This is a genomic window from Streptomyces sp. NPDC026246, from assembly GCF_055567995.1.
The window spans coordinates 62,657-110,344 of the sequence record NZ_JBVHPJ010000018.1 but is presented as its reverse complement, the minus strand read 5'-3'; the positions used below and the strand labels follow the sequence as shown (position 1 = coordinate 110,344).

At 68.1% G+C, this 47,688-nt stretch carries 40 protein-coding genes and 7 pseudogenes; 15 read left to right on the top strand and 32 right to left on the bottom strand.

What is annotated here, in order from left to right:
- Positions 1 to 172: 172 nt before the first annotated feature.
- From ACZ4M5_RS32260 to ACZ4M5_RS32240, 5 genes are all read right to left on the bottom strand, one after another.
- Positions 173 to 481 (bottom strand): hypothetical protein, encoded by a 309-nt coding sequence (locus ACZ4M5_RS32260; RefSeq protein WP_467742187.1) that lies wholly within the window; start codon positions 479 to 481, stop codon positions 173 to 175.
- A 179-nt stretch (positions 482 to 660) separates the two neighbouring features.
- Positions 661 to 846 (bottom strand): hypothetical protein, encoded by a 186-nt coding sequence (locus tag ACZ4M5_RS32255; RefSeq protein ID WP_467742185.1) that lies wholly within the window; start codon positions 844 to 846, stop codon positions 661 to 663.
- 332 nt (positions 847 to 1,178) lie between these two features.
- Positions 1,179 to 2,630 carry an aldehyde dehydrogenase gene (locus ACZ4M5_RS32250; RefSeq protein WP_467742183.1) on the bottom strand — a complete coding sequence of 484 codons (1,452 nt, stop codon included), beginning with the start codon at positions 2,628 to 2,630 and terminating at the stop codon, positions 1,179 to 1,181.
- Positions 2,631 to 2,887: 257 nt separating this feature from the next.
- Positions 2,888 to 3,769: an SDR family NAD(P)-dependent oxidoreductase gene (locus tag ACZ4M5_RS32245; protein ID WP_467742181.1), complete on the bottom strand. Its 882-nt coding sequence runs from the start codon at positions 3,767 to 3,769 to the stop codon at positions 2,888 to 2,890.
- Positions 3,770 to 4,007: 238 nt separating this feature from the next.
- Positions 4,008 to 4,844 (bottom strand): oxidoreductase, encoded by an 837-nt coding sequence (locus ACZ4M5_RS32240; RefSeq protein WP_467742179.1) that lies wholly within the window; start codon positions 4,842 to 4,844, stop codon positions 4,008 to 4,010.
- 168 nt (positions 4,845 to 5,012) lie between these two features.
- Here ACZ4M5_RS32240 and ACZ4M5_RS32235 point away from each other — a divergent pair, with 168 nt between their 5' ends.
- The gene (locus ACZ4M5_RS32235) at positions 5,013 to 5,558 is read left to right on the top strand and encodes a TetR/AcrR family transcriptional regulator (RefSeq protein ID WP_150157810.1); all 546 of its coding nucleotides are present in this window, start codon (positions 5,013 to 5,015) and stop codon (positions 5,556 to 5,558) included.
- 479 nt (positions 5,559 to 6,037) lie between these two features.
- A complete protein-coding gene (locus ACZ4M5_RS32230) occupies positions 6,038 to 6,448 on the top strand; it encodes a carboxymuconolactone decarboxylase family protein (protein WP_150157811.1) in 411 nt (136 codons plus the stop codon).
- Between the two features lie 637 nt (positions 6,449 to 7,085).
- On the opposite strand, the gene ACZ4M5_RS32225 is transcribed toward ACZ4M5_RS32230, so the two are convergent.
- Complete coding sequence (locus ACZ4M5_RS32225; RefSeq protein WP_467742176.1) at positions 7,086 to 7,799, bottom strand: hypothetical protein; 714 nt, start codon at positions 7,797 to 7,799, stop codon at positions 7,086 to 7,088.
- 452 nt (positions 7,800 to 8,251) lie between these two features.
- Here ACZ4M5_RS32225 and ACZ4M5_RS32220 point away from each other — a divergent pair, with 452 nt between their 5' ends.
- Both ACZ4M5_RS32220 and ACZ4M5_RS32215 read left to right on the top strand, forming a co-directional pair.
- Entirely contained in the window at positions 8,252 to 9,898 is a 1,647-nt protein-coding gene (locus ACZ4M5_RS32220; RefSeq protein ID WP_467742174.1) for a M4 family metallopeptidase, read from the top strand.
- 69 nt (positions 9,899 to 9,967) lie between these two features.
- Positions 9,968 to 10,111, top strand: a pseudogene (locus ACZ4M5_RS32215) (DUF1990 family protein); the annotation flags it as partial.
- Positions 10,112 to 10,169: 58 nt separating this feature from the next.
- On the opposite strand, the gene ACZ4M5_RS32210 reads toward ACZ4M5_RS32215, so the two are convergent.
- Positions 10,170 to 10,463: a hypothetical protein gene (locus tag ACZ4M5_RS32210; RefSeq protein ID WP_467742172.1), complete on the bottom strand. Its 294-nt coding sequence runs from the start codon at positions 10,461 to 10,463 to the stop codon at positions 10,170 to 10,172.
- 329 nt (positions 10,464 to 10,792) lie between these two features.
- Entirely contained in the window at positions 10,793 to 11,245 is a 453-nt protein-coding gene (locus ACZ4M5_RS32205; protein WP_467742170.1) for a hypothetical protein, read from the bottom strand.
- 205 nt (positions 11,246 to 11,450) lie between these two features.
- On the opposite strand from ACZ4M5_RS32205, the gene ACZ4M5_RS32200 reads away from it, so the two are divergent.
- The 4 genes and pseudogenes from ACZ4M5_RS32200 to ACZ4M5_RS32185 all read left to right on the top strand — a co-directional run bounded on the left by ACZ4M5_RS32200 (position 11,451) and on the right by ACZ4M5_RS32185 (position 14,941).
- Positions 11,451 to 11,684 (top strand): hypothetical protein, encoded by a 234-nt coding sequence (locus ACZ4M5_RS32200; RefSeq protein WP_467742168.1) that lies wholly within the window; start codon positions 11,451 to 11,453, stop codon positions 11,682 to 11,684.
- Between the two features lie 587 nt (positions 11,685 to 12,271).
- A pseudogene (locus ACZ4M5_RS32195) lies at positions 12,272 to 13,512 on the top strand (IS110 family RNA-guided transposase).
- Positions 13,513 to 13,563: 51 nt separating this feature from the next.
- Positions 13,564 to 13,866 (top strand): hypothetical protein, encoded by a 303-nt coding sequence (locus ACZ4M5_RS32190; RefSeq protein ID WP_467742166.1) that lies wholly within the window; start codon positions 13,564 to 13,566, stop codon positions 13,864 to 13,866.
- A gap of 79 nt (positions 13,867 to 13,945) precedes the next feature.
- Positions 13,946 to 14,941: a hypothetical protein gene (locus tag ACZ4M5_RS32185; protein WP_467742164.1), complete on the top strand. Its 996-nt coding sequence runs from the start codon at positions 13,946 to 13,948 to the stop codon at positions 14,939 to 14,941.
- Between the two features lie 106 nt (positions 14,942 to 15,047).
- Here ACZ4M5_RS32185 and ACZ4M5_RS32180 read toward each other — a convergent pair whose 3' ends face one another.
- On the bottom strand, positions 15,048 to 15,554 hold the full coding sequence (locus ACZ4M5_RS32180) for a hypothetical protein (RefSeq protein ID WP_467742162.1): 507 nt from the start codon (positions 15,552 to 15,554) through the stop codon (positions 15,048 to 15,050).
- 61 nt (positions 15,555 to 15,615) lie between these two features.
- Between ACZ4M5_RS32180 and ACZ4M5_RS32175 the strand changes: the two are divergent.
- Positions 15,616 to 15,928 (top strand): annotated as a pseudogene (locus tag ACZ4M5_RS32175) (transposase); the annotation flags it as partial.
- Positions 15,929 to 16,017: 89 nt separating this feature from the next.
- On the opposite strand, the gene ACZ4M5_RS32170 reads toward ACZ4M5_RS32175, so the two are convergent.
- Positions 16,018 to 16,671: a DUF6518 family protein gene (locus tag ACZ4M5_RS32170; protein ID WP_467742160.1), complete on the bottom strand. Its 654-nt coding sequence runs from the start codon at positions 16,669 to 16,671 to the stop codon at positions 16,018 to 16,020.
- Positions 16,672 to 17,080: 409 nt separating this feature from the next.
- On the opposite strand from ACZ4M5_RS32170, the pseudogene ACZ4M5_RS32165 reads away from it, so the two are divergent.
- Positions 17,081 to 17,501: pseudogene (locus ACZ4M5_RS32165) on the top strand (transposase); the annotation flags it as partial.
- Between the two features lie 124 nt (positions 17,502 to 17,625).
- Here the strand turns inward: ACZ4M5_RS32165 and ACZ4M5_RS32160 are convergent.
- The 5 genes and pseudogenes from ACZ4M5_RS32160 to ACZ4M5_RS32140 form a co-directional block, all read right to left on the bottom strand.
- Positions 17,626 to 18,019: pseudogene (locus tag ACZ4M5_RS32160) on the bottom strand (DUF3618 domain-containing protein).
- Positions 18,016 to 18,387 (bottom strand): phage holin family protein, encoded by a 372-nt coding sequence (locus ACZ4M5_RS32155; protein WP_467742158.1) that lies wholly within the window; start codon positions 18,385 to 18,387, stop codon positions 18,016 to 18,018. The pseudogene ACZ4M5_RS32160 and the gene ACZ4M5_RS32155 overlap by 4 nt, the downstream one beginning before the upstream one ends.
- Positions 18,388 to 18,698: 311 nt before the next feature.
- Positions 18,699 to 19,025 (bottom strand): DUF1048 domain-containing protein, encoded by a 327-nt coding sequence (locus tag ACZ4M5_RS32150; protein WP_467742156.1) that lies wholly within the window; start codon positions 19,023 to 19,025, stop codon positions 18,699 to 18,701.
- Position 19,026: 1 nt separating this feature from the next.
- Entirely contained in the window at positions 19,027 to 19,383 is a 357-nt protein-coding gene (locus ACZ4M5_RS32145) for a DUF1048 domain-containing protein (protein WP_467742191.1), read from the bottom strand.
- A complete protein-coding gene (locus tag ACZ4M5_RS32140; RefSeq protein ID WP_467742154.1) occupies positions 19,380 to 19,706 on the bottom strand; it encodes a PadR family transcriptional regulator in 327 nt (108 codons plus the stop codon). Before ACZ4M5_RS32140 ends, ACZ4M5_RS32145 begins: the two co-directional genes overlap by 4 nt.
- Positions 19,707 to 20,637: 931 nt before the next feature.
- Between ACZ4M5_RS32140 and ACZ4M5_RS32135 the strand changes: the two genes are divergently transcribed.
- Positions 20,638 to 22,797 (top strand): hypothetical protein, encoded by a 2,160-nt coding sequence (locus ACZ4M5_RS32135; protein WP_467742152.1) that lies wholly within the window; start codon positions 20,638 to 20,640, stop codon positions 22,795 to 22,797.
- 312 nt (positions 22,798 to 23,109) lie between these two features.
- Positions 23,110 to 23,502, top strand: coding sequence for an nSTAND1 domain-containing NTPase (locus tag ACZ4M5_RS32130; protein WP_467742150.1), 393 nt, complete (start codon positions 23,110 to 23,112; stop codon positions 23,500 to 23,502).
- 46 nt (positions 23,503 to 23,548) lie between these two features.
- Here ACZ4M5_RS32130 and ACZ4M5_RS32125 read toward each other — a convergent pair whose 3' ends face one another.
- The 3 genes and pseudogenes from ACZ4M5_RS32125 to ACZ4M5_RS32115 all read right to left on the bottom strand — a co-directional run.
- A complete protein-coding gene (locus ACZ4M5_RS32125) occupies positions 23,549 to 25,033 on the bottom strand; it encodes a DUF1996 domain-containing protein (RefSeq protein WP_467742148.1) in 1,485 nt (494 codons plus the stop codon).
- A 2,122-nt stretch (positions 25,034 to 27,155) separates the two neighbouring features.
- On the bottom strand, positions 27,156 to 28,319 hold the full coding sequence (locus ACZ4M5_RS32120) for an RICIN domain-containing protein (protein WP_467742146.1): 1,164 nt from the start codon (positions 28,317 to 28,319) through the stop codon (positions 27,156 to 27,158).
- A 538-nt stretch (positions 28,320 to 28,857) separates the two neighbouring features.
- A pseudogene (locus ACZ4M5_RS32115) lies at positions 28,858 to 29,092 on the bottom strand (hypothetical protein); the annotation flags it as partial.
- Between the two features lie 935 nt (positions 29,093 to 30,027).
- On the opposite strand from ACZ4M5_RS32115, the gene ACZ4M5_RS32110 reads away from it, so the two are divergent.
- Positions 30,028 to 31,002 (top strand): hypothetical protein, encoded by a 975-nt coding sequence (locus ACZ4M5_RS32110; RefSeq protein ID WP_467742144.1) that lies wholly within the window; start codon positions 30,028 to 30,030, stop codon positions 31,000 to 31,002.
- 70 nt (positions 31,003 to 31,072) lie between these two features.
- Here the strand turns inward: ACZ4M5_RS32110 and ACZ4M5_RS32105 are convergent, their stop codons facing one another.
- From ACZ4M5_RS32105 to ACZ4M5_RS32065, 9 genes are all read right to left on the bottom strand, one after another.
- Positions 31,073 to 31,819 carry a FadR/GntR family transcriptional regulator gene (locus ACZ4M5_RS32105; protein WP_467742142.1) on the bottom strand — a complete coding sequence of 249 codons (747 nt, stop codon included), beginning with the start codon at positions 31,817 to 31,819 and terminating at the stop codon, positions 31,073 to 31,075.
- A complete protein-coding gene (locus ACZ4M5_RS32100) occupies positions 31,810 to 32,838 on the bottom strand; it encodes an aldo/keto reductase (RefSeq protein WP_467742140.1) in 1,029 nt (342 codons plus the stop codon). Before ACZ4M5_RS32100 ends, ACZ4M5_RS32105 begins: the two co-directional genes overlap by 10 nt.
- A gap of 142 nt (positions 32,839 to 32,980) precedes the next feature.
- Entirely contained in the window at positions 32,981 to 33,742 is a 762-nt protein-coding gene (locus tag ACZ4M5_RS32095) for an SDR family oxidoreductase (protein ID WP_467742138.1), read from the bottom strand.
- Positions 33,739 to 34,782 carry a zinc-dependent alcohol dehydrogenase gene (locus tag ACZ4M5_RS32090; protein ID WP_467742136.1) on the bottom strand — a complete coding sequence of 348 codons (1,044 nt, stop codon included), beginning with the start codon at positions 34,780 to 34,782 and terminating at the stop codon, positions 33,739 to 33,741. The genes ACZ4M5_RS32095 and ACZ4M5_RS32090 overlap by 4 nt, the downstream gene beginning before the upstream one ends.
- Before the next feature lie 178 nt (positions 34,783 to 34,960).
- Positions 34,961 to 35,860, bottom strand: coding sequence for an amidohydrolase family protein (locus ACZ4M5_RS32085; RefSeq protein WP_467742134.1), 900 nt, complete (start codon positions 35,858 to 35,860; stop codon positions 34,961 to 34,963).
- Positions 35,853 to 37,178, bottom strand: a complete 1,326-nt coding sequence (locus ACZ4M5_RS32080; RefSeq protein WP_467742132.1) for an enolase C-terminal domain-like protein — start codon at positions 37,176 to 37,178, stop codon at positions 35,853 to 35,855. Before ACZ4M5_RS32080 ends, ACZ4M5_RS32085 begins: the two co-directional genes overlap by 8 nt.
- Positions 37,179 to 37,266: 88 nt before the next feature.
- Positions 37,267 to 38,310, bottom strand: a complete 1,044-nt coding sequence (locus ACZ4M5_RS32075) for an ABC transporter permease (protein ID WP_467742130.1) — start codon at positions 38,308 to 38,310, stop codon at positions 37,267 to 37,269.
- Positions 38,303 to 39,871, bottom strand: coding sequence for a sugar ABC transporter ATP-binding protein (locus ACZ4M5_RS32070; RefSeq protein ID WP_467742128.1), 1,569 nt, complete (start codon positions 39,869 to 39,871; stop codon positions 38,303 to 38,305). The genes ACZ4M5_RS32075 and ACZ4M5_RS32070 overlap by 8 nt, the downstream gene beginning before the upstream one ends.
- Before the next feature lie 44 nt (positions 39,872 to 39,915).
- Positions 39,916 to 40,977, bottom strand: coding sequence for a sugar ABC transporter substrate-binding protein (locus ACZ4M5_RS32065; protein ID WP_467742126.1), 1,062 nt, complete (start codon positions 40,975 to 40,977; stop codon positions 39,916 to 39,918).
- Between the two features lie 623 nt (positions 40,978 to 41,600).
- Here ACZ4M5_RS32065 and ACZ4M5_RS32060 point away from each other — a divergent pair.
- Entirely contained in the window at positions 41,601 to 42,113 is a 513-nt protein-coding gene (locus ACZ4M5_RS32060; protein WP_467742124.1) for a phenolic acid decarboxylase, read from the top strand.
- A gap of 227 nt (positions 42,114 to 42,340) precedes the next feature.
- Here ACZ4M5_RS32060 and ACZ4M5_RS32055 read toward each other — a convergent pair whose 3' ends face one another.
- The 3 genes from ACZ4M5_RS32055 to ACZ4M5_RS32045 form a co-directional block, all read right to left on the bottom strand.
- Entirely contained in the window at positions 42,341 to 42,730 is a 390-nt protein-coding gene (locus ACZ4M5_RS32055) for a roadblock/LC7 domain-containing protein (RefSeq protein ID WP_467742122.1), read from the bottom strand.
- 280 nt (positions 42,731 to 43,010) lie between these two features.
- Positions 43,011 to 43,826 (bottom strand): hypothetical protein, encoded by an 816-nt coding sequence (locus tag ACZ4M5_RS32050; RefSeq protein ID WP_467742120.1) that lies wholly within the window; start codon positions 43,824 to 43,826, stop codon positions 43,011 to 43,013.
- A complete protein-coding gene (locus ACZ4M5_RS32045; protein WP_467742118.1) occupies positions 43,823 to 44,176 on the bottom strand; it encodes a hypothetical protein in 354 nt (117 codons plus the stop codon). The genes ACZ4M5_RS32050 and ACZ4M5_RS32045 overlap by 4 nt, the downstream gene beginning before the upstream one ends.
- Before the next feature lie 135 nt (positions 44,177 to 44,311).
- Between ACZ4M5_RS32045 and ACZ4M5_RS32040 the strand changes: the two genes are divergently transcribed.
- Entirely contained in the window at positions 44,312 to 44,677 is a 366-nt protein-coding gene (locus ACZ4M5_RS32040) for a hypothetical protein (RefSeq protein WP_467742116.1), read from the top strand.
- 275 nt (positions 44,678 to 44,952) lie between these two features.
- On the opposite strand, the gene ACZ4M5_RS32035 is transcribed toward ACZ4M5_RS32040, so the two are convergent.
- Together ACZ4M5_RS32035 and ACZ4M5_RS32030 are read right to left on the bottom strand one after the other, a co-directional pair.
- Positions 44,953 to 46,422 carry an aldehyde dehydrogenase family protein gene (locus tag ACZ4M5_RS32035; protein WP_467742114.1) on the bottom strand — a complete coding sequence of 490 codons (1,470 nt, stop codon included), beginning with the start codon at positions 46,420 to 46,422 and terminating at the stop codon, positions 44,953 to 44,955.
- 1,126 nt (positions 46,423 to 47,548) lie between these two features.
- A pseudogene (locus tag ACZ4M5_RS32030) lies at positions 47,549 to 47,688 on the bottom strand (RlpA-like double-psi beta-barrel domain-containing protein); the annotation flags it as partial.

Below are 47,688 nucleotides of genomic sequence, written 5' to 3'. Positions count from 1 at the left end.
ACGGAGCGATCAACGCCCACGACTCATCCGTCAGTTCATGTCGACGCACCACGAACGGAGCAACGAGCCATCGACTTTACGGACACGACCTAGGGGCCGCCTCGCCTGCTGCTTCCGTCCTGGCACAGTGCCCGGTCCCCACACGTGACCGTGCGGCCGGGCGCACTGGTGCTCAGCGGTGGACACGGATGCAGGGATTGCCGGGCGACTGCCTGGCCGCTGCGCACAGCCACGTCCCGTGGGGGAACCTGGCGTTGACCTTCCAGGAAGTAGCGGCGAACCGGGTCACCCCGGCGGTGTGGAAGCGGGCTGTCTTCCAGCGGGTGACGTTCACCCGGGTCGCGGCGGAGCCGGTGTGCCGGTAGACGAGGAAGGCCTCGGATGTGCGGTGCCGGCTGCTGGTGACGGTGATCATGTCGACGTGCAGGCCCTGGCCTTTGACGGAGATCGTCACTTCCTCGTTCGTGTCGTGGGCGCTCATCGTGACTGCCGCATACGCCGAGGGGGCCGGCAGCAGGAGGGCAGCCGCCGCGGTGAGGGCCGACGTGATCGCAAGAGGTCGCATGGGCGGCTAACCCGTGCATCGGTCGAGCGGGCACGCGGCCGGGTCCGCAATCACCCCGGGGAGCGATGACGGGTCCGGTGGGTGGGGCGGTCGGGTCAGGTCTCTATGTCCGGCAGCTGCCCGGGCGCCACGGGCAGGCGTCTGATGCTGGTGGCGCCGACCTCTTCGAGTTCCTGCTCGCGCCGGTCGGCGCTGATCGTGTCATAGGCGACCGCCGAGGCGCGGCGGGCGCCGCCGGGGTCGGTCCCGGTGAAGCCGTAGCTGCGCATGGTGGTGTTCATGAGGGCATCTTCGCCTCGGGCTCACCCGCCGAACCCCCTGAGCCGTCATACGGCCCAGCCCACCCGACCTCGCCTGCCCCTCCCACAGGAACAGCGAAACCCATGACAGCCAGCAACCAACCTGCTAGGCACACCACAACAGCCGCTTGGTCACCCCATGACAGCGACCACAACCCCGTCCTGCACCCACTACCAGGACACCCACATCACGAGCCCGCTGACGCCCACCCACTGCCACTCCACCGCCCACTCACACGCAGGACTGCCGCTCGCGGAAAGCCCCGGGGTGCCGGGACCGCCGGCCGGGATTCGCGACCTCGGCCGGCGATCGGTCAGCGGGTGCGGGTGATGGTCTTGTGCTCGACGTAGCCGGTCAGACCGACCTTGCCGTACTCACGGCCGATGCCGCTGGCCTTGTAGCCGCCGAACGGACCGTCGAAACTGTTGCCGGCGCCGTTGATGATGACGCCACCGGTGCGCAGCCGCCGGGCGACCGCCAGGGCGCGCTCGGTGTCGCTGCCCCAGACACCGCCGGACAGGCCGTACTCGGAGTCGTTGGCGATGCGGACCGCGTCGTCCTCGTCCTCGTAGGCGATGACCACGAGGACCGGGCCGAAGATCTCCTCCTGGGCGATGCGCATGGAGTTGTCGACGTCGGCGAAGACGGTGGGGGTGACGTAGTTGCCCTTCTCCAGGCCATCGGGGATCTGCGGGCCGCCGGTGACCAGGCGGGCACCCTCCTCGATCCCGATGTTGATGTAGTCGATGACGCGCTGTTGCTGGTCGCGGCGGATCATCGGGCCGATGAAGGTGTCCGGGGCGGCCGGATCGCCGACCTTGAGGGACTCGACCATCGTCTTGACGGCCTCGACGACCTCCTCGTACCGGCTGCGCGGCGCGAGGACACGGGTCTGCAGGATGCACGCCTCGCCGTTGTTGCCGAGCGAGCCGAAGCGCAGGCCCTGCATCACGGTGTCAAGGTCGGCGTCCTCCATGATGACGGCGGCGGACTTGCCGCCCAGCTCCAGGCCGACGCGCTTGAGGTGGTCACCGGCGATGGAGCCGATGCGGCGCCCGGCGGCGGTGGAGCCGGTGAAGGAGATCTTGTCGATGCCGGGGTGGGATACGAGGTACTCGCTGGTCTCGCGGTCGGCGGGCAGGACGGACAGGACGCCTTCCGGCAGGCCGGCCTCGTGCCACAGGTCGGCGAGGAGCGCCATGCTCAAGGAGTTCTCCGGCGAGACCTTCAGCACGACGGTGTTGCCGGCCAGCAGGGCCGGGACCAGCTTCGCCGTGGCGGCGGAGAACGGCGAGTTCCACGGGATGACCGCGGCCACGACGCCGATCGCCTCGCGGCGCACGATGGTGTCGAAGGTGACCGACTCGTCAGAGGGCTCGATGATCTCCTCCCAGCCGAACTCCTCGGCGGCCTTGAGGTACGCCTTCACCTGACGGGTCAGGAAGGGCTGACCTGCCTTGGTAAACCAGCCGGCCGAGCCGTTCTCGACGGAGATGGCGTGGGCGACCTCGTCGGCGCGGGCGGCGCGCAGCCCGTCGTAGCGGCGGACGACAGCCTGGCGCTCCTCAGGGGTGGTGTGCGGCCAGGGACCCCGATCGAAGGCCTTGCGGGCGGCGGTGACGGCCGCGTCGACGTCGGCGGGCGCAGCCTGGGCGGCGCTGCCCAGCACGGACTGGTCGTGCGGGGAGTGGACGTCGAGCCGCAGGGAGGGGTCGCTGGGGGCGACCCAGGCGCCGCCGATGTAGAGCTTGTCGCGAACAGTCATGGTTCCGGGTTCTTTCGTACGGGTGATTGGCGGGACTGGAGTGTCCCTGGGGCACGCCGATGGGACGGCGCGTGGAGGGTGGTGCCGCTTCGGCGGACGGGGCGTCCGCCGGTGCAGCCGTCGTCTGCGGCGCAACCGGGTCCGTGGTGGCGTGCTCGGGACACGCCGGCCGGTGATGTGCAGAAGTGGGTGGGCCGGACAGCGGTGCGGCCGGGCCGTGTGGGACTGTTGCCGGCCCCGGGTGGGGCGGCCCCGGCTCAGCTCTCGGCGGGGCGGACCATCCGTGCGACGGCGGTGTCGGCGAAGTCGCCGAGCCCGTCGAGGTCGGTGGAGACGCTGACCTCGCGCCACGCGGCGTCCTCGGCCGCGCGGGCCTCGGTGATCTGCGGGGCGAGCCAGGCGGCGTCGGAGCCGAGCAGGAGCCGCACCGGCGGTGCCGGCTCCTCGGTGAGGCGCAGGATCACGGCGGCCATCTTGGCGGGGTCGCCGCGCATCACATCCGGGTTGGCGCTGTAGGTGCGGGCAAAGGCGCCGACGGTCTCCTCGTACTCCTCGTGAATGGCGGGCATCGGCATCGGGGCGGCGGCCCAGGGGGTGCGAATGCCTCCGGGTTCGGCGAGCGTGACACGGATGCCGAGGGGAGCGACCTCGCGGGCGAGGATCTCCGTGAAGCCGCCCAGGGCCCATTTGGACGACTGGTAGGCGCCGAGGCCGGGCTGGTCGCGGCGGCCGCCGATGGTGGAGACGTTGACGATGCTGCCGGAACGGCGCTCGCGCATCACCGGCAGCACCGCCCGCACGGTGTTGACCACGCCGAAGAAGTTCACCTCGACGTTGCGGCGGAACTCGTCCTCCGGCATGTCCTCGATCGAGCCGACGCCGCGGGTGCCGGCGCTGTTCACCAGCACGTCGACGGTGTCGAACTCGGCGACCGCGTACGTGACCGTGTCGCGGGCGGCCGCCGGGTCGGTCACGTCCAGCGCCCGCACGCGCAGCCGGTTACGGTGCCCGTCCGGGACGGTCAGGGCGTCGGCATCCAGATCCGTCGCCACCACGTTGTGGCCGGCTGCGAGAGCCGCCTCGACGACACGGCCGCCGAGCCCGCCTGCGGCCCCGGCTATCAGAAAGGTCTTGGTCATTGCTCGCTGTTCCTGCTACTGGGCCGGGTCCGGTGGACGGGCCCGGTGGACACTGCGCGAAGGCCGCCGGCGGCGGCCGACGGTCGGAGGGCCTGGACCGCGGCCTCGATCGAGCCGATGGTGGAATAGCCGCGCCAGTGGATCGGGGGGCACCTCGTTCGATCAGGCGGGGAGCCCGATCGTCCGGGTGAACGCCCGTGGGATCGGGCGGACGGCCCGCGTTCGGGGCGGCCGGGGTTCAGGCGGAGAAGTCGGTGGAACGGCTTACCTCGGCCCACTCGTTGGCCTCGGTGAGACGGTCTTCCTCTGAGCGGATGGCGATGCCGAGCGCGTCGCTGCCCAGCAGCAAGCGGCGTGGCGGCTGCGGAGCCTCGACGGCGCCGACGATGGCGCGGGCCATGCGGGCGGGGTCGCCGGGCTCGTTGCCGGCGTACTCGGCGAAACGGCCGAGCCAGGCGCCCACCGTCTCCTCGTAGTCGGGAGCGACGGGACCGGACGGCTCGGCGGCACCCGCGGCCCAACCGGTGCGGATGCCACCCGGCTCGACGATGGTGACCTTCACGCCGAAGGGGGCGACCTCGCTCGCCAGGACCTCGGAGAAGCCCTCGACGGCGAACTTGGCGGCCTGGTAGGCACTCAGACCCGGGGTGCCGCCGACGCGGCCGCCGATGGAGGAGATCTGCACGAAGTGGCCCGACCGCTGGCCGCGCAGCACCGGCAGCGCGGCACGGGTGACGTTGACCACGCCGTAGAGGTTGGCATCGATTTGGGCGCGGAACTCGTCCTCGGGAAAGTCCTCGATCGAGCCGCTGGTGGCGTAGCCGGCGTTGTTGACGACCACGTCGATCGAGCCAAAGCGATCGACCGCGGCGGCTACGACCTCGCGCGCATCGGACGGGGAGGTGACGTCCAGCGCCACGGCCGACAGGCGCTCGGGGTACTCCGCCCGCAGCGAGGCGAGCGCCTCCGGCTTGCGCGAGGTGACCACGACCTGGTCCCCGGCCTCCAGAGCCGCGAGCACCAGGGCCTTGCCCAGCCCTTGTGAACCGCCGGTGATCAGCCAAGTGCGTGACATCGTGCGTTCCTCGTTTCGTCGACCCTTGCACCGCCCAATAGGACAGCAACACCAATGTAGAGGTGACAACTAGAAGTGCAGCATGAATGTTGCACTTCTGAGGCGTGTTGCTTCTCACAAGTCTCTGATGATGGTGTTAATGGAGCACAGGGATAGAGTCTGAGGCCCATGAGAGCCGACGCCGCACGCAACCTGAACGCCGTCCTCCACGCGGGAGCCCGGCTCCTCGCAAAGGATCCGGGCACCTCCATGGCGGCCATCGCCGCGGCCGCCGGGGTGGACCGCACCACCGTGCACCGCCGCTTCGCCAACCGTGAGGCCCTGCTCAGCGCCGTCTTTCAGGCCAAGCTCGACTCCGCCGAACGCGTTCTGGACGAGGCCCGGCTCACCGAGGCCCCCGTCCCGGTCGCCCTGCACCGCTACCTGGAGGGAATCATCCCCGTCAGCCGCGTATGGCCCGTCGACACGCGGCGCATGATGCGGAAGGACCCTGAGGCGAACGCCCGCCGGACGGAACAGAGCAGCCGCCTGGACGCGTTCGTCCAGCGAGCCATCGACGAGGGGTACCTGCGCGTCGACGTCGGCGCGGCCTGGGCGCGTGCGGTCCTGGACGAAATGGTCGACACCGCGGCACACCGGTTCCCCGAGCTGGAGCCGCCGCAGGCGGCCGACCTCGTCGCCCGCACCTTCCTGGAGGGCGTCGGCGCGGCCTGACGCTCCCACCGGCGGTCCTGCGGCCTCACCCTGCGCCCAGATCCGGCTGACCTTCCGCATTTCCGGCACCCGTTGGCAGGCCACCCGTAGCCCCGCCAACCCAAAGGCGCGGGTGTCGCCGAAGAACCTCGACCACGACACCGAGATCGAGGACTCGCTGCCGGTGAAGAGCCCGAAGGCCGTGAGGTGACCGCCGACGCCTTCGTCCAGGACCTCCTGGGCCCGCCGTAGGCAGCCCGGGGCACCACTCGCCTGGGACATCAGGTCGATCATGGCGCCCCTGAACGCCGACCGACTCGTCTCCCGCCTTGACTAGTTGTCCGTCGAGGTTCGACCGTGTCTGTTGCTGTCCAGCTCTGTTGGTGTCAGGTACTGGTGTCAGCGAAAGGGGGCGCTCTTGACAACCCAACACAGTGGACTAGTCCGAGCGTCGTGCGCCGGTCTAATAGCCTTGGGTCGGCAGCGCGCAGAATGGCGCCATGACGGAACACAACGCTGACTACACGCGCGCTCTGAACAACGCCGAGAAGATCCTTGGTTTCAGCCTGGCGCCGTATGTCAATCCAAGGCCGACGGAACCCGACAACGCCTACGACTTCACACGGATCGCGACCGAACACGCCTTCAATGACGCGTGGACTCGCAGCGAGCACCTCGACCTTCGCACCCGTGCACTCATCTCGGTCACCATCACGGCGAGCCTGGGCATCCTCGAGCCGCTTCGGGGCCAGCTGCGTATCGCTCTACACAATGGCGTGACCAAAGAGGAGATCGTCGAAGCCTTCATCCAGATGGCCGTCTACGCGGGTGTGGCTCGCGCGTTTGACAGCTACGCCGTGGCACGCGAGGTCTTTGCCGAGCACGCCGAAGCGGACTCGCCCGAGAACTGAAGCGCCGACGTCAGCCGCGTCCGCTGCACCACAACCCTCCCCGGCTCCCATCCCGTCCGCCGTCGACCCACACACCGTGGAGCGGGCGTGGTTCATGGCGTCCAGGTGGAGCGCGCCACTGTACGAACGACCTGGACGCCATGGGCCGCGCCCGCTCGGCTCTGCCTGGGTCGACGGCGGACGGGATGGGAGCACCCCTCACACGCCACTACGCGCCCCGCGACCGGGAGCGGCGCCCCTCCTGACCGGGCTGACGTTCCGTCCCCGCTGCTCCTACTTGCTGGCGGGGTGGGGACCAGGCTCGTTCCGGCACATCGGCCCGTAGGCGTGACCAAGCGTCAACGTGGATCATCCCGGGGCAACGATGGTGGAGCGGGGCCGGGGCCGGGGCGGCCCGGGCCGAAGGCAGGAGCGGAGCCCCGAGCCCGCGCCGGCCCGCTGTGCGGGCCGGCGGGTGTGAGCTCTCGTAGCGGCGCCGCGGAAGTGCGCGCTGTAGGAGTAGGAGGAGCTGGGGACCGTCTTCCTGGACAACCTCGAGTACGCGTGAGGGCCGCGCATCCGACTCAGCCGGTGAGCAGCCGGGAACGAGCAGCGAGGCCGGGCAGGGTAATCCTGTTCGGTTCCCGCTGTCGTCGGGTCAGCCGAAGTCGAGCGTGTCCTGGGCGAAGTCGGCCGGGGCCGGGGTGGGCGAGGGCGCCGGCGGTCCGGCCGGGCGGGCGGCCTTCCAGCGTTCGGCCAGCTCGTCCTTCCAACCCCTCGGCGGGGGCCACGGCACGCCCCAGGCGGCGAGCTGATCTCGCTTCCAGCCGCCGGCGGGCGTGCGGGCGGCTTCGACCTCTTCGGGTGAGGGGAGGTACGTCATGGATGGTGCGCTCTCCGTGTTCAAGAGTTGCCCCGCAATGCGGTGACGGAAGACCGACAGGTCAGATGCCTTGCTCAGAGGGAGCCATCCCTCGGGCATGGGAGAACTCGCAAGCGAGGGAGGTTGAGCGCCGACGGGTGCGTAGTACATCTCGGCACGCTCTTCCCACATGGTCGATTTAAATGCGACCTGCTCGTCGAACACTTCCTTCCGAAGGTTGAGCATCCCGGCCTTGTTCAGCGCCCGGACGAAGTTCAGGAGCTCGATCGTGCCGACCATCGCCCAAGCCACCAGAGGCACAGCGGCGCGAAACCGGTCGCGCAGTCCGAAGGTGTCGCCCTCCTTGCGTCGCTCTGGGTCGTGATGCACCACGTCTCCGTAGATCCAGGCCATGGCCGGGCCGTGCGCATCAAGGTCACGCTCTTCGTCCGTGGACGTGTCAGCGACCATGACCCAGTAGCCGGATTCGTCGCGCGTGGAGGGGCTCACCCGTGTTCGCCACTCAGCGCGTGCGGTTCGTATCCACGCCGCATCTTGCGGCGCTGCTCGGCAGGTGTAGCCCAGAGCCGAAAGCGCCTTCATCCGGCATCGGAGAGACTCGTGCCGGCCTCGGCCGCGGACTTGAGTGGCTTCTTCAACGAGTCACCGACGAACGGGACCTTCGAGGCCACGCGCCCGCCCCGGCCCGTCCACCCCGGCCCGTCCGGCGCGTCACGTCCGGACCGGCCGGGCGAAGCGTTCGTATAGCGAACATGAACTTCCGGTCAACGAACCGTTTCCGGCCATAGTGTTGACGCGCTCCTGACAGAAAGCGCGGTCCCCTGCCACGCTCCCGTGACGACTGCTCCACAGCTACCCCACAGCAACACCTCCACCTCCCGAGGCGGGCAACCCCCACGCCGCACAGCACCGCAGCACTTCCCCCACATCGAGGAGCTAGTGTGTCCAGGCCTGTCTACGCGCGTCAAAAGCGCGCCTCGCTCGCCATCGCCACCGCCGTCGCCGCCGGCGCCCTGCTCACGACCGGTCTGACCTCCGGCAGCAGCGCCGCCGCGGACTCCGCGAGCAAGCCGGCCCTCGCCGCGGCCCCCGTCCTGCTCTCCGTGCCCGCCCGCACCGCGCTGATCCGGGAGCAGCAGGCGGACGCCACGCGGACCGCCGACGAGATAGGCCTCGGCGCCCGGGAGAAGCTGGTCGTCAAGGACGTCGTGAAGGACGCCGACGGCTCGGTCCACACCCGCTACGAGCGCACCTACGCGGGCCTGCCGGTCCTTGGCGGCGACCTCGTGGTGCACGAGTCGAAGTCCGGCGCGGCCAGGGGCGTCACCAGAGCCACCAAGGCGGCCCCGAAGGTCGCCTCCCTCAGGCCCGAGGTCACCGCCGGCACGGCGGAGAAACAGGCCGTGACCCTCGCCAAGGCGGCCGGCTCGGCCAAGACCGTGGTGAGTGCGGCTCCCCGCACGGTGATCTGGGCCGTGAGCGGCAAGCCGGTCCTCGCCTACGAGACCGTCGTCGGCGGCCTCCAGAAGGACGGCACCCCGAACGAACTGCACGTCGTCACCCACGCCGCCACCGGCGAGAAGCTCCACGAGTACCAGGGCATCGAGACCGGCACCGGCAACACCATGTACAGCGGCACGGTGACGCTCGGCACCACCAAGTCCGGGTCGACGTACAACCTGACGGACGGCACCCGCAGTGGCCACAAGACGTACAACCTCAACCGCGGCACCTCCGGCACCGGCACCCTCTTCTCCGGCGCCGACGACATCTGGGGCACGGGCAACCCGTCCAACGCCGAGACCGCCGCCGCCGAAGCGCACTACGGCGCCCAGATCACCTGGGACTTCTACAAGAGCGCCTTCGGCCGCAACGGCATCCGCAACGACGGCAAGGCCGCCTACTCGCGCGTCCACTACGGCAACAGCTACGTCGGCGCCTTCTGGTCCGACAGCTGCTTCTGCATGACCTACGGCGACGGCTCGGGCAACACCAACCCGCTGACCTCGCTCGACGTGGCCGCGCACGAGATGAGCCACGGCCTGACCTCGGCCACGGCCAGCCTGAACTACAGCGGCGAGTCCGGCGGCCTGAACGAGGCCACCTCCGACATCTTCGGCGCGGGCGCGGAGTTCTTCGCCAACAACTCCTCCGACATCGGTGACTACCTCATCGGCGAGGAGATCGACATCAACGACGACGGCCACCCGCTGCGCTACATGGACAAGCCGAGCAAGGACGGCGCGTCCAAAGACAGCTGGTTTTCCAGCCTCGGGGGGGTGGACGTCCACCACTCCTCCGGCCCCGCCAACCACTTCTTCTACCTGCTGTCCGAGGGCAGCGGCGCGAAGACCATCAACGGCGTGTCCTACAACTCCCCCACGTCCAACGGCTCCACGGTCACCGGCATCGGCCGCACCAAGGCGCTGCAGATCTGGTACAAGGCGCTGACGACGTACATGACGTCGACGACGAAGTACGCGCAGGCCCGCACGGCGACGCTGAACGCCGCGTCGGCCCTGTACGGCGCGTCCAGCACCGAGTACAAGGCGGTCGCGGACGCCTGGTCCGCCGTGAACGTCGGCTGACCGAGGCACGACCCTGGGGCGGTACCCGGACCGAACGCCGGTCCGGGTACCGCCCTAGTCTTGGTGACCATGTCTTCCGAGGACTTCAGCTACGCCGATGTCGGCGCCACCCGCGACGAGGGCTTCTGCCCGCCGGGCTTCCGTCCCCTGCACGTGCGAACCCGGCTGGGCGAGGGCGAGGACGTCTTCCGCCGGGCCTCGGAGGCCGCCCTGTATCCCTTCAAGGGCTCCCCGGCCCGCGGTGGAACAGGAACGGCCGTGCTCGGGCTGCTCAAGCAGCGGCGTCGACGTCCTCGCGGGCCAGGGGGACCGCGCCGTCGGCGTGCTTGAGCGCCTGCCGGGCCCGGACGATGGCCGGGCCCTCGATGCCCTCGTCCTTGCAGCGCTTCCACCACGGGTGCATCTGCACCGCGGCGGTGGCCTCGCGCAGCTCCGCCAGGATCCGGTCGAACTGGCCGGCCTGCTCGTCCGTCCAGCCGGGCGACGCCGGCCGGGCGGAGCGCTCCCGGCCCCGCTCGGTCTCCTCCGGCCACCCGGGGTGCGGCTCACGCGACCCCGGCAGCACGGCTTGGTGGGTGTGCAGGGCGGCGTACAGCTCGGCGGCCTGGCGCTGGGCGGCGATCAGATCGGCGGGGAAGGCGTGCGGATCGAACGGGGCCGGTTGGGGGCAGGGGCGCTCATGTTTCGAAGCGTAGTTCGAGCGTCCGGCAGTGCCCGGTATTCGGCTCGTTGCGCATCGCCAGCGTGCTCCAGGGCGGCGGACATTGCTCCGCCGGACGGCACCGCTTCGTGCACGGTGGTGGTCGGCGCCGCCCAGCGCTCAGCACGGCCGGGCCACTGGGCGGCCGGGGCGCGGCCGTTCCTCCACCGTCATGCCAGAAGCCTCTAACGAAGTCACAGATTCCAGTAGTCGCGGCGGGGCAGTTCGATCCACACATCGGGCGGCCCGGTCACCGCGCGCCGGTCGGCAACGCGCAGGCCGGCGAAGGCGCAGGCGTAGGCGATGGGTTGGTGCTGGTAGAGGCAGGAGGCGAGGACCTGCTCAGCGGTGTCGTCCTCGTTCGGTCCTCCGCCGGGGTGCAGGTCTGAGGCCTCGAGGATTCCGTGCCGGGCGATGCTGCCCTGGTTGCCGCTCTTGGGGTTGGCGTACAGGCCGTAGCAGACGGTGCCCGCGGACAGCCGGGCCAGCACGCCAGGCATGTGCGGCGCGTATCCCCAGGGCTGGGTGACGATGCAACCGCCCGGCACGGACGTCACCCCGACGATGTGCCTGCTGTCGTCGATGTCATAGGCATAGGGCTCCTCCAGCAGCTCGTTCAGCACCTGAAGGAGGCTCTCGTCGACCACCGGCGTCGCCTCAAGGCGGCGTACCACCTCGCGTCGGCCGAGCCCTGACGGCACGGCCGCGACACCCGCTAGTACAGCCACGAGAACGGCTGGCGATAACCCCGTCATGGGCCCCCATGGTGGGTATGGTCGTCAGGCTGACGCGGCGTCACTCTACGGGCTTTCAGGGGGACTTGTGGACGACTTACCGCCGCCACCCGCCCAGATGCCGCATTGTCTGCTCGCCGACCCCACGTTCGTGAGGGCCCTGCGCGAGCGCGACTCCACCACGGTGTTCGCCATGGCGCACGACGAGGGGATCTCCTACAACCGGATCGCGGAGGCGTGCGCGCTCAAGTCCGAGCGAGTCAGCCAGATCGCCCGGGGCACCGCAACTGTCACCGCGCTGGCAACTGTCGAGCGAATCTCCAGCGGTCTGCGCATTCCCGGTGCCTCCTAGGGCTCGCTGCGCAACCCTAATCCGTAGTTATGAGCGTTCCGCAGGAGCGGGTGCTTCTCAGAGCGTTCGAGTACCAGACCGTGACATCCAAGTGCAGCCGGGCCGTGAAGGCCTCAACGTAGATCGGTACGTGGTCAGGGCGAGTGGTGGCGGTCACGTGGGCGTCGGACGGATGCCTAACACCCACCAGGACGATGGTCCTCTACGTAGAGGGGCGGCGTTCGGCGTCTCCGTGGCCGCCACCACGAGCGGTGTTGGCGCCCGTCGGTGCTGGGCGGACGCCTAGCGCAACCCGGGCCAGGAAGCCTCCTCCCAGAGCGGCGACGCCCAGTGCCGCCAAGCGTCAACACCCACGCGTTGATCACTCGTTGGTGTTGGTAGTGCGAGCCCGTCCCACGGCGACCTCTCGCGATGCCCGAGCCGTTCGAGCTCTCGCGCAGACCGAGGCCCGTGGGATGCGCTGGTGCCACGAACGGCTAGTGAGGTGGCGGCCCGGCCGTGGTGCGGTCGAGGCCTGGGATTAGGTCGCTGCGTGGCCCGCATGCGCTCGTGACCAGCGCAAACACCGGAATCTGGGGAGGGGCATCTTGATCTACTGCGGAATCGACTGGGCTGAACGAACCCACGACGTCGCCCTCGTCGACGACACCGGCCAGTTGCTCGCCAAGCGGCACATCACTGACGACGCGGCTGGCTACAAGATCCTGCTGGAACTGCTCGCCGAATACGGCGACACCGCCGAGAATCCGATCCCGGTCGCGATCGAGACCTCCCGCGGCCTGCTGGTGGCCGTCCTGCGAACAGGCGCGCGCAAGGTGTTCGCCATCAATCCGATGGCAGCTGCCCGCTACCGCGACCGGCACAGCGTCTCGCGCAAGAAGTCCGACCCCGGCGACGCGCTCGTCCTGGCCAATATCCTCCGCACCGACATGCACGCCCACCGGCCCCTGCCTGACGACAGCGACCTCGGCCGCGCGATCACCGTTCTCGCCCGTGCCCAGCAGGACTCGCTCTGGAACCGCCAGCAGCTCGCCAACCAGCTCCGTTCCCTGCTTCGCGAGTACTACCCCGCCGCTCTGGCCGCCTTCGCTGCCTGGACCAACGGCCTGTGCCGGCCCGAGGCCCGCGAGCTCCTCAAGACCGCCCCGACCCCGGCCCGGGCCGCGAGGTTGACCCGCACCCAGATCCAGGCCGCGCTGAAGCGAGCCGGCCGCCAGCGCGGCATCGAGGCCGAGGCCGAACGCCTCCGCGAAGTCTTCCGAGGCGAGTGGGCCCACCAGCCCCTGCTGGTCGAGGACGCGCTCGGCAAGCAGATGCTCGCCCTCCTCATCCAGCTGGACGCCGCCTGCACCGCCGCCGACCAGCTCGCCGAAGCGGTCGAAGAGGCCTTCCCGCAACACCCGGACGCCGAGATCCTGCTGAGCTTCCCCGGCCTCGGCATCCAGCTCGCCTCGCCGCCCGCGTCCTGGCCGAGATTGGCGACGACCGCACCCGCTTCGCCGACGCACGAGGCCTGAAGGCCTACGCCGGCTCCTCACCCATCACCCGCGCCTCCGGCAAGAAGTCCGCCATCACCCGACGCTGGGTCAAGAACGACCGGCTCAACCACGCCGGCTACCTCTGGGCCTTCGCCTCCCTACGGGCATCCACCGGTGCCAACGCCCACTACAGGCGCCGACGCGAACAAGGCGACTGGCACGCGGCGGCCCAGCGGAACCTCTTCAACCGCATGATCGGCCAGCTCTACCACTGCCTCCAGAAGCGCGAGCTCTTCGACGAACAGTCCGCGTTCCCGACGGTTTCGCTTGCCGAGGTAGCGGCAGCCTGACCAGCCGCGACGCCTTGCCCGCAGTGACGAAGGCAGCCGATCATTCGGCCCATGAGACCCGAAGTGCAGGCGTTCGTCACTGACGGCCCACTACCCGACTGGGACGCGAGCGAAGAAGAGATCGACAGGCGCGTCGCACAACTCGAAGCGATCCCTAAGCCGGTCACGGGAGAAGAAGCCCGAGCACTCGTCTCCTGCTTCGGTTCCGACGATTGCTACGGCGTCGCCTGGACGCTCCTGCACCTCATCGAGACCGGCCCCAACCCCGTCCTGGCCGCCGGCCCCGGACCGGACGCCAACGAGTGGCACCAGCGGCTCTACCTCCGCGCCGTGAACGGAGGACTCATCCCCTGAACTTGACGGCACAGCAACGTGAGGTGTCTGGGAGGACACCGCCGCCCTCGGCACGGAGTCCGACCATGGAGATGACCCGATGAAGCGCCGCAACATGCTGCGTGGCGCGCTCGCCGCCGGCCTCACCGCCCCGGCACTCGCCGCCCTCACCGCCGCCCGGACCGACGTCGACGAGACCCTCTCCCCCGACACGCCCCAGGACCTGGCCGACCTCGAGGCCGCAGCCGAGAGCTACGGGTACGGCTACCACGGCCAAGCCCCCACCCATGTCCTGGCCGATCTGGTCTCGGACTTCGCTGGTCTGCGTCCGCTGCTCACCATCCCGCAGCCCGCACCGGTCCGGGCCAGGTTGTGCCGGACGGCCGGGCAGATGGCCGGAATGACCGCGATCGTCTTACACGACCTGGGCAGCCGGAAGGAGTCCCGCGCGTGGTTCGCCACCGCCGCTCGGGCCGCCGCCGAATCCGGCGACCAGCAGCTGCACGCCTGGGTCCTCGCCCGTGAGGCGATGGTGCCTCTCAACTACGGCGCTCCGGGGGCAGCGGCCAGCCTCGCCGAACAGGCCCGCCGCATCGCCGGCACCCGGCCGACCGCTGCGGCGACGCGGGCGGCCGCGGTCGCCGCCCGCGCCTACGCCCTCAACCACCAGAGCGAGCAGGCCCGCCAGGCGCTCGCCGACGCCGACGCCCTCATGGAACGACTCCTCGAGGGCGAGCGGTCGGACACCTGGCTGACGTACGGCGAACAGAAGCACCACGTCCACCTCAGCCACGCCTTCACCACGCTCGGGGACACCCGCCGCGCTTTCGAGAGCCAGCAGCGGGCGCTGGAGCTGTCCGCGCCGACCAGCACCATGACGCGCACCCTGCTGAACATCGACGCGGCTGCTTGCTCCCATCACGACGGAGACACCGAGCAGGCCTGCCGTCGTACGGTCGACGCCCTGACAGAGCTGCCCGTCCACTACCGCACCGGCTTGGTCCGCCGCCGCGCCCTGGACCTGTACGAGGCGATCCCCGCCCAGCACCACCGCGAGCACGTCGTACGCGAGTTGCGAGACGTCCTGGCGGCCTGACATCGAGTAGTCCGGCAGGTCGAGCGTGAACGAAGAGACTCTGGCCCAGGGGCGGCTTCTTCTCCGGGGCTCGCGGTGTGGCCATCCGAGGTGCCCTTTGTGATGTTCAGCGTTTCGCGGTGCCCATCTGCTCGGGGGTCGTCTGCCTGTGCTCACGGTCGACCGCTCTGGTGTCCGGGGATGTGAACGGACCGGGGGCAGGGCGGCTGGGGCGGCTGTCCCAGATGGAGGGGTGGTCGGCTGCGGCAAGGAGGCTGTTGATGCGGCGGGCGAACTCGTGGCCGGGCAGCGGGAGCTCGGTGTCTGGCTCACGGAGGTAGCCGGCCGTGACGGCCGTGGGGATGTAGGCCATGAGTTTGCTGACTCCGGCGGGCCGGGAGCGGACGGTCTGCTTGGCGAGGTGGCCAAGGACCCGCATGAAGTGGGTCGTGGTCGTGCTGGTGATGCGGTGTTCTGCCGGGTGCCAGGTGCCACCGTCGTCGAACGCTGGGGGTTGGGGTGGGGGCTGGACGTCGTCGGTCTGCCGGTGCCAGAAGTCGGCGGTGTCCCCCTCCCCCAGTGCCAGGTGGTGGAGGTAGAGGCAGTAGGCGGCGGCTGCTTGCGCGGACCTCAACAAGATCGTGTTACGAGCTCTTAGGCCGTGTCCTATGCGGGGCGGGTTCGTTGGCCCGGGCATGGGGCCGGATGCATGGAGTTGGATTGTTCCGGACGGGTTGTGGGAATCGCGGATCCGCTGATCCCGCCGTCCAAGGTACGGCCGCAGGCCGATGGGATGCAGGATACGCCTGATGAGACACTGCTCGCGGCGACCATCTACGTCCTGGTCAGCGGATGCGCCTGGCAGGCGCTGCCTCCGTAGTCGATGGCCCATCGCAGGTTCCTGATCTGGTCGAGAGCCGGTGTCTGGGGTCAGCTCCACGAGTAGATCCTGCACCGCTTGGATATTCTAGCCTGCTCGATCTGTCCCGGGCAGTGCTCGACTCCGCGGACGAGCTGCCAGACGGCCGCCGGGGCCATCGGCTTGGAGAGCCGGAACACGGACCTGGTGGCTGGGTTGGCGCGAGAAGGAATCCACCTCAGATGGAAACCGCTTGGAGGGGCACTATGACGATCGAGTAAGCCAGGAGTGCAAAGGGCACGGCTGCCACCAGGGTCAGGGCCCGCTCCCGGTGCGTTCGGGCCATGAGCAGCGGGATGAGAGCAAAAGCCGCGAAGCAGGCCACCGCCTGCGGTGTGTAGTGCAGGTCCCAGGCGTACATGACTCCTTCCATCCCGAAGAGTCCGGCGAGCGCGGCGAGGCCGATGACGCGGCGCCAGGCATCCTTGCCACGTTGCCACCAGTGTCCCGCGACGCCGAACAGCGGCCCCGCCACACATGCCATGGTGAGCCAGACGAGCGGGAAGACCGGCGAGCCCATGCCCTCGCGGCCGAACTCGGCATAGCCGTAGTACCCCACGACCAGTCCGGCCTCCGCGACCAGCCCGCCGACTGCAGCCTGGAGCAAAGTGCTTCGGCGCGCGAGCAGGACTCCGGCGATGAAAGCCGAGGCAGACCATATGGCGCCGGAGTTGGCGAGTTGGTTCCAAGCTCCCGGAAGCCATCCTTGGGTCAGGTTGGTAAGGATGCCCAGCAGCAATCCACCTGCTGTCGCGGCTGCCAGAGCGGTGCCCTGCCCGCTGGTAGCACTACTGGGTTCTGTCAGCTTCTCCGGGGCGTTGGTTGTCGCCATGATGGCCTCGCGTTCATTGTTGGACTTGTCACAGTCGGGCTCAGCGCACTATACACATGACGTATAGACGCGATGTATAGCTATGGGTGCCGTCGACCGGCACGACACCGTGGATGTACTCGGCGCCGCCTCTTGCCAGGAACGCGACGGCCTCCGCGACCTCTGGCAGCCCCACCTGGTTGGCCGGCGTCCCGGCGTGGAAGCCGCTGAGCCCTTCGGCACCGAACGGGGCGGTGCCCTCGGTCGCGATCGGACCCGGACGGCCTTCGGACGAACTGTGGTTGCATTGAGCCGTGCTGCCCCGAGCCGGGTCCGAGCTGGTGGCGGGCCGGCCGCGGTGCCGGACCGGCAGGGGGCTGTGCGGTCTCCTGTTGGTGCTGCACACCTGCATCCGGTGGGAGTACCTGCCCCACTCGCGGTGTCACTGACGGGCGGAAACCGCAACGACGTCACCCAGCCGATCCCGCTGCTCGACAAGGTTCCGGCCGTGGCCGGGCTCGTCGGCCGACCCCGGCACAGGCCCGACGCGCTCCTAGCCGACCGCGGTTACGACCACGACACAAGTACCGGCGCCTGCCTTGGGCTTGCGGCATCCGCTCGGTCATCGCCGAACGCGGCCAGCCCCACGGCACCGGCCTGGGCATCTTCTGCTACGTCGTCGAGCGCACGATCGCCTGGCTACACGGCTTCCGCCGCCTGCGCATCCGTGGGAACGACGCGACGACATCCACGAAGCCTTCCGCGACGTCGACTTCCCTGTGCGGTTACGGGCACGGTCCTGCATAACGGGTGGGCGCATGGGTCAGCCGGGATGGCTGGGTGGTTGCTGAAGGGTCTGCCAGTAGCACTGCACGTGTTCTTCGGCTGCGTCTGCGGCTGCCTTTGCGGTGCCTCTGACGGCCCCCAGGGCGAGGCCGACAGGCTTGCAGGCGTTCTTCGAGGCTTCCGCTTCGCTCACCCCTTCCTGCGGCGGCAAGCCAGCCACACCACGACGGGCCACACCGGCTGCCACCAGCAGCACGTTGCGGTTGTCCCGCGCCAGCTCCGCGCCCTGGACCGTCTTGTTGCGTACCGGCTCGGGCGCCTTGCCCTCCCACACCTGACCGGCCTGGGCCGCCTTCTCGCGGACCTGCCCGACCGCCTGGGCGGCCTTGGCCTTCAGCTCCCCGGCCTTGGCGGCGGCCTGCAGCTTGATTTCCACCGCCTTGTCCTGGGCGCAGGCCTTGAGGTCGGCCTTGGCCGCCAGCGCCTCGACCGTCTGCCCGAGCTCCTGGCGGGTTTCCTCGACCCGCTCGCGCAGTTCCTCAGGTCCGGCAGCGGTGGGCTCGTCGTGGGGCGGCTGGGTCATCGCTGTGCACTCTCCTTGATCTCGGCCACGTCGGCGTTCACGCTGTCGATCGTCTTCTCCGAGGCGGGAGGGGCGCCCTCCTTGACCTGCTTCTTGCCGGCCAGGGCCATCGCAGCGGCGATCACACCCAGCACCGCGGTCACGATCAACGCCGCTGCCCACACCGGCAGCGGCACCGCCAGCGCGGCGATCGCGGCGGCCACCAGCGCCTGCAGCATCAGGAAGCCGACAATGCTGGCGGCGCCGAACAGGCCTCCCCCCTTGCCGTAACGCTTGCCCTTCTCCTTCATCTCCGCCTGCGCGAGCTTCATCTCGCCGCGCACCAGGTCCGTCAGTTGCTGCGAGGCACGCTGCACCAGCTCGCCCACCGGCTCGTGGCTGTAAGGGCCGGCCCCGTGCCGGCAGGGGGTGGCTGCATGGTCGCCACGACGATCCCCTCCCGTCTCTCTCTTGCCAGCCCGTGCCAACGAAGCCGTAGTGCGGCCCGTCGGCGGGTCGGTGGTGGGTTGCCGGGAGCCGCCCGCGGGTTCGATCGTAAGAGGTCGCGCGCGGTTGACCCGCGCCCCGATCGAGCGGGAGCGGACCCGGCCCAGTGGTCCCCTTCGGGAGCGATCACAGGGTCCGCGTGGTCAGTCAGTGAGTGACAGGCCGGATCGCCCGCTGCTTCGGACGGCCTGGGCTACTTCCCGGCCGTGCCGGAACCGGGACGGATGGCTTCCTGGTAGAGGTCCGCGTAGGTGCGGGAGTCTCTGATGAGGTCGTCGCAGAAGGCGGCGACATCGCTGCCGATGAGTTCCAGCACGCCCTTGCCGGCGGTGACGCCCTCTTCGAAGAAGTCGACGATCCCGGGCAGTAGCGGCCCCTCCGTCAGGGCGACCGGTCCGACCTTGAACAGGTACTTCTGCATCTCCTTGTAGACGATGCGGTAGTCCGGCGGGAGTGCTTTGACGCGGGCCATGTGGGCCCGCCACTGCTTCTTGCCCTCGATGATGTCCTGGATGCTCACGTCAGCCTCCCAGCCGGTTCAGTTTCCTGGCGACGTTGTCGTTCAGCTGCGCGCGCCACCGGTCGCGGTAGGTGCGAGCGCCTTCTCCGCCGGCCAGCGCCCTGCAGAAGCCCGGGATGTCCTCGCCCAGGACATCCCGGGCGCTCTGCCCGTCGGCCGCTGTCTCCTCGAGCAACGCCAGGGCGGCGTCGAGGATCGGCATGAGGTTGCGGCCGGTGAAGTCGCCATGGGGAAGCAGATGAACCTTGATCTCATCCCACGCCGCCCGGTGATCGTCCGGAAGTACCTGCGCCCGGGCTTCGAACGCCTTCCATTGCCGGGTGAGTTCGCTGCCGGTGATCTTCTCCCAGAAGTTTATTCCCCGCCCTCCTTGAGCTTGGTGATCCGCGATGACAGGTACTGCCACTTCACCCAGAACCTCGCCAGCTCTTCGCGTCCGGCGTCGTTGAGCAAGTAGAACTTGCGTGGCGGGCCCATCCCCGATGGCCGCTTCACCACCTGGACAAGCTTGTTGCGCTCCAGCCGCAGCAAGATGGTGTACACCGTCCCCTCGACGACATCAGTGAAGCCGAGCTCGTTCAGCTGCCGCGTGATGGCGTAGCCGTAGGTCTCCTCCCTGTTGATGATCTCCAACACGCATCCTTCGAGCGTGCCCTTGAGCATCTCCGTCAGATCGTCCATCGCGGCCCCTCCCACCAGAGCGGTACCCCGTATCAACGAGTACCGCTATACGGTAGCACCGAGTAGCGCGGGTGTCGGCGCAGTGCAGCTGTCCCGCGCTCTGCTGGCTCGAACTGCGCTCCTTAGGGGAGAGAGACGGGCACCCGCCTACGCGTCGCGCAGACCCGCGCCGTCGTTCGGGTGTGACCAGCAGGAGCAGCCCTCAACCGGGCTACTCTGCGTCCGCCCTCTCCCTCGGCCTGACGCAGAGTCACAGTTCTTGGCCAGTTGGGGGGCGGCCGGGGCGCAGTGCCAGTGCACCGCTGGCACAACTCGGCTCTGGCACAGCAGGAGGCTCATCCGGCCCTGACGATCACGACGTCGCAGCCTGCACCAGCCTGTGGCGCATCGGCCAGGCTCAGGGCCGGTAGATCATTAGATCGAGACCGGCGGCGGGTGCCAACTGTCGCTTCTCCGGCGCCTTTGGAAGTGCACCGGATCTGACAGTGCGCCAATGGGGCGCGAACCGATCACACTCGATCCCGACGCAACGGGCACCCTCGGCGCCGCGCATCCCGCTTGAGCAGCCGGGTTGCAAGGTACGCGAGCGCATGAAGTGCTCGTGCCTGGTGCGCACTTCCTCGCCGTACGGGCGGGTGCCGTACATGAGCGGATGTTTCCTTCAGAGCGTGCCGCTGACCTGCGCTGAAGCATTTTCATCACCTCGGCCCGCCCGGGAGGTGATCGTCCGGAAGGCATCGTCAGAGAATCCTTGGCTCAAGCATCCGACTGGTCCGACCGGGCTGACGGTGCGTAAGTTCAGCCCGCAGCCCAGGCTTGGGAGCGCTTCCACAACACTTCCAAAGCCGGCGCGAGACGCCTCCTCAACGCCATGACTCAAGATCAGATTGGGCACACACATATGACCCGCAGCACCTCGCTCCCACGCGGCATGGCCACGACGCTTGTGCTGGCCACACTCACCGCGAGCCTCACCATCGCCGGAACCCCGCGTCCGGCCGCCGCTGCCCCGGGTCAGAGAGTAGTGGACCCCGACAGCCTCAACCTCTCCCAGTGGATGTGGCAGACAAGGGACATCATCGGGGACCGGCCACTCAACAAGATCGTGATGCCCGGCAGCCACGACGCGGGCTCATGGAGCATCACCGACAAGACGGGAGTCTGCGACACAGCCAGCGAAGCGACGCTTGCCAGAGACCACCCGCAGATCGCAGCCGCGATCTCCGTGACGCAGATGACGCCCATCAAGGAACAGCTCAACAGCGGCTCCCGCTACCTCGATCTGCGGCTGTGCAAGCAGAACGGCAAGTGGTACACGTACCACGGTGGTCCACTGGGCGGCCTCTTCTTCGACGACCCCGTCACCGGCCGCAAGGGCGAGATCGACCAGATCGCAGCGTGGATCCGGGCCCATCCCGACGAGATCGTCACCATCGAGTTGCGTACCTCGGTCCCGCCGGACTCGGACTCCTCAGAGCAACGGGACACCTCCGTCGAGGACCACCTCGAAGCCGTGAACCTGCTCAGCAGCGCGATCGGCACATCGCGCATGGCTGATCGGGACAAGCTGTCGCCGACGTCCACGTATAACCAGTTCAGAGCGGCCGGCGCCAACGTCGTTCTGCTCGACACCAGAAATCGCACCGACCATCCGTGGATGTGGCCCGCCAACGCACGAGTGGAGGGCCGCGACAGCTACCTGGAGAACAAGGACTGGGGCGACCTCTTGAAGGAGGCGCTGGAGAATCCCACCTCGACGAATCCGGCCATCGATCTGATCAGCCGCAAGGCGATCCATCGCAACAACGAAGTGCTGACCACCGACACGGGAGACCCGAGCAAGTTCTTCGCGCTCTCCGGGAACGTCGACTCCACACTCGCCATCCCTGACGCTGCGGCACACGTCGTGAGCAACGGCATGGACTACAAGCCCGACGGCCTGCCGTACATGCTCTACCTGGCCCGTGAGCACAACATCAAGCTCCTGGAGAAACTGGAAGGAGAATGGCGCCATTCCTCCTTCGCCAAGAACACCAACATCGTTCAGCTCGACTGGCTCGACATGGGTGGCCGGCGCGAGAACGGCACGCTGATCGGCTCGGGTGACATGAGCGCAGCGATCATCGCCAACAACACCCCGACCACTGCCCCCGGCACATTGGTCGGCACGGAGCGCCGCTCCGACGGGATCTGGGGTACCGCCGATGCCCTGCCCGGTGCATACGGCTCACTGGAGTTCGCCGGCGGTGAGCAGGCGGTGACCTCGACGCCGGACGGTTCTCTCCAATTTCTCGCCTATGGCAGTGACAAGCGGATGTATCACAACGTCCGGCGCGCAGACGGCTCGTGGCAGGGGTGGGCGCGCCCGAACAGCGACGAGGTCGACCGGAGGTTCCCAGGCGGACCTCTGGCAATCACGTCCACACCCAACGGGGACACCCACATGCTCGCCATCGACAAGGACGGATACCTCAACCACAACATCCGCGGTGCGGACGGCTCGTGGCAGGGTTGGGCACTGGTCGGGGGCCCGGACGACGGGCGCTTCAAGGCCAAGAAGATGGCCATCGCCGCCCTGTCGAGCGGCGCCGTCAAGGTGGCCGCCTTCGGCCGGGAAGGGAATCTTCAGATTGCGGAACGCCGTGCCGGTGGATCATGGGATATCGACACTCGCGGCTGGCAGCTCCTGCCCGGCGCGTATGGCGCGCCGACCTTCGCCGGCAAGGACCTCTCCATGACCGTCACGAAGGACAACATCATTCAGATTGCCGCGATCGGCAGTGACGACCGTGTCTACCGGACGACCCGCACCCCGAGCGGCACAAACGGCCCCTGGACCGGTTTGGACTGGAAGCCGGGCGAGTTGATGCAGGGCCGTGGAGTAGCCCTCACCGCCCTGCCCGACGGTTCCACGCAGTTGCTGGCGCTCGGCATGGACGGCGCTACCTGGCACGCGAGTGCGGGCAAGGATGGCAAGTGGAGCGGATTCGGGCCGGTATCCGGTCCTTACGGGCGTCCGTTGAGTGCCACCGGCGTGAAGATCGCCGGTCTGCCTGACGGGCGGACGTTCAGCGTCGTCAACGCTCGTTGAGTCCCGGCCGTACCGTTGCTGACGCCCGAGCTCCTGCGGCGGCAACGGTACGGGCCCTGCTGTGTTCCCCGGGCCTTCGGGCGGATGCCGTCAGCCCCTACGACTGTGTGATCGGAAAAAGACTGCATCCTTGCGGCGACTGCGCACCGAGCGGGAGCTGTCCCCGGTTGAGGTGTCATCCCTCGCCCATCACATCCGCAGCCACGTGAGCAGGGTGGAGAGGCATGAAGATGGCCCCGCCCAGGCTGTCGCCGGCAACGGCAACAAGGCGCTCAAGGTCGGCGGCCTCCCTGGTACGGGGGCGTTCTGGCGATGTGGTGCCGCCGCATGTCCGTGTCCCGGGCTCATCGCCTCCAGCTCCCAGCGGGCGCGGTGGTTGTTCGACCGTGGGCGGGCGGCCGCCTCGCTCGTGAGGCTCGTTGGCGAGCGGCTCGTCGGCACGATGGCCCCCTGGCCATCGTGGGCCCGTCCGGCGCGGGCAACTCCTCGCTGCTGTGTGCTGGACTGCCACCCGCTGTCGTCCGCCGTCCACTGCTTGTGCCGGGTTCACAGTCCTGGCCGGTCCAGTTCTCGACCCCAACAGCCCGGTCCTGGGCGAAATGGGTCGCCACCTCGCACAGGCGACAGGTCTCCACCCCCGTAGAGGTCGCTCGTCTCATGGCCGCGCCCCTGCACTGTCAGGTTTCCCGAGCACCTGGCCGGTAACGAGGCGGGCTCGGTATCGGCCAGGTGCGTGACGCGCGTGCGCCACTCATGTGCAGTTCTGACCCCGGTTGACGCAGTTGGCGATCTTGCGCGCAAGGTTTCCGGTCGTGATGTTGATGAAGTCGTCGTGGTCCGTGGCCGGCTTGTGCAGTTGCTCCGGGAAGCCGTCCACCGCGAAGGGGTTCTGCACCTGCCCGTTGACGATGGCCGGTGGGGCGACCTTGTAGACCAGACGCATCGTCAGCTGCGGGATCGCCTTGAAGCCGTTTGTGCAGTTGCCGTTGCTGTCGGCGAAAGCGACATGGCTGCGGTGGTTGGCGCTGTCGATGTTCTTCCCGTCCCAGCAGCTCTGGAAGGCGAAGGTGCGCACCACGTTGCTGCCCGACGGACAGACCGGGTACTGCTCCGTCAACTGCACGCGATCTTCGAACCCGGTGCAGCTCCAGTTCGCGTTGGCGTTCGCCAGACCGTTGGTCGTGGTCTTGGCATCACCTGTGATTATCCGCAAGAACTGCGGCATCGGCACGACTTTGCCGTTCCGGTTGCCTGTGTACTTGATTTCGACCTGCTTCGGGGTCAGGATGCGCCCGACATTGCCTTCTGCGCCGCCGCCAGGCTGATCGTGGTCGAACTCCTTTGTGCCGTCCTGAACGCGGAGCACTGGCCAGTAGTAGGAGGACTTGTCGTTTTGGTTTCTACAACTCGTCCCGCCTTCCAGGAAGCTGGTGTTGTCGGAAAACGCGTTGATCTTCTGGTTGCCTACGTAGTCGTGGGTGTGATGTGCGCCGTTCGTGACACCGGGCGAGACGATGACGTTGTCGGAGTTGCGTAGCTTGTTGGCGTTTACTCCGCAGCGTGTCGTGAAGGTGCCGGTGGAGGCGTTCCGATCGTTGGCTGCCTTGGCGCGAACGTTCGGGCGGACCTTGGTGATATCGACGAAGTCCGCCGCGGTCGGCCCGTTGCCGGCCTGTCCCCCGGTCCCGCTCTCCTGGCCACGTCCGCCGTCCGCTTGGCCACCACCGCCGTCCGGCTGGGCGCCTGTGTCGTTCTGGCCGGCGGGCACGGCGGTGCAACGGGCAAGATCGAGGAGATCTCCAGGCGCGGTTCCGCCCGCCTGCGTGATCTTGACGGGGATGCGCTGGAGCACCGTCGTCCGGCTGCGCTGGAGCAACTGGATGAGGGAGTTCTCGATGAAGTCGGGGTCCTTGACCTGCTCCTCCCCTGCAGCTGCCAGCCGCTGATTGAAGGCAGTTGTCTGACGGTCGAGACCGGCCAGTTCCCGGTCGATCTCGCCTTGAATTGCAGGAGGCACGGCCCCCAGCCTCTGCCTGACGTCCGGACAGGTGATGGCCACGATGCGATTTGAAGCCGCTTTGGTGTTATTACCTGTGCCGGCCTGGTTCGCCGACTCGTGTGCTGAGGCGTAGAAGTTCGCCCACAGCAGCCCGCCCCCACCGAGCGCCAGAGCTGCCGAGGCGGCTACCGCCCTGACGGCCAGCGGTGTGCGGCGCTTTCGCGCGTTGCGATTCATGAAACTCCTCAGACTCTGCGGGCGAAGCTCGGTGCGGCTCGTTCGTTGCCTGCGAGACAGTCACGATGTTCCCCGTGGCTATTGCCTGTTGGCCGACGGCGTCGTGTACGGCGAGGTCAGGCCGAGCGTTCAGCACCCTTTCGGCTGCATCCGGTACCGCGTCGCCCGCTGATCGCGCTTCACTGGTCGCTCGGCAAGCCGTGGCTCGACGGCGCACGGCGCGGTCCGAACGCGTGAGGAAGCCGGGCCACCGCGGTGCAAGGGGTCCGTGGCCTGGGGTTCCGACTTCCGCCGGCTGTTCCGGGCATCCTGCTTGTGTTGTCGGACCGCACTGCCGACGACGGCGCCGCTTGGGGGCATCGGCGATGTCGACCGCCCGGTGAACCGCTCGCCCATCATGAGCGGTGTCGAGACCAGGGTCATGAGGAGGCGACGCGTCTCATGCAGGCATGTTCCTCCCCCACTCATCGTCTTGTGCGTTGGCGGTGCCGAAGCCGCCGCAGGCCACCGGGCGGCCACACACCCCGCTGCGCCCACCCAGCGATGCTCGATGCCGGCCCGTGCGAGTCCCGACGAGTGCAACAGGGAATGGGCCGGCTCCCTCAGCTCGCCAGCGGACCATCGCTCGTCGACCTCCTGGCCGAACCGAGCGCACGTGGGCCCACTTCGACAGCTGGCACTCCTGACGCCGACTGGAAGGCGCCTGGAATTGCCCGCGGGAGGCAGGCAGGACATGGCCGTTGCCGGGTCGCGTGCTGTGAGGCGCCGCCGTCCGCCCTCTCTTTGACCTTTCCGCAGACGCAGATCAAGACCCGGCCAAAAGCCGGGTTCACCAGGGGCCCCTGTGGATGATGTTCATACGGCCTCGATTGATCGGGCATCTCAGGCGCGGCGAAGGCATACCCTCATGGCCGACACCTATGAGCGCTTCCACTGATGTCGTTCCGTTGAGCACGTCGAGCACGCCCGGGTCCTGGTTGCACTCTCCGCACAGGCGTGGGCCAGTAACGCGTCGATGAGCCCGCTCGTGCGCTCGTTCACGGTGAGCGGTCCCGCCGAGCCGACGCACGTCTGCGGAGGCGGTGGGACGGGCGACGGCGATCTCCACCAAAGTGCGTCGCACCGCCGGCGATGTCGCAAGATGTGTGCGGCGTTGTCGAGGAACCGGTCCTGACCCGCGAACGACTGGTCCAGGCCGTTGAGCATGCGGTCGAAGGAGTCGGCTAGGAGCTTCGCCTCGCCGGGCGGCGCCTGGAGATCGATGCGCCGGCGCACGGTGCGACCCGCCACCCGCTACGCCGTCGGTGTAATGCGGGCCAGCGGGCACAGCAGCCTCCCCGTGACCAGCCGGCCCAAGGCGGGGTGCTTGACTCACACCACCCGATCCGGCCGCGTGCGGTTGCCGCCCCGGCGGTGTCGGCGCTTACCTCGGCTGAAAGGGGTGGGCGCCTGGTGCGAGAGGGTACCGGTCCAGCAGGTAGATGAGGCGGGCGGTGAAGCCCTTCAACTTGGTGATCATCGTCGCTCCTCGTCATGGCGTTGCGACCCTTTGGTCGCGATATGTCTACTTTTTCTCACGGGCGGAGACAGTGGCACGGGGAGAATCCCTAAATGGTGCGCTTCGAGTCCCTCGCGACCGACCCGACCTGCCGCAGCCCGGCGCAGATGGTGCCTTGATGGAGGTCTGCGGGACGGTCACCATTCTGGTGGCGACGGCGGCGGACGCGGACACGGCTGACGGACAGCACCCAGCGGTGAGCTGACCACCTCGTCGACGCACCGACCTGCCGCCTGTTCCCCCGATCCCGGCAGGCACGCTGCGCGACGACGACTGCCAGTTCAGCGAGGCACCGCAACAGGCCAGGAGTTCTGTGGCACCCGTCTTTTCCGGGCTGTGTAGGCGCGCCATGGTCGCGGGTTCTTCGGGTCGGACAGCGCCCGGGAGGTCGTGTGGTCCTGGACGACCGCGGGCCCGGCCGTTGCGCGGCCGCCCGTGGGTTGTGTGCGGGCGCGCCGCTCCAGCAGCGCTTTCCCCTCGATGCCCGAGTTCGGCGCGCTGCGCAGGGGAAGCGAACTCGGCGCTGGAGTACCGATAGACAGCCCCTGGGAGGCCGGCTCTTGTTCAGTTCGTGATCGCGGCCGGCTGGTACGGAATGGCCGGGGGACGTACTGCCATCGGAAGTTGTGCCCAGACTCCGTAGCCGTAGGACATCCAGGCGGACATGGCCTGTGCCGGGTCGTCGCGCGGTTCTTCCACCCGGAGGGGGTCGCCCGTGTGACCGGGCAGCGCCAGTACGAGCCCTGAGTCCTTTACGCGGATCCTGAAGACGTTTACTGCGAGATCTCCGGTGTCGTGGAGATCGGGGGCGGGGTTGACCATCTCCGGCACGGCATGCCAGCTGCCATCGCGATACTCCTCCAGCAGGAACAATTGGGCCGTGCTGCCGTCGGGTTCGCGCTGGACGACGGGCGCGTCGGCTCCGGCATCCAAGGCGTGGACGGCTTTGCCGGAGTGATACAGCAGGATCCGGTGGTGTCCCGTTCCGTCCGGCTCGAAATAGAACCGGCTGAGGGACGTATGGTCGTCGGGCTCCGCTGCCACCAGCGGCTCGCCGTCGCCGATCCCGCGGTCCAGCGGTACGGGAAGCGGCGTCGGCCGATACCCGGTGGCGGCCACGTCCGCGGCAACGTCCGCGAGACTCCGCCGGGGATTGATCGCGCGGACAGTCTCCTCGGTCAGCGGGTGAAGCGCCAGCACCCTGCGGATCGCGTCCGCACGGGCGAACCCACCATATTCCTGGCCGAAGTTGTCCGGCAGCCACAGGTTGCCGGGGGAAGGGTCGATGAGGTCGGCAAGGCTGAAGAGCGGATCATGCTGGTAGGGGCCGTTATCGCGTACCTGGGGCGTGTGCCACGCGTCATCGCCGGGCAGCCGCCACATCACGGCTGACAGGTGCCACCACACGTCGCCGTCATGGGCGTGCCGCGTCATCGCGGAGAGCCGAGGCAGCAACTGCGAGGGGAACTGCTCGAGGAGCGCATCGATCTGATCGTCCTCATAGACTTCGTCCACGTCCCAGGCCCAGACCAGCGTGCCGTCCGGCCCGTGGTCGACACCTAGACTGCGACAATCGCTGTCAATCGACAGCCGCTCCCCGTCCTGGGAGGTCTCGAAGAGGTAGTTGTAGTCGTCAGGGCAGATGGCGCTCAGGGCGGCGAGGGCCCGGCACCGCTCGAGCAGAGCAGGTATCTCGGGCATACGTGCGGCAGCTTGTTCAATGGACATGCCCCGCAGCAGAACACACACCTCTGACAACCGGCCCAATGATCTCCGAGCGTTCCTGAGAACCACTGAACGGGCCGCAGCGAGCAGATGGGGGAATTCGTCCGCTTTTGCTGGGCAGGGTGGCGGCGCTGTGACTGGAATCCGCCAGGGTCTACGTCAGAGCACTGCTCACTTCCCATGAGCAGCGTCCCGACCGCGCGTGGTCCCGCCGGCCGTGCCTCGTCGTGGACGTAGCACCCGTGTCCTGTTGTCCGCCGGCCACCGAGATGGCCCCGCCGCAGATGGTGGCCGACATGGTCGGACTGCTCGGGCCGGAGCGTTGTCGCGTACTGGAGGAGCAGCGTCGGGTCCCCCCAGGAGGTGCCCTCCGAGGCAGCGAAGGCCTCGTGGGACGGGACTGTGCCGGTGAGGCCCAGGTCGGGTGTGCCTAAGGCGGACAGTTCGCGCAGGGCGCCCTCCATCGAGGCCAGGTGCTCGTCGTGGGGGCGTCCGGGCGCGCGATCGGCGGCCCACCGCAGTGGGCCCCTTGCGCGCTCCGGGAGACGTGATGGTGGGCCCGAACCACCGGGGAGCCCACCCACACGGTCCAGTCGAAGTCGTCGTCGGCGTCCGCCGCAGCCAGGACGGCGGTGCGGATCATCAAGCGTGCGGCGGTGGGTGGGCCATCGCCACCCGCGGACCGGATCGGCCGGCGTGAGCGGCTCGATCCGGTACCACGTCGCATTGGTGATCACTACGCGGTCGGACCCATCCGATCGACTGAGAGCACCCATCAGAGAGCCGCGCTCTAAGTCGTTGACGGGCCGAACCGATGGTGCAGTGATGTCACCGTCTCCTCCCTGCTGAAGGTCATCGCTCGCGCCAGCTCCCGCTCGAGACGCTGCGCGTCATGGCGCACTTGTGCAGGCACGTCGCCCCGCTCGAAGACCAGGCGGTCGAATATGGGGGTGCTTTGGCGAACGTTCGAATGGTCGGAAGTGTGAGTGTGTGACCAAACATGCATGTGTTACCTCCTCAGGTGGGAGTGGGAGGCCAGGTGAGCAACTCTTAGCCACAGTCACCGTCGTCAGCCCGCAGTAGACCACTTGGATGGTTCGTCGGAGCCGATCCGGAGAGGCAGAAAGGATTCCCCTTCGGGCACACATGACTGGCCGGGGAGAGCGGCACACGGATGTCTCATGCGGCGATGACGCAGGAGCCCGGCGTCGTGGTCCGTAGCAGGAACATCGCTCGACCCGCCACATTGAGGGCGCAGGGGGACGCCGAGGTGGTCGCGTCCAGCCTGCACGGATCCGGATGGGCAGGACACCATGGACGCTCCGAGGCACCTCGCCCGCTGTCCGAGTCCTCGCAGGATGACCTCGAAGCCGTGGGACGGGATGTGAGGGGCAGCGAAGCGGCGCTCATCAACAGTGAGCATTGGCCCTGCGGTGACGCCGGTACGCAAGCCGGAGCGGTGAAAACGGTTCGGCAGCCGGTATCTTGGCGCACGCCGTCGAACAACATCGGCACGCCTCGTCCGCCCTGCGGCCTACACGGCCGCCGCACTCGGGTGCGGCACATGCGCCGTCGGATACCACCGCCAGCAGCCGCGTTGTCCCCGCATTGCCGGTCAAGTCAACCCTCGGGCGCATGGCGACAGAGAGCGGACAGCTCCCACCAGCTTCGAACATCGTCTCCCCAGGGCGACCTAGGAAAAGCCATGAGAATGCATCGTCGCAAGAAGCGGGCGGGTCTGACCGCGGCCACGGCCGCCGTCGTAGCAGCTGCTGCCGCCGCGCTCATCCCCGTCTACGGCTCCGCCTCGGCTTCCAAGGAGAAGACGGAGTCGATCGTTTACGACCCGGGGCCGAAGTTGCGCTGCTACAGCGTCTCCGACGAGGCAGGCGGCAGGAACTACGGCAACCGGTCGGGTGACTGCAAGAACATCGACCATGCCAACCGCGTGAACGGCAACTGCACCTGGTTCGGCTACACCTCCCGGCGCGGCACCGAATGCCCTGCATGGCGTTTCGTGACCTACAACTGGGGCGAGAGCATGTTGCGCAAGTACCCCGGATTCGACCACCAGGTTCATGGCCCGTCCGGTAAGCCGCTCAAGCTGGTGCTGCAGAACAACTCCAAGAACCTCAAGACGGCGCAGAACAAGCAGAACTGCGAGCTCAAGGAAGTGACCTTCTCCTACGAGTACATAGGCAGCTCTTTCAAGCGGCCCGCAGGCGGCGGCCATTACCGGTTCTCCGACGGCCGCGTGAAGGTCGCCTATGAGGCTCTCGTCAAGCAGAGCGGGGGTTTCAGCTGCACGGAGAAGCGCGCCATTCTGACCACGGACTTCATTTACAAAACCGCCCGTGGCACGAACGTCATCTCCGTGGTTCACTTCGATCCTGGCTCCTTCATGAAGCCCAACGTGGACGGGGTGCTGTGGACCAACAAGTGCCGGACGAACACGGGGAGGCCGGACGGATGCCGAGTCACTGTGCATGGCCAGCAGCTGCAGCCGGGAAGGCAGGCTCGAGTCAGTCTCGACTTCACGGCCATCGCGAAGAAGTACGGTAAGTACCTGGGCAACGACCCCATTCCGAAGAGGTCCCAGATCGAATCGGTCCAGATCGTTAACAGCGCAAAGGGCGCCGATCTGATGGCAGAGGTTTCCAAGGCTGACGTCACCATCACGCAGTAGAAATCCCGGCGGACCTCGCCCCCCCCGGCACCTGTGCTGGGGGGGGTGGCTGTTGCCGCGCCTCGCCCGTCTAGTCAGCGGAGGCGCCGGGGTCCGCAGGACGTTCCGGAACCGCCGGCCAGGGCGTGGGATGGGAGCGCAGGTGCTCCCGCAGCCACTGCTCGGTGTTGCTCACGTGCAGCAGGGCGGCGGCTTGGCCGAGATGCGGGTCCCCGTTGGCCAGAGCCGTGAAAATCGCTTCGTGTTCGGCGACGGTCCGTCCAGCGGCCTGGTCGTCGACGAGACCTCGCCAGATGCGAGCCCGCAGGGTGCGCCCGGACACCCCCTCGAGCAGGGTGATCAGTGACTCGTTTCCCGTGGCCACCACGACGGCCCGGTGGAAAGCAGCATCGTGTGCGTTCAGTCGCTCGACGTCGTCGCGGGCCTCGCGCATGGCGTCCAGGTGCTCTTTCACCTCGGCCAGCTGAGCTGCGGTGATGCGCGTGGCGGCCAGCGCGGTAGCTGCCGGTTCCAGGAGCCTGCGCACTTCCATCAGGTCCTGCAGAGCAGCCGAATCCCCCTGCAGAAGCTCCACGGCACCCCCGAGTCCTTGCAGTAGCAGGCTCGGCTGCAGGCTCGTCACGTACGTCCCGTCACCTCGGCGGACCTCCAGTACGCGGGCCACGGCTAGAGCTTTCACCGCTTCTCGGGCGAGGTTGCGGGACAGCCCGAGCTGCGCCGCCAGGTCCGGTTCGGCTGGAAGCTTCGAACCCGGAGGCAGCTCACCGGTCCGGATCAGCTCGCGGATCTGCTCGATAGCCCTGTCGGTCAGAGACAACGCGGACTCCTCGTACGCAAGTCGGCCATCGGCACGTCCTGTCTGATGAGGCCTTCGGCACGCAGATCCTCCCAGAGGCCAGTCGGAGTGGGGAGACGGTGGAGTTGCACGTTCCGCGTGACCTGAGCCTCAGTACGCATGCCGACTGTAACGTTGACCACATGAGGGTGGGTGTGCGGGAAGGCCATCGCAGCCGCCGGCAGACTCGTACCGTGAGCGGCACAGACCTCGGCAATCGCCCGAGCGCGGGCCACCAACTCGGGCGGAGCCTCGCGGTAGTCGTATCTCATCCCCTCAGTCGGCCGATCACGAGAGAGCAGCCCCGAGTTGAACACACCGACTGCAACCACGCTCTTGCCCTGTTCCCGCGCGGCTGGCAGGACGTCGTCGAGCGCGGACTGGTCGAGCAGGGTGTAGCGGCCGGCCAGCATCACCACGTCGGCCGCGCTCTCGCGCAGGAAACGGGCGAGCATGGCCGACTGGTTCATGCCCACCCCGATGGCGCCGACCACCCGCTGGTCCCGAAGCTCAGCCAAGGCGGGCATGGCTTGGTCGACCGCTCGCTGCCAATGATCGTCCGGGTCGTGCAGGTACACGACATCCAGCCGGTCCAAGCCCATTCTCGACAGGGTTTCGTCGATCGAGCGGAGCACGCCATCGCGGCTGAAATCCCACTGCCTGCGCAGATCGTCCCGCACGACGAAGCCCTCGTCGTCGACACCGCGCGGTTGCTCATTGGGTACGAGCAGGCGTCCTACCTTCGATGAGACGACGTATTCACCCCGAGGCCGGTCCCGCAAGGCGGCGCCCAGCCGCCGTTCGGACAGGCCGAGTCCGTAGTGCGGCGCGGTGTCGAAGTACCGGACACCGGCCGCCCATGCCGCGTCGACTGCGGCCGACGCGTCGTCGGGCGACGTGACTCGGTAGAGGTTGCCGAGGGTGGAGGCCCCGAAGCCGAGCTCCGTGACCTCCACCGGCGTGTTTCTGATCTGCCGGTAGCCGATCGTTCCCGTGGTCATCCGTACCTCCTGCACCTGTGCGCTGCGGTGGTGCTTCGCTCGCGTCGAGACGCCGCGTCCTGGTCCGCGCCCCGGTGCGCCATGCGGTCCGGCGCACGACGCGGCACGCGACGGTCGTACCGTGTTGCAATGGACGTGGTGGTCATCGGCCCAGCCACCCGCCGTCCACGGGGACGACCGCGCCGTGAACATAGGCGGCGGCGTCCGAGGCCAGGAACACGGTGACGCCTGCGAGATCGTCCGCGCTGCCCCAGCGGCCGGCTGGGATGCGGTCGAGAATCGCCTGGCTGCGCTGCGGATCATCGCGCAAGGCTTGGGTGTTGTCCGTGGCGATGTAGCCCGGGGCGACGGCATTGACATTGACTCCGTGAGCGGCCCACTCGTTAGCCAGTGCTTTGGTGAGCCCGGCAATGCCGTGCTTCGCCACCGTATAGCCGGGCACGGTGATGCCCCCCTGGAAACTGAGCAAGGAGGCGGTAAAAACGATCTTCCCCCTCCCGCGTGCCACCATTGCCGCGCCGACCGCGCGGGTGAGGGCGAACTGGGCGCTGAGGTTGACCTGCAGGACCGTCTCCCAGTCGGCGTCGGTGTGCTCCGCCGCCGGCGCGCGACGGATGGTGCCAGCATTGTTCACCAGGATGTCCACCGGCCGGTCCCGGCCGGCAAGGTCCGCTCCCAGGGTCCGTACGGCCTGCGGGTCGGCGAAGTCGGCACGGACCGCTTCGAAGGTACGACCGGTCGCGACCACGTCCTTCTCCACCGTGCTGCCGCGCTCCTCCAGATCGGCGCTCACACCGATGATGTCCGCCCCGGCCTCGGCGAGGGCGCGGGCCATGGCGCGTCCGATGCCGCGCCGGGCCCCGGTGACGACGGCCAGCCTGCCGGCGAGGTCGAAGGCGCTCATGCTGCGGCTCCAGGCTCTTCGCCCGTGCAGTCGACAAGGACCTTCATAACGTCTTCACCGCTTTCCAGGGTGGCGAACGCCGCGGCCGCCTCGGTGAGCGGCACCACCTTGCTTATCAGCCGTTCACAGGCGAGGGTTCCGTCGGCCACCAGCTCCACCGCCCGCTCGAAATCGCGGCGGCCGTAGAGCCGGGCACCGACGAGTGCGAGTTCACGCCAGAAGAAGCGGTGCAGGTCCAGCTCGCGAGGCTGGGGGTGGATGGCGACCAAGCACAGTCGGCCCCGCACCTTGAGCACCTCTACGGCGGTGTTCACGCCCGCTGCGGCACCGGAGACTTCGAAGGCGACGTCCGCACCGGCGCCACCGGTCCATTCCAGGACCGAGGCGGGCACGTCCGTGGCAGCAGGGTCCCAGGCGGTCAGGCCCAGTTCCTCGGCCACCCGGCGTCGGTGGATTCCGGGCTCGACCACCCGTACCTCGCCGCCGGCGGCGCGGGCGACCAAGGCGATGAGCAGCCCGACGGGCCCGCCACCGACCACCACTATGCGCTCGCCGCGTCGCACCTCGGCTCGGCTGACGTCATGAACGGCGACAGCGGTGGGTTCGACCAGCGCGGCCTGCTGCAGAGGAAGCGCCTCGGGAAGCCTCACCAGGGTGCCGGTGGGGACGGTCCAACGCTGCTGCATGGCGCCCGGGGAGTCGATGCCGATGAAGTCCAGCTCGTGGCAGACGTGCTCGTGGCCCGCACGACAGGCAGGACAGGTGGCGTCCCAGCGCAGCGGCATCACGGTCACGGCGTCACCGGGGCGCCAGTCGATCACGTCCGGTCCGACGCGCGCGACGCGGCCGGACATCTCGTGGCCGAGGACCATCGGTGCGTTCACACGAGCGTCCATGTCACCGTGGTAGATGTGCAAGTCGGTGCCGCAGATACCGACATAGGCGGGCGCGAGCTCCACCTCGCCGGGGCCGGGAGGCGAGGGCTCGGCGAAGGCCGTGTCCAGCATGCGTGCGGCTGTGTAACGGACAGCAAGTGTCATGACGGGTCAAATCCCTTTCAGCGCCGGGACCGGTGTCAGCGGCGAGTCGGAACGGTTGCGGAGTACGGAGGGACGGTCATCAGGGCCATGTCCCGCAGGCGCACAGGGGTGAGGCGTGTCCCGGGCCGAGGGTCGGACGGGGGCCGCGGACGCGGGACGATGGGACGGCGGACTTCGCTCAGGAGCATGGCGTGTCCACCCCGCCCCGGGGTGCCAGGCGGTAGAAGCCGGTAGCGGTACCGGCGAGGATCGCCGAAGTCTCATCGGCGGAACAGTCCTGGAGCAAGTCCTCCACCGCGGTGGCCCATCGATGCCAGCCGCCGGCGAGAACACAGACCGGCCAGTCCGAGCCGAACATCAGCCGGTGCGGGCCGAAGGCATTCAGCAGGACGTCCCATGCCGGACGAATGTCGTCCAGGGTCCATCTCTCGTGATCGGCCTCGGTGACCAGGCCGGACACCTTGCACGTCACCTGGGGATGCGCGGCCAGTTCTCCCACCCCGCGGGCCCAGGCGGTCAGCGCACCCGAGGCCAGCGGCGGTTTACCCGCGTGGTCGAGCACCAGCGGTAGTTGAGGCAGGCGCTGGGCCAGCCGGACGGCCTGGGGGAACTGATGGCTGCGGACGAGCAGGTCGTATGCGAGCCCGCGATCACCGACTGCCGCTAGCCCCCGTTCGATCGCGGGGCGTTGCAGCCACACGGGATCTGCTTCGTCTTGAACAAGGTGTCGCAAGGACCGCAGGTGGTGACCGCCGGTCCCCTCCACCAGCGCGTCGAGTCGGTCACCGATCATCGGGGAGGCCAGGTCCGTCCAGCCGACGACGGCTCCGACAAGAGGGCTGTGGGCGGCCAGGGCGAGGAGTTCGCGGGTCTCCTCCTCAGAGGCTACGCACTGAACGACCACCGTGCTCGTCAGTCGTCGACCGAGGAGAGTCCGCGTCGCCTCGGTGCGCAAGTCTTCCAAGCTGAAGTTGCGCCGGATCCGCTCGTGCCCGGGCGCCTGGAGCCACGGCTGTGGGCGTCGGCCGAGATCCCACACGTGGTGGTGCGCGTCGACCAGAGGCAGTGCGTCAGACACGGCCGGACCACACCGGGCCGTTGGGGTACCGGTATGTATCGAGCGACTCCTGGTGCATCTGCGCGCCGAGCCCCGGCAGAACCGGCGCGAGGTAGTGACCGTCAACGACACGTACCGGCTCGACGAAGTGCTCGTGGAGGTGGTCGACATACTCGATCACCCGGTCCTCGAGTGTGCCCGAGACGGCGACGTAGTCGAACAGGGACAGGTGCTGCACCATCTCGCACAGGCCCACCCCGCCGGCGTGCGGACAAACAGGCACCCCGAACTTCGCAGCGAGCAGCAGAACGGCGATGTTCTCATTCACGCCACCCACCCGTGCGGCGTCGATCTGCACGATATCCACCGCGCCTGCCTGGAGGAGCTGCTTGAAGACGACCCGGTTGGCAACGTGCTCACCGGTGGCCACCTTGGTCGGGGTCACCGCCCGACGGACGGCGGCATGACCGAGGATGTCGTCGGGCGAGGTGGGTTCCTCGATCCAGTAGGGGTCGTAGGCGGCCAGCGCCCGCATCCACTCGATGGCGGTCTGGATGTCCCACCTCTGGTTGGCGTCGACTGCGATGCGCACGGAGTCACCGACGGCCTCGCGAGCGGTGCGCAAACGGCGCACGTCGTCCTCCAGTGACGCCCCGACCTTCAGTTTGATCTGTGTGAAGCCGTCGGCGACCGCCTCGCGGGCGAGGCGGGCCAGCTTCTCGTCCGAGTAACCGAGCCATCCCGGTGTGGTCGTGTAAGCGGGGTATCCGTTCTCCAGGAGGCGGGCGATGCGTTCTTCGCGGCCCGGTTCAGCCCGCCGCAGGATCCGCAGAGCTTCCTCCTCGGTGAGGGCATCACTCAGCCAGCGGAAGTCGACTTGGGTGACCAGGTCTTCGGGCGACATCTCGCTGAGGAAGCGCCAGACCGGCTTGCCCGCACGTTTGGCCGCGAGGTCCCAGGCGGCGTTCACGACGGCGCCGATCGCCATGTGGATAACACCCTTTTCCGGTCCCAGCCAGCGCAGTTGGGCGTCGTGCACCAGGGAGCGGGAGAACCCGCCCAGGTCGCCGCAGACTTCCTCGACGGTGCGGCCGACCACGTGGGGTGCCAGGGCCGCTATGGCGGCGGCCTGCACGTCGTTGCCCCGGCCAGTGGTGAAGGCCAGAGCGTGGCCCTCCAGGTCGTCGCCGGCGTCGGTACGCATGACGACGTAGGCAGCCGAGTAGTCGGGCTCGGGGTTCATGGCGTCAGAACCGTCCAGGTGCTCGGACGTGGGAAACCGTACGTCCAGTACGTTCAGAGCCGTGATGCTGGCCGACTGGGGTGAGGAGGAAGACATGGCGACTCCGTGGGCGGGCAGGGTAGGTACCCTGCGACAGGAAGGGCAGGCGGGCGCGGCACTGGCGGGACGCGGCGTCAGATTCGTTTCAGTCCTGGGCCTTGCCGCCCGTGATGCGGGAGATGGCCAGGGCGACGAGAATGATGAGGCCGTTCAGCGCGCCGATCCATTGGGCGGGCACGCCGGCGAGGGTGAGCACGTTCTGGATCATGAAAAGCAGCAGGATTCCGCAGAAGGCGCCGAACATGGTGCCCTTGCCGCCGTTGAGGCTGATTCCGCCGATGACGGCAGCGGCGAAAACCGTGAAGATGTAGCCGTCGCCCTGCGCCGAAGCCACAGAGGCGAGGCGTCCGGACAGGAGCAGTCCGGCCAGGGCCGCCAGGACGCTGCCGGTAACGATGACGATCCACAACACACGGTCGGTGCGGATGCCAGCGGCTTTCGCGGCGTCCACGTTGCCGCCGATCGCGTATAGCGAGCGTCCGAAGCTGGTCCAGCCCAGGACGACGATGGCCACAGCGAAGAGGGTGAGGCAAAGCCAGATCGAGGCGGGAACGCCGAACCACTGGGCGGTGCCCAGGTAAAGCATCGACTTCGGCAGCTGGAAGAACGTCTGACCGCCAGAGATTCCCGTGAGTACGCCGCGTAGGACGATCAGCATGCCGAGTGTGACGATGAAGCCGTTCAGTCCGAAGCGGATGATCAGCAGGCCGTTGATCATGCCGATGACGGCACCGACGACGAGGGTGATAGGAACCGCCCAGCCTCCGGAGAGGATTCCCAGTCCGTGGCCGGCGCCGGCGGAAACCACCAGCCAGGCTGCGATACCAGGGGCGAGCCCCATGGTCGACTCGAGGGACAAGTCCATCTTCTTGACGACGAGGACCATCGTCTGGGCCAGGACGAGCAGGGCTATCTCGGACATGGTTTGCAGAACGTTGACGAGATTGTCCGACTGCAGGAATACCGGGTTGATGACCTGGCCGACAACCGCGATGGCCAGGATCGCCGGGACCAGGGCGAGATCACGCAGTCGGGCCAGCGGCACGCGGCCGCCGAGCAGCTTGCGTCGCCCTTCACGGTCGGGCGCGGTGTTGGGCGAAGGCGCCTCGGTAAGGGCGTTTTCAGGCATCGAGATCCACTCCTTCCATGGCGGCAACCAGTTCGTGGTCGTTCCAGCCGCGAGCGATTTCAGCGGTCACCCGGCCCTGGAACATGACCAGGACCCGGTCGCACATACGCAGGTCGTCGAGCTCGTCGGAGGCGATGAGCACTCCCGTGCCCGAGCCTGCGGTCTCCTCGACCTTGCCGAGGAGGAACTCCTTGGAGCGGACGTCCACTCCGGCGGTCGGGCTGATCAGAACAAGGAGTGGAGGGCGGTCGGCGAGGGCGCGGGCCATCACCACCTTCTGCTGATTGCCTCCGGACAGGGCGGAAACGGGCAACTCGGGGCCCGGGGTTTTGATCGCCAGGTACTCGATCATGCCTTCGGCCAGTCGATCGCGGCGGGAGCGGCTGAGGAAGCCATGGCGGCCGAGGCGCCGGGGTACGGACAGGGTGGCGTTGTCGGCGATCGACATCTCCGGCACCAAGCCCTGGAAGTGCCGGTCCTGCGGGACGAAGCCGGCACCGGCGGCGAGTGCGGCGGGCACGCTGCCCTGCCGGGGACGGTTTCCAGCGATCCGCAGGTGGCCCGTCTCCGGGGACCTGAGACCCACGACGGTCTCAGCCACCTCCGTACGCCCGCTGCCGGCGGCCCCGGCCAGTCCGACGATCTCCCCGGCCCCCACTTCGAAGGTAACGTCGTTGAACGTCTCGCCGCTCAGGTCTTGCACTTCCAGAGCGGGCGGGCGCTTCGGGTCCAGGGTGCTCGTCCGCTGTTCCGGCCGTGCGCCGGCCGCCTCGCCGGTCATGGCGGCTACGAGGTCAGGGCGTGACACCTGCGCGACCGGAGCCGTGAGGATGTGCCTGGCATCCCTGAACACCGTCACCATGTCGCAGATGTCGTAGACCTCTTGCAGGTGGTGACTGATGAACAGGAAAGTCACGCCTTGCTGTTGCAGGTCTCGGATGCGGTCGAAAAGCCGGTTTATGGCCGCCGCGTCGAGTTGTGCGGTCGGCTCGTCGAGGATGATGAACCGGGCGCCGAATGACAACGCGCGGGCGATCTCCACGAACTGGCGCTGCTCCACATCGAGGTCCCCGGCGGGTGTCTGCGGGTCGACGTCCACCGACCAGGTCGTCAGCAATTGCTGCGCCCGATGACGTACGCTGCGCCAACTGATCAGGCCCCCCGGGCCCTGGTCCTGCCGATTGAGGAAGAGGTTTTCTGCGACAGTCAGTGTGGGGATGATCGTCGACTTCTGGTAGACACAAGCGACTTTGCGCCGCCAGGCATCGCGATCCGCGAGCCGAGGGGCGGGGCCGCCGTCGAACGCCAGAGTCCCCTCATCCGGTGGTTGGAGGCCGGTGAGAATGGACACCAGGGTCGACTTGCCGGCCCCGTTGCGGCCGACGAGTGCATGGGTTTCGCCGGGTCTGATAGTGATTTCGGCTCCGTTCAGGGCCACGGTCGGCCCGAACCGCTTGACTATGCCCGTCGCTTCGGCGACTGGTCGGATCCGGTCCGCTCGGACCCGGCCGTCGTCCCCTTGGGCGGACACGGGGGTGGCTGCTCGCTCCCCGTCACTCATCTCGATCACCTTGTTCGTGCAGCTGTGGTGTGCCGTTGGTCGATTCAGCCCTTGTCGTTGCCCCACAGGGACGTGTCGTCGCTCTTGACGCTGGGCACGCCGTCGTAGGTGTCGCCGTCGGCCGTGACCAGGGGAGCAGCGAGCTGATCCTCCAGCAGGCCCTCGCGCACCTGCACGATGGTGCTGTTGTGATCGGTCTTGCCGGGCTTGAACTTCTTCCCCCCGATCGCGGCCTTCAGGTAGTACAGGGCGTACTTGGCGTAGAGATCGGCCGGCTGGGAGACCGTGGCGTCGATCTTGCCCTCGGCGATCAGCTTGAGTTCCTCGGGGATGCCGTCGTTGGAGACGACGTACACGTGCTTCTTGTTCTCGGGCCCGACCAGCAGGCCTCGCTGCTTCAGTACCTGGAGGGTCCCCGCCAGGGCGAAGCTGGACTGCATGTAGATTCCCTTGATGTCCGGGTGGGCGGTCAGGGTGGTCTGCAACTTCTGCGCGGCCACGGCGCCGTCCCAGTTGGTGGCCTCACCGAACACGCGGATCTTCGGGTAGTTGGTCTTCATGCACTCGTTGAAGGCCTCGGTGCGGTCGCGGCCATTGATGGAGTCGAGGCCGCCCTGCAGCATCACGACCTTCCCCTTGCCGCCGAGCTTCGCCCCGAGGTACTTGCAGGATTTCTCCCCGTACGCCCGATTGTCGGCGCGCACCACCATGTAGACCTTGCCGCTGTCGGGGCGGGTGTCGACGGTGACGACGGGGATGCCCTTGGCCTCCAGCTGGGCCAGCGTTGGTGCGATGGCGGCGGTGTCCTGCGGGGCCATGGCAAGACCCTTGACGCCCTGGCTGACCAGGGTCTGCACGTTTGCGGTGAGCTTGGCGATGTCGTTCTGCGAATTGGTGGTCTTCAGCGACAAGCCGAGTTCCTTGGCTTGTCGCGGTGTGTACTTGATGTAGGAGTTCCAGAAGTCCGTGTCCGAACGCGGGTAGTCGACACCTACCACCGGGTCACCGGACGCGGCGGCACCATCGGATCCGCCACTGCAGGCGGCGAGCAGCGCAAGAGCCGACACTGCGGAGGCAGTCGAACAGAGAACGCTCTTGAGTCGCATAAGTACTCCTGACACTGGTCGCGTGACTGGGATGCCCGATGTGGCGGCAACCCGCGGCCGCTCTCCTCGTAGACATGGGATGTATGTATAGGCGTCTCTGAAGATGGCCGTCCAGATATAGCGATAGACGAACAAGATCCCTTTTAGCTGGCCGCACGATGGGCCAGCAAGATCATGAGAGGCCTCTTTCATCCCATCAATACGGTGTACTGGCGGGGATGTGGAGACTCCCACGACGCCGGATATGTGGACGGTCATCATCGATAGGGCGGCTACATCACCGCAGTTGGCATCGATTGCCCTGCCGATGTGGCTTCGCCTGCTTGATATCCAAGGCGCTTGTCGCTGACAGTGACGAGTCGATACTCACTCCGGCGCCGCATGTGAACGCCGCGGCGCCCTCAGGGCGCGCTCGATGCACCGCGGAAAAGGGGGGCTACCCCACCCTCTGGGCGCGGGTGGATCGCTCATCCGCCGTGAGCGGTCGGGTCCGCTTCCGAGCCGGGAAGGAGGGAGCCGAGTGGCGCCAGTCCTCCCCTCCTCTGCCGCGCGCCGCAGAGGAGGGGAGGACACAATGGCGAGGACGGGAACATCCATCAGGCGCCGGCCCTCAGGAGCCAGTCATGACCGTCCCCCAGGACTTCGTACCGACACAGAACCTGTCCGGGATCGTCGGACACCGTCTGATCTATAGGTATGCAAACGGGTGGGGGTACGAGATGTACGTCAAGAACGCCACCACTCTCGACTACCGGGTGCACAGTGGCATGGTGGCCGGCCGGTGGGTGAAGGACCAGGAGATCGACCTGGTGCGGCTGACAGAGGGCGTCTACAAGGTGTCGTGGCACGAGCCGACCGGCACGTCGGTAGTGGTCAACCTGTTGCCGGACGCGCGCTTGGCGCACGGCACAATCTTCTTCCCGCGCTGGATCCAACTCGACGGCACAAGGACCGCGCTGTTCCAGAACGAGCACCTGGAGGAGATGCGCGCTCTCCGGGACGCCGGCCCCACCTATCCGGTCCAGGTCCTCCCGCAATTCGCGAAGATCATGTCGGTCGAGCATGTCGGTGAGAACAATGAGGACGTCATCTCCGGCCCCCCGCCCGCCCTGCCCCAGGACACGTCGACCGCCTGAGCTGACGGCTGTGCCGGACCGGACCTCACCCGAGGCCGCGTCCGCAGTGGTTTACTCATGGACGCCTTTCCGGCTGACACTCATCCCCTGAATCAGACCCGGCCTCATCAGCTCGAGCAGAAGTGCGGTTACCCGATCGTCTGCCAGGCCGTTGCGCTCCCGCAACGTCGGCTGATGCGTCTCCCGTTGACGGCGACAGCGCCACAGGGTCACAGGCCGGGGAGGACTCAGGCCGGTGGGTCCCCGCGCAGCGACTCCTCCAGCCGTTCCACCGTCCGGGGCAGTTCCCGCCGTAGCGCGCTCATGTCCAGGCCTTCATCCCCGACGACGGTGAGCAGCGCCCGATCACCCACTGTCTCGATAACGATGCAGCGGCCCGCACTACGCGTGACCACTTCACGCAGTGGTCCGCCTCCGACCTCGTGCGCCAGGCGCAAGGCGAGGCCGTGTGCGGCGGCGCAGAGCGCGGCGACGGAATCGGGGTGCACCGACTCCACGTCGGCCGCGACGGCGAGGCCGTCCACGGTCGACAGGACCGTCTCAGTCAGTCCCATCACGTTCGTGCGCAGGGCCGTCAAGACGTCAATGACGGGGTCATGGGCAGGCAGGCTGGACAATTGCTGCTCCTCGGTACAGGACTGCGGCTGGGTTCGGGGTCCGTTCACGGCAGGCGTCTCAGACATGCCTGGACACGCAGTAGCAGGTGGAAGTCGGGTCGGTCGTCCGCAGAGTCCGGCTCGGACGGCCGCCGAACGGCGGCGGGCGGTTCTCGGCGGGGTAGAGGCGCCGGCGCGGAAGCCGGTGGGCATCCCGCCGGCGGGGTGGGCACAGCCCGACTTCCGTCGTCCTGGCCCTGTCGGCCGTGGTCGTGCGGCTGTTCCGCCGGGGTGGGTGAGGTCATCCCTCGTCCGTCCGCCCGGAGCGGTGACGGCCCGGATTCCGGCGTGGCAGCGGCACCATCCGGCCGAGACCGGCCGTCGGCCGCTCCGGCCGACGTGCCGCCGTGCTCGGGCGGCCGCTGCCCGGACCGGACGAGGGCCTGAGCAGCAGCGCAAGATCGTGCATTCTGGCCAGGTCGAGCATCACCGCGTAGGTGCCGCGCCCGAGAGCGAACGCGATGTCCCGTGGCGTCCGGCGTCCGTTGACCGCCTGGAGCAGCGCGGCGTAGCGGGGCGAGATCCGGACCGGCGGCTTCGGCGGGGCGAGGAAGGCCGTGCGGGCGACCTCGGCGGGCGACGCCCCCCAGCGCGCGGCAAGTGTCTCTAGGCGCCGGGTCGTCTCGGTGGCTAGGCGTTGCGGGGTGAAGGAGGGCCCTGTCCAGGGCAGGGGTGCTGCCTCGGCCATCTCCCAGTCGTCCGGCACGGTGAGCGCGGTGGCGAAGGCACCGTCGAACACCGCGGACGTGCACACGACGTCGAACGCGTGCCGGCCGAGAAGCCCGCGGGCCTCCAGATCGGCGGCGAGGTCGCCGTCCGATGCTTCCGCTGCGGCGCAGAGGTCCGTCCATGTCTCCTCGGTGAACCGTGTGGAGCCGCGCAGCAGCGTTTCCACGCCGGGCGAGCCGGGTGTCTCCACGGCGTTCACCAGGCCGTCGCGCAGATGGATGCGACTGCCCGGCGAACCGGTGACGACGACCGTCCCGGTGTGGCGCTGCGCATGCAGTTCGGTGAGCAGAGCGGGCAGGTTCCGGGGCCGCTCCGTGCGTCTCCTCATCTCTGCGTCTCCTCGCCGTAGCGGTCGATGCGGAGCATGACGAGGGCCAGATTGGACTGTTCGCGCTCCAGCGTCGCGCCTAGGAGCAGCGGATCCCCGTGTCCCTGCAGTGTCCGCAGGACGACGTGATGTCGGGCCGTCGTGACGACGACGCTTTCCAGTTCTCCCCCTGCCCCGGCGGCGTGCAGGCGGTCCTCCACCAGTACGGCGATCCGGCTCCACTGCTCGCCGTCAGGCGGGGACCCCCCAGCCTCGCCGTAGGTAAGTCCGGTGACCGCGTCGACCAGTGCGGCACCGGCGATCCCCGGCTCGTCGAGAAGAGCGCGCAAGTGGTCCTCGACAGACGGCACAGGAAAATTCCCTTCACTGAAGGCTTCTCGATAGGCCGGAAAACACACTAGTTTAATCGGCAAGCTTCAGAACAGGTCGTTCGACCTTCTCTCTTCTGACGCATCATCAGCATCAATTCAGCGAAGGGTGGAAGTATGCAGATCGAGACCGCACTCAAAGAGGCCATGGCCGTCGACGGAGCGATCGGCGTAGCCGTGGTCGACACCGAAAGCGGTATGTCACTCGGCACTCTCGGTGGGGGCAGGGATCTCGATCTCGAGGTCGCGGCAGCCGGTAACACCGAGGTCGTCCGCGCCAAGGGCCGCACCTTGCGGGCGCTCGGGATGGACGACTCGATCGAGGACATCCTGATCACCCTGGGCGAGCAGTACCACCTGATCCGCCTGCTTCCGGCCAAGAGCGGAGCGCTTTTCGTCTACCTCGCGCTCGACCGCACCCGCAGCAATCTGGCCCTGGCCCGCCACTCACTCAAGCGGATCGTGAACAGTCTGGAGGTCTGATCGGGAAATGAGACCGGGCGCCACTTAAATTGCTCAATCGATCTGAGCAATTCACGGACCCGCGTCCGACCAATTCTCTCGCGCGCCCGCACACAGCAACGAGGTCGTTCTCGACGCGCCCTTCTCATTGGCTGGCCCGTGTCAGGGCGGACCGTGTATTCGCCGCGCAGCCGCACGAGCGAGTCATCCAGGGCGACTACACCTCCCCATGAGATGCACCCGAACGCCACGCTGCGCGGCTCGACCGGAGCGGAACGGCGGGCGGCCTCGCGTTCCTAGAGGGCTATCCAAGTCGCCTTGAGGTGCTGGTATTTGGACAGTGCGTGCAGGGACCGATCGGAGCCGTGACCGGACTCGCCGACGCCGCCGAAGGGCAGGGCCATGCTGCCGCGGTCGAAGGTGTTGACCCAGACGAGGCCCGCATCGAGGGCACGGGCGATGCGGTGCGCCCGACTTACGTCCCGGGTCCAGACCGCCGCGGCGAGCCCGAAGCGGGTCTGGTTGGCCTCACCGACCGCTGTCTCGGCGCTGCTGGCGTCGATGACCGTGAGGATCGGCCCGAAGATCTCCTCCTGCGCGATCGTCATGTCGCTCGTGGCGTTGACGAAGATCGTCGGCTCGCCGTAGAAGCCGCCGGTCTCGGTCAGCACCCGCTGCCCGCCGAGGAAGATCTCCGCACCCGCCGCCCGGCCTTCAGCCACGAACCGGGTGTAGCGCCGCAACTGGGCTTCGTCCACGAGCGGGCCCATTACCGCCCCGGCGAGCCGCGGGTCGCCGGGCCGGTACTTCGCCGCCTCGACGGCCAGGGCGTCGAGCAGCGGTTCGCGGACCGCTGGTTCGACGACGATCCTGGAGCCGGCGTTGCAGACCTGCCCCGCGTTGGTGAAGATGCCCGCGGCTATTTCGCGTGCCGCGCTCGCGATGTCGGGGACGTCCGCGAGGACGACGTGCGCTGACTTGCCGCCGCACTCCAGCCACACAGGCTTCATGTTCGACTCGCCCGAGTAGGACATGAACCGCTTCCCGACCTCGGTGGAGCCGGTGAAGGCGATCACGTCGACTGCGGGGTGACGCCCGAGTGCCTCTCCGGCGGCGGGCCCGCCCGGGACGACGGACAGCACACCCTCGGGGAGTCCCGCCTCCAGGGCCAGACGTGCCAGCCGGACGGCCACGAGAGGAGTCTGCTCGGCCGGCTTGAGGACGACGCTGTTTCCTGCGGCGAGCGCCGGTCCCAGCTTCCATGCAGGCATGCCCACGGGGTAGTTCCAGGGGGTCACGGCACCCACCACACCCAAGGGCTGGGAGGTCACGTAACTGAACGCGTCCTCGGTGACCGGCACAACCTCGCCGTAGACCTTGTCGAGCGCCTCGGCGTAGAAGCTGATGCAGTCCGCAGCGTCCGCGACCTCCTCGCGTGACTGCTCAATGGGCTTTCCCATCTCGTGGGTGGTCAGGGATGCCAGTTCGTTCACGTTTCGCCGGATCGTGTCCGCCCAGGCCGAGAGAATTCGTTTGCGCACAGCCGTGTCCGCGCGGGACCAAGTGCCACTGTCGAAGGCCTCCCGGGCCGTTCGTACGGCAGCGTCCACATCGGCGGCTCCGCCCGCAGCGACTCGGGCGAACCTCTGCCCGTCGATGGGGCTGACCAGGTCGAGCACATCGCCCGTCCGGCCGTCGAGCAGTTCGCCACCGATCAGTATGCCTCCGCTCACATCGAGCTCGGCCAGTGCTATCGCGTCAGACATGGCGCTCCTCGTATAGGGGCAGGTACGGGCGTGCGGGGACTCCGGCCGGGGCCGGTGATGGCGGGCCGACGTGTTGACGGCGAGCACGGTCTTGGACGGTCATCGGGGGCCGCGGGGGGGGGCACTTCCAAGGAGACCAGCCGGTCGCCGGCGACTTGGTCCGGGTGCGGGCATGTTCCGACCGCGAGGGGCCATACGGGGTGAGTTCGTGGACGGGGGTGGCGGCGAGCCCCGCGCTCACCTCGTCGGGCGTTCTGATGCCGATGACCGCCTGAACTGCTTTGCGGCCTTACTCATGGGTCATGCCGTACGTCGGACTCCAGGTTGGAGATACAGCGAAGAAGAGGGAGGCGTGCAAGAACGTCGCCGCTATTGACTGATTCATCAGTCAAAGTCAGGTGACAGTAGTGGGACAGTCGTTGGAGTGTCAACCAACTCCGCGACCGTCTAGGGCAGCCGGAGAGCCCCTCCGTGATCGCAGGCGCCTTGGTTGAGGTGGTCGGGGCAGGTCAGGCGGGCCGGCTGCCGGTGACGCGGTCATTACAGCGACGCGGAAAGTGCCATCGCGCTCGGCATCACCCCGGACACTGCGCGGACAGTTGAGCACTCGCCCCCCTGTCACGCAGCGCCGGCGCCGGTGCCGTAGGCGTCACGAGTGGCGCGTCCTTCGGCCAGCAGCGCGAAGGACTGCTCGGCCCGGCCACCGCCTGAGGGTGGCGCTCGTCGGCAGACCGCCGCCGTTCAGGCTGCGGAAGCTGCCTCACCGCCCGGAGCCGTTGCGTGCTCACCAGGTGCGTGGCCGCCAGGCGCGCGGCCGGGACGGGAAACCCCTCGCGGTGCCCTGCAGTGCCTGGTGAGCATGGGCCCGACCCCCTACGGCACGAGTGTCGCGAAGGTGAGCGAGGGTCAGCAGCTGCTGGAGGTCGAGCACTTCTACGATTCCAACGCCTTCCTCGGGCTCACCGGCGGGTGCCCGGTCGCCCGGAAGCGCGCTCTGGGAGCCGTGTTGACGTGTCGAGTCTGCCGGCACCCTCCGCCTGCGGCTGCCACGCGGGCGGCGGCCCCAACGGGAAACGGAGCGTCCGCGCGCGACCGGTACCGCGCCGGCCCACGGGGCCGATCCTCGTCAGCCCACGCGTTCGATCCTCGCCTTGCGGATCAGGTTCTTCCCCGGTTCGCGGACCTGATCGAACGCCGACTCGTTCAACAGCGCACAGCTCCCCGATGGCCCGGCCACCCGCACGGTCACCGCACGGCCGTTGTCCA

Coding starts and splice junctions, on each gene's coding strand:
- ACZ4M5_RS32080 (WP_467742132.1), bottom strand. CDS start 37,178: ATGTCTTCCTCCTCACCCCAGTCGGCCAGCATCACGGCTCTGAACGTA.
- ACZ4M5_RS32110 (WP_467742144.1), top strand. CDS start 30,028: ATGCATCGTCGCAAGAAGCGGGCGGGTCTGACCGCGGCCACGGCCGCC.
- ACZ4M5_RS32035 (WP_467742114.1), bottom strand. CDS start 46,422: ATGTCTGACGCGATAGCACTGGCCGAGCTCGATGTGAGCGGAGGCATA.
- ACZ4M5_RS32060 (WP_467742124.1), top strand. CDS start 41,601: ATGACCGTCCCCCAGGACTTCGTACCGACACAGAACCTGTCCGGGATC.
- ACZ4M5_RS32200 (WP_467742168.1), top strand. CDS start 11,451: ATGCCGCATTGTCTGCTCGCCGACCCCACGTTCGTGAGGGCCCTGCGC.
- ACZ4M5_RS32075 (WP_467742130.1), bottom strand. CDS start 38,310: ATGCCTGAAAACGCCCTTACCGAGGCGCCTTCGCCCAACACCGCGCCC.
- ACZ4M5_RS32120 (WP_467742146.1), bottom strand. CDS start 28,319: ATGTCCATTGAACAAGCTGCCGCACGTATGCCCGAGATACCTGCTCTG.
- ACZ4M5_RS32090 (WP_467742136.1), bottom strand. CDS start 34,782: ATGACACTTGCTGTCCGTTACACAGCCGCACGCATGCTGGACACGGCC.
- ACZ4M5_RS32190 (WP_467742166.1), top strand. CDS start 13,564: ATGAGACCCGAAGTGCAGGCGTTCGTCACTGACGGCCCACTACCCGAC.
- ACZ4M5_RS32260 (WP_467742187.1), bottom strand. CDS start 481: ATGAGCGCCCACGACACGAACGAGGAAGTGACGATCTCCGTCAAAGGC.
- ACZ4M5_RS32070 (WP_467742128.1), bottom strand. CDS start 39,871: ATGAGTGACGGGGAGCGAGCAGCCACCCCCGTGTCCGCCCAAGGGGAC.
- ACZ4M5_RS32065 (WP_467742126.1), bottom strand. CDS start 40,977: ATGCGACTCAAGAGCGTTCTCTGTTCGACTGCCTCCGCAGTGTCGGCT.
- ACZ4M5_RS32050 (WP_467742120.1), bottom strand. CDS start 43,826: ATGAGGAGACGCACGGAGCGGCCCCGGAACCTGCCCGCTCTGCTCACC.
- ACZ4M5_RS32040 (WP_467742116.1), top strand. CDS start 44,312: ATGCAGATCGAGACCGCACTCAAAGAGGCCATGGCCGTCGACGGAGCG.
- ACZ4M5_RS32140 (WP_467742154.1), bottom strand. CDS start 19,706: ATGGACGATCTGACGGAGATGCTCAAGGGCACGCTCGAAGGATGCGTG.
- ACZ4M5_RS32255 (WP_467742185.1), bottom strand. CDS start 846: ATGAACACCACCATGCGCAGCTACGGCTTCACCGGGACCGACCCCGGC.
- ACZ4M5_RS32100 (WP_467742140.1), bottom strand. CDS start 32,838: ATGACCACGGGAACGATCGGCTACCGGCAGATCAGAAACACGCCGGTG.
- ACZ4M5_RS32235 (WP_150157810.1), top strand. CDS start 5,013: ATGAGAGCCGACGCCGCACGCAACCTGAACGCCGTCCTCCACGCGGGA.
- ACZ4M5_RS32250 (WP_467742183.1), bottom strand. CDS start 2,630: ATGACTGTTCGCGACAAGCTCTACATCGGCGGCGCCTGGGTCGCCCCC.
- ACZ4M5_RS32170 (WP_467742160.1), bottom strand. CDS start 16,671: ATGGCGACAACCAACGCCCCGGAGAAGCTGACAGAACCCAGTAGTGCT.
- ACZ4M5_RS32230 (WP_150157811.1), top strand. CDS start 6,038: ATGACGGAACACAACGCTGACTACACGCGCGCTCTGAACAACGCCGAG.
- ACZ4M5_RS32185 (WP_467742164.1), top strand. CDS start 13,946: ATGAAGCGCCGCAACATGCTGCGTGGCGCGCTCGCCGCCGGCCTCACC.
- ACZ4M5_RS32130 (WP_467742150.1), top strand. CDS start 23,110: ATGTGGTGCCGCCGCATGTCCGTGTCCCGGGCTCATCGCCTCCAGCTC.
- ACZ4M5_RS32135 (WP_467742152.1), top strand. CDS start 20,638: ATGGCCACGACGCTTGTGCTGGCCACACTCACCGCGAGCCTCACCATC.
- ACZ4M5_RS32095 (WP_467742138.1), bottom strand. CDS start 33,742: ATGAGCGCCTTCGACCTCGCCGGCAGGCTGGCCGTCGTCACCGGGGCC.
- ACZ4M5_RS32240 (WP_467742179.1), bottom strand. CDS start 4,844: ATGTCACGCACTTGGCTGATCACCGGCGGTTCACAAGGGCTGGGCAAG.
- ACZ4M5_RS32245 (WP_467742181.1), bottom strand. CDS start 3,769: ATGACCAAGACCTTTCTGATAGCCGGGGCCGCAGGCGGGCTCGGCGGC.
- ACZ4M5_RS32125 (WP_467742148.1), bottom strand. CDS start 25,033: ATGAATCGCAACGCGCGAAAGCGCCGCACACCGCTGGCCGTCAGGGCG.